Source organism: Acrocarpospora phusangensis (assembly GCF_016862995.1).
GTDB classification, from domain to species: Bacteria; Actinomycetota; Actinomycetes; order Streptosporangiales; family Streptosporangiaceae; genus Acrocarpospora; species Acrocarpospora phusangensis.
The window spans coordinates 1-48,699 of record NZ_BOOA01000061.1 but is presented as its reverse complement, the minus strand read 5'-3'; the positions used below and the strand labels follow the sequence as shown (position 1 = coordinate 48,699).

42 protein-coding genes and 1 pseudogene are annotated in these 48,699 nt (G+C 71.5%); 27 read left to right on the top strand and 16 right to left on the bottom strand.

What is annotated here, in order from left to right; translation table 11 throughout:
* Together Aph01nite_RS29855 and Aph01nite_RS29850 are read left to right on the top strand one after the other, a co-directional pair.
* Window positions 1–563: pseudogene (locus Aph01nite_RS29855) on the top strand (hypothetical protein); the annotation flags it as partial.
* Window position 564: 1 nt separating this feature from the next.
* Window positions 565–1,212: an RES family NAD+ phosphorylase gene (locus Aph01nite_RS29850; protein WP_204044360.1), complete on the top strand. Its 648-nt coding sequence runs from the start codon at window positions 565–567 to the stop codon at window positions 1,210–1,212.
* Here the strand turns inward: Aph01nite_RS29850 and Aph01nite_RS29845 are convergent.
* From Aph01nite_RS29845 to Aph01nite_RS29835, 3 genes are read right to left on the bottom strand one after another with little or no spacing between them, the layout of a single operon-like run.
* Window positions 1,204–2,220: a hypothetical protein gene (locus tag Aph01nite_RS29845; RefSeq protein WP_204044359.1), complete on the bottom strand. Its 1,017-nt coding sequence runs from the start codon at window positions 2,218–2,220 to the stop codon at window positions 1,204–1,206. The two genes, Aph01nite_RS29850 and Aph01nite_RS29845, sit on opposite strands and share 9 nt — an antisense overlap.
* A 34-nt stretch (window positions 2,221–2,254) precedes the next feature.
* The gene (locus Aph01nite_RS29840; RefSeq protein ID WP_239162085.1) at window positions 2,255–2,929 is read right to left on the bottom strand and encodes an HAD family hydrolase; all 675 of its coding nucleotides are present in this window, start codon (window positions 2,927–2,929) and stop codon (window positions 2,255–2,257) included.
* A 56-nt stretch (window positions 2,930–2,985) separates the two neighbouring features.
* Complete coding sequence (locus tag Aph01nite_RS29835) at window positions 2,986–3,528, bottom strand: NUDIX domain-containing protein (protein ID WP_204044357.1); 543 nt, start codon at window positions 3,526–3,528, stop codon at window positions 2,986–2,988.
* Between the two features lie 150 nt (window positions 3,529–3,678).
* Here Aph01nite_RS29835 and Aph01nite_RS29830 point away from each other — a divergent pair, with 150 nt between their 5' ends.
* Together Aph01nite_RS29830 and Aph01nite_RS29825 are read left to right on the top strand one after the other, a co-directional pair.
* Window positions 3,679–4,764, top strand: a complete 1,086-nt coding sequence (locus Aph01nite_RS29830; RefSeq protein ID WP_204044356.1) for an LLM class flavin-dependent oxidoreductase — start codon at window positions 3,679–3,681, stop codon at window positions 4,762–4,764.
* A 35-nt stretch (window positions 4,765–4,799) separates the two neighbouring features.
* Window positions 4,800–5,414, top strand: coding sequence for an FMN reductase (locus tag Aph01nite_RS29825; RefSeq protein WP_204044355.1), 615 nt, complete (start codon window positions 4,800–4,802; stop codon window positions 5,412–5,414).
* A 6-nt stretch (window positions 5,415–5,420) separates the two neighbouring features.
* Here Aph01nite_RS29825 and Aph01nite_RS29820 read toward each other — a convergent pair whose 3' ends face one another.
* Genes Aph01nite_RS29820 through Aph01nite_RS29810 form a run of 3 tightly spaced genes read right to left on the bottom strand, consistent with a single transcriptional unit; the run spans window position 5,421 to window position 7,126 of the window.
* Window positions 5,421–5,936: a GNAT family N-acetyltransferase gene (locus Aph01nite_RS29820; RefSeq protein ID WP_204044354.1), complete on the bottom strand. Its 516-nt coding sequence runs from the start codon at window positions 5,934–5,936 to the stop codon at window positions 5,421–5,423.
* Window positions 5,937–5,978: 42 nt separating this feature from the next.
* Entirely contained in the window at window positions 5,979–6,329 is a 351-nt protein-coding gene (locus tag Aph01nite_RS29815) for a nuclear transport factor 2-like protein (protein WP_239162084.1), read from the bottom strand.
* A gap of 11 nt (window positions 6,330–6,340) precedes the next feature.
* Window positions 6,341–7,126: an SDR family oxidoreductase gene (locus Aph01nite_RS29810; RefSeq protein ID WP_204044353.1), complete on the bottom strand. Its 786-nt coding sequence runs from the start codon at window positions 7,124–7,126 to the stop codon at window positions 6,341–6,343.
* A 109-nt stretch (window positions 7,127–7,235) separates the two neighbouring features.
* Between Aph01nite_RS29810 and Aph01nite_RS29805 the strand changes: the two genes are divergently transcribed.
* Window positions 7,236–7,733, top strand: a complete 498-nt coding sequence (locus tag Aph01nite_RS29805) for a winged helix-turn-helix transcriptional regulator (protein WP_204044352.1) — start codon at window positions 7,236–7,238, stop codon at window positions 7,731–7,733.
* Here the strand turns inward: Aph01nite_RS29805 and Aph01nite_RS29800 are convergent.
* Window positions 7,723–8,961 carry an NAD(P)/FAD-dependent oxidoreductase gene (locus tag Aph01nite_RS29800; RefSeq protein ID WP_204044351.1) on the bottom strand — a complete coding sequence of 413 codons (1,239 nt, stop codon included), beginning with the start codon at window positions 8,959–8,961 and terminating at the stop codon, window positions 7,723–7,725. The two genes, Aph01nite_RS29805 and Aph01nite_RS29800, sit on opposite strands and share 11 nt — an antisense overlap.
* 585 nt (window positions 8,962–9,546) lie before the next feature.
* On the opposite strand from Aph01nite_RS29800, the gene Aph01nite_RS29795 reads away from it, so the two are divergent.
* From Aph01nite_RS29795 to Aph01nite_RS29770, 6 genes are all read left to right on the top strand, one after another.
* Window positions 9,547–9,789, top strand: a complete 243-nt coding sequence (locus Aph01nite_RS29795; RefSeq protein WP_204044350.1) for a hypothetical protein — start codon at window positions 9,547–9,549, stop codon at window positions 9,787–9,789.
* A gap of 57 nt (window positions 9,790–9,846) precedes the next feature.
* Window positions 9,847–10,896, top strand: a complete 1,050-nt coding sequence (locus Aph01nite_RS29790) for an NAD-dependent epimerase/dehydratase family protein (RefSeq protein ID WP_204044349.1) — start codon at window positions 9,847–9,849, stop codon at window positions 10,894–10,896.
* Window positions 10,897–11,127: 231 nt separating this feature from the next.
* A complete protein-coding gene (locus tag Aph01nite_RS29785; RefSeq protein ID WP_204044348.1) occupies window positions 11,128–11,718 on the top strand; it encodes a hypothetical protein in 591 nt (196 codons plus the stop codon).
* Window positions 11,715–11,882 (top strand): hypothetical protein, encoded by a 168-nt coding sequence (locus Aph01nite_RS29780; RefSeq protein ID WP_204044347.1) that lies wholly within the window; start codon window positions 11,715–11,717, stop codon window positions 11,880–11,882. The genes Aph01nite_RS29785 and Aph01nite_RS29780 overlap by 4 nt, the downstream gene beginning before the upstream one ends.
* A 242-nt stretch (window positions 11,883–12,124) precedes the next feature.
* Window positions 12,125–13,291: a low temperature requirement protein A gene (locus Aph01nite_RS29775; RefSeq protein ID WP_239162086.1), complete on the top strand. Its 1,167-nt coding sequence runs from the start codon at window positions 12,125–12,127 to the stop codon at window positions 13,289–13,291.
* A 102-nt stretch (window positions 13,292–13,393) separates the two neighbouring features.
* Window positions 13,394–14,134 carry a VOC family protein gene (locus Aph01nite_RS29770; RefSeq protein WP_204044345.1) on the top strand — a complete coding sequence of 247 codons (741 nt, stop codon included), beginning with the start codon at window positions 13,394–13,396 and terminating at the stop codon, window positions 14,132–14,134.
* A 52-nt stretch (window positions 14,135–14,186) separates the two neighbouring features.
* Here the strand turns inward: Aph01nite_RS29770 and ligA are convergent, their stop codons facing one another.
* From ligA to Aph01nite_RS29750, 4 genes are all read right to left on the bottom strand, one after another.
* Complete coding sequence (ligA, locus tag Aph01nite_RS29765) at window positions 14,187–16,313, bottom strand: NAD-dependent DNA ligase LigA (RefSeq protein ID WP_204044344.1); 2,127 nt, start codon at window positions 16,311–16,313, stop codon at window positions 14,187–14,189.
* Between the two features lie 183 nt (window positions 16,314–16,496).
* Complete coding sequence (locus tag Aph01nite_RS29760; RefSeq protein WP_204044343.1) at window positions 16,497–18,671, bottom strand: choice-of-anchor J domain-containing protein; 2,175 nt, start codon at window positions 18,669–18,671, stop codon at window positions 16,497–16,499.
* Window positions 18,672–18,919: 248 nt separating this feature from the next.
* Complete coding sequence (locus tag Aph01nite_RS29755; protein WP_204044342.1) at window positions 18,920–22,012, bottom strand: glycosyl hydrolase 115 family protein; 3,093 nt, start codon at window positions 22,010–22,012, stop codon at window positions 18,920–18,922.
* A gap of 170 nt (window positions 22,013–22,182) precedes the next feature.
* Entirely contained in the window at window positions 22,183–22,788 is a 606-nt protein-coding gene (locus tag Aph01nite_RS29750) for an ATP-binding protein (protein ID WP_204044341.1), read from the bottom strand.
* Between the two features lie 160 nt (window positions 22,789–22,948).
* Between Aph01nite_RS29750 and Aph01nite_RS29745 the strand changes: the two genes are divergently transcribed.
* Together Aph01nite_RS29745 and Aph01nite_RS29740 are read left to right on the top strand one after the other, a co-directional pair.
* Window positions 22,949–25,060, top strand: a complete 2,112-nt coding sequence (locus Aph01nite_RS29745; protein ID WP_204044340.1) for a glycoside hydrolase family 44 protein — start codon at window positions 22,949–22,951, stop codon at window positions 25,058–25,060.
* Window positions 25,061–25,121: 61 nt separating this feature from the next.
* Complete coding sequence (locus Aph01nite_RS29740) at window positions 25,122–25,955, top strand: metallophosphoesterase family protein (RefSeq protein WP_204044339.1); 834 nt, start codon at window positions 25,122–25,124, stop codon at window positions 25,953–25,955.
* Here the strand turns inward: Aph01nite_RS29740 and Aph01nite_RS29735 are convergent.
* Entirely contained in the window at window positions 25,939–26,577 is a 639-nt protein-coding gene (locus tag Aph01nite_RS29735) for a 4'-phosphopantetheinyl transferase family protein (protein ID WP_204044338.1), read from the bottom strand. The two genes, Aph01nite_RS29740 and Aph01nite_RS29735, sit on opposite strands and share 17 nt — an antisense overlap.
* Before the next feature lie 19 nt (window positions 26,578–26,596).
* The gene (locus Aph01nite_RS29730; RefSeq protein WP_204044337.1) at window positions 26,597–27,832 is read right to left on the bottom strand and encodes a protein kinase domain-containing protein; all 1,236 of its coding nucleotides are present in this window, start codon (window positions 27,830–27,832) and stop codon (window positions 26,597–26,599) included.
* A 229-nt stretch (window positions 27,833–28,061) separates the two neighbouring features.
* Here Aph01nite_RS29730 and Aph01nite_RS29725 point away from each other — a divergent pair, with 229 nt between their 5' ends.
* The 3 genes from Aph01nite_RS29725 (at window position 28,062) to Aph01nite_RS29715 (ending at window position 33,915) form a co-directional block, all read left to right on the top strand.
* On the top strand, window positions 28,062–29,225 hold the full coding sequence (locus tag Aph01nite_RS29725; RefSeq protein ID WP_204044336.1) for a TolB-like translocation protein: 1,164 nt from the start codon (window positions 28,062–28,064) through the stop codon (window positions 29,223–29,225).
* A gap of 47 nt (window positions 29,226–29,272) precedes the next feature.
* Window positions 29,273–30,742 carry an AAA family ATPase gene (locus Aph01nite_RS29720; RefSeq protein ID WP_204044335.1) on the top strand — a complete coding sequence of 490 codons (1,470 nt, stop codon included), beginning with the start codon at window positions 29,273–29,275 and terminating at the stop codon, window positions 30,740–30,742.
* 119 nt (window positions 30,743–30,861) lie between these two features.
* A complete protein-coding gene (locus tag Aph01nite_RS29715) occupies window positions 30,862–33,915 on the top strand; it encodes a non-ribosomal peptide synthetase (protein WP_204044334.1) in 3,054 nt (1,017 codons plus the stop codon).
* Between the two features lie 12 nt (window positions 33,916–33,927).
* On the opposite strand, the gene Aph01nite_RS29710 is transcribed toward Aph01nite_RS29715, so the two are convergent.
* Window positions 33,928–35,208, bottom strand: coding sequence for a condensation domain-containing protein (locus tag Aph01nite_RS29710; RefSeq protein ID WP_204044333.1), 1,281 nt, complete (start codon window positions 35,206–35,208; stop codon window positions 33,928–33,930).
* A 183-nt stretch (window positions 35,209–35,391) separates the two neighbouring features.
* Between Aph01nite_RS29710 and Aph01nite_RS29705 the strand changes: the two genes are divergently transcribed.
* Window positions 35,392–37,803 carry an ABC transporter permease gene (locus Aph01nite_RS29705; RefSeq protein ID WP_204044332.1) on the top strand — a complete coding sequence of 804 codons (2,412 nt, stop codon included), beginning with the start codon at window positions 35,392–35,394 and terminating at the stop codon, window positions 37,801–37,803.
* Between the two features lie 7 nt (window positions 37,804–37,810).
* Here the strand turns inward: Aph01nite_RS29705 and Aph01nite_RS29700 are convergent, their stop codons facing one another.
* Window positions 37,811–39,859, bottom strand: coding sequence for a spermine/spermidine synthase domain-containing protein (locus Aph01nite_RS29700; RefSeq protein ID WP_204044362.1), 2,049 nt, complete (start codon window positions 39,857–39,859; stop codon window positions 37,811–37,813).
* Between the two features lie 113 nt (window positions 39,860–39,972).
* On the opposite strand from Aph01nite_RS29700, the gene Aph01nite_RS29695 reads away from it, so the two are divergent.
* From Aph01nite_RS29695 to Aph01nite_RS29675, 5 genes are read left to right on the top strand one after another with little or no spacing between them, the layout of a single operon-like run.
* A complete protein-coding gene (locus Aph01nite_RS29695; RefSeq protein ID WP_307836811.1) occupies window positions 39,973–40,413 on the top strand; it encodes a helix-turn-helix domain-containing protein in 441 nt (146 codons plus the stop codon).
* A complete protein-coding gene (locus Aph01nite_RS29690) occupies window positions 40,410–41,261 on the top strand; it encodes an alpha/beta fold hydrolase (RefSeq protein WP_204044331.1) in 852 nt (283 codons plus the stop codon). Before Aph01nite_RS29695 ends, Aph01nite_RS29690 begins: the two co-directional genes overlap by 4 nt.
* A 17-nt stretch (window positions 41,262–41,278) precedes the next feature.
* Window positions 41,279–41,926 carry a nucleotidyltransferase domain-containing protein gene (locus Aph01nite_RS29685; RefSeq protein WP_204044330.1) on the top strand — a complete coding sequence of 216 codons (648 nt, stop codon included), beginning with the start codon at window positions 41,279–41,281 and terminating at the stop codon, window positions 41,924–41,926.
* Window positions 41,923–42,672 (top strand): nucleotidyltransferase domain-containing protein, encoded by a 750-nt coding sequence (locus Aph01nite_RS29680; protein WP_204044329.1) that lies wholly within the window; start codon window positions 41,923–41,925, stop codon window positions 42,670–42,672. The genes Aph01nite_RS29685 and Aph01nite_RS29680 overlap by 4 nt, the downstream gene beginning before the upstream one ends.
* 16 nt (window positions 42,673–42,688) lie before the next feature.
* Window positions 42,689–43,021: a YnfA family protein gene (locus Aph01nite_RS29675; RefSeq protein WP_204044328.1), complete on the top strand. Its 333-nt coding sequence runs from the start codon at window positions 42,689–42,691 to the stop codon at window positions 43,019–43,021.
* A gap of 3 nt (window positions 43,022–43,024) precedes the next feature.
* On the opposite strand, the gene Aph01nite_RS29670 is transcribed toward Aph01nite_RS29675, so the two are convergent.
* A complete protein-coding gene (locus Aph01nite_RS29670) occupies window positions 43,025–43,561 on the bottom strand; it encodes an NUDIX hydrolase family protein (RefSeq protein WP_204044327.1) in 537 nt (178 codons plus the stop codon).
* Window positions 43,562–43,771: 210 nt separating this feature from the next.
* On the opposite strand from Aph01nite_RS29670, the gene Aph01nite_RS29665 reads away from it, so the two are divergent.
* The 5 genes from Aph01nite_RS29665 to Aph01nite_RS29645 form a co-directional block, all read left to right on the top strand.
* The gene (locus Aph01nite_RS29665) at window positions 43,772–44,221 is read left to right on the top strand and encodes a MarR family winged helix-turn-helix transcriptional regulator (protein ID WP_204044326.1); all 450 of its coding nucleotides are present in this window, start codon (window positions 43,772–43,774) and stop codon (window positions 44,219–44,221) included.
* 141 nt (window positions 44,222–44,362) lie between these two features.
* A complete protein-coding gene (gene chvE, locus Aph01nite_RS29660) occupies window positions 44,363–45,502 on the top strand; it encodes a multiple monosaccharide ABC transporter substrate-binding protein (protein WP_204044325.1) in 1,140 nt (379 codons plus the stop codon).
* Window positions 45,499–47,031 carry a multiple monosaccharide ABC transporter ATP-binding protein gene (gene mmsA / locus Aph01nite_RS29655; protein ID WP_204044324.1) on the top strand — a complete coding sequence of 511 codons (1,533 nt, stop codon included), beginning with the start codon at window positions 45,499–45,501 and terminating at the stop codon, window positions 47,029–47,031. Before chvE ends, mmsA begins: the two co-directional genes overlap by 4 nt.
* Window positions 47,028–48,212, top strand: a complete 1,185-nt coding sequence (mmsB, locus tag Aph01nite_RS29650; protein WP_204044323.1) for a multiple monosaccharide ABC transporter permease — start codon at window positions 47,028–47,030, stop codon at window positions 48,210–48,212. Before mmsA ends, mmsB begins: the two co-directional genes overlap by 4 nt.
* A gap of 298 nt (window positions 48,213–48,510) precedes the next feature.
* Window positions 48,511–48,699 (top strand): hypothetical protein (locus Aph01nite_RS29645; protein WP_204044322.1); only part of this gene is annotated, 189 nt, incomplete at its 3' end.

Below are 48,699 nucleotides of genomic sequence, written 5' to 3'. Positions count from 1 at the left end.
ACGAGATCCGGCGCGTCATCGACGAGCACCTGTCCACCGGGCTCCGCGGCCCGGCCGCCGACACGGAGATCGCCGCCACCCTGGACGTGCTCAGGGCGATGCTGCCCGACCTGGCGAACTTCGGCACCGAACCCGGCGGACCCGGCCAGCCTGGCGAACCCGTCGAGCTCGGCGGGCCCGGACCTGGGCGGCCCGGCGGCGGGGCACCCGACGGCGAACTGGACGAGGACGTGCGCCGGGTGCGGGACCGGCTGCGCGCCACCCCCTCGCTCACTCCCGGGCAACTGCGAGCGAGGGGCGGCGACCCCGACGCGCCCGGCCTGCTGCGGCTGCCCGGCCCCGGCGGCGTCACCTTCCCGTCGTTCCAGTTCGGCCCGGACGGCGCGGAGCTGCCCGCCGTACGCGCCGTCAACCTGATCCTGTCCGCCGGCCGCGACCCGTGGGGGGCCGCCCACTGGTGGCTGCGGGGCAACGCGCTGCTCGGCGACGTCCCCGCGCGCCTGCTCGCCGGCCGGCCCGGCGACGTGATCGAGGCCGCGCAGGCCCTTCGAGAGGAGTACTGAGGTGCCGGCGCAGGAACCCCCGGACAAGCACGCCGCCCCCGCCCACCGCCTGCTGCTCCCCGCCGGGACGCAGCTCTGGCGGGTACACCGGCGGGAGTACCCGTGCGACTCGTTCACCCCGGGCCGCGACGACCCCGGCCGGTCCGGCGGCCGCTTCGACGGCGCCGCCGCCGACCGGTACGACCACTGCTACCTCGCGTACGAGCAGAGCACCGCGCTGGCCGAATGCCTGCTCCGCTCGGTCGCGTTCGACGACGAGGGCCCCCGCGAGATCTCCTTCGCCCAGCTGGAGGGGCGGCGGCTGTCCCTGGTCGAGACCACCCGGGAGCTGCCGCTCATCTCGCTGGCGAGCACGCCCGCGCTGGCCGCGGTGGCCCAGGACGAGTGGCTGATCCAGGCGGAGCCGCCCGAGTACCCGCTCACCCGGCGGTGGGCGCACTGGATGCGCGGCCACGACACGGGCGCGGCGGGACTCGACTGGATCTCCCGCAGGGACCTGCCCAAACGCAGCGTCATCCTGTTCCGGGACCGCTGCCCCGACCCGCCGCTGGCGCCCACCCCGCTCCACGTCGAGCTGGACGACACGGCCGGGCTGGCCTGGCTGGACGTGGTGCTGCGGCCGTACCGGGCGCGGGTGCTCCTACGGTGATCCCGGCTCGACGCCGTCCGCGCGTAATCGGGCCAGCACGTCGGCGGTGAGCTCCCCCCGGTAGGCGAGGCGGCAGGCGCGGGCGGCCGGGCTGACCTCGACGATCACCAGGCCGGCCTGGGCGGCGGCCTCGGTGACGTGGCGGGTGAGCTCGCGGTGGTCCAGGTGCTCCTCCAGGGCCTTCTCCAGGGAGGGCGCCGAACCGGCCAGCCGTACGGCGCCGTGGGCGGCCTCCTGGAAGCGGCCCGCGGCCAGGTGGGCGGCGAGCAGGTCGCGCACCTCCTGGGCGGCCTCCCGGCCGGGCAGTTCGACGGCCAGGGCGTCGGCCTCGGTGAGGATCGCCGTCAGCGCCTCGCCGGCCTCCTGGGCGCTGTCCCTGGCCTCGGCCAGCAGGGCGGTCCGCCGGGCCACCAGGGTGAGGTGGTCGCCGACCAGCTCGTTCAGGCGGGCGTACCCGAACCGGAACGTGCGGGTGTCGGCCACTCCGGCGCGTACGGCGGCCAGCTGGTCGGCCACCGCCTGGGCGCCGTCGGCGTCCAGGGCCTCCCGGTCGTCCCACTCCGCCAGGCGGGTCTCCACCAGGGACAGGGCCGCCAGGCGCTCGTCCTCGGCCAGCGCCGCGGCCAGCCCGGCCCGGACGGCCTCCAGGCGGCGGGCGGCGGCGACCAGGTCGATGTGCACGGCGTCCGCGTCGGCCTGGTTGGAGACCCGGGCCAGCCGGGTGCCGAGCACGGCCAGCGTGCGCAGCACCCCCTGCCGCTCGTCCTCGGCCGTGCCGCTCACCCGGATGCCGGCCAGCGCCTCCGTACGGCGGGCCAGCGCGACCAGCCGGGCGGACAGCCGCTCCCGCTCCCGCGCCAGCCGGGAGGCGTGCGCGGCGGCCCTGGCGCGGCGGCGGTCCTCCTCCTGGCGGCGGCGCTCCTCGATCCTGCGGCGGCGCTCGCCGTCGAACGCAATGGCACGTTCCCCGGCCAGCGCCACATCCACGTACCTGGGATTTCCTGACATTCGGGACCCCCTCGCCGAGGCCGAATCATGGGATTTAGAAGTGGTCGAGAAGTTCGGGGAATCGGGTCAGCCGGAGCACGCCCTGATCGTGCGGGTCCAGTTCGGCGTGTTCCAGGACCCAGGTGTGCTCGTGCGGGATGAAGACCGCGTTCATCCCGGCCTGCCTGGCCGGGCCGATGTCGGATTTCGGGGAGTTGCCGATCATCCAGGTGGACGGCAGCGCCAGGGAGTGTTCCCGGGCGAGCCATTCGTACACCTCCACCCCCTTCTCCGGAACAATATGGATATTTCCGAAAAATCGGGCGAGTTGTGAGGCGTCTAGTTTGCGTTGCTGTTCGGCGGGGTCGCCCTTGGTGAGCAGGAGCAGGCGGTGGCGGGCGCCGAGGTCGGCCAGGGTGTCCGCGACGCCCGGGATCAGCTCGATCTCGCCCCTGATCAGCCGGACGGCCAGCTCCTCGATCCGCCGCTTCTCCTCGGCCGTGGCGGGGCGCTCGTTCAGATGCTCCAGGCACTCGGCGAGGCTGCGCAGGAAGACCTTGCTGCCGTAGCCGTGGGCGACCGCGTTGGCCCGTTCGATGTCGTCCAGGATCGCCCTGATCTCGGGCTTGGCCAGGGTGGGATGGGCCAGCCAGTCGAAGAAGTCGTCGATGACCCGCTCGAACAGGATGTTGTTCTCCCACAGGGTGTCATCCGCATCGAAGATGAGCACCTGTCCGTCCCGCCGCACATCCGCCCCCAATAACGTTGGATACCTCTAATTAAGCACTACTTGCCGGTTCGCTCATGGAGAAGCAGCAACGCGTATGCCGCGATCGAGCAGGAATCGCGGAAGCTCCCGTCGTGGATCATGCGCTCCAGCTCCGCCCGGGGCACCCAGGTCTGGGTCATGTCCTGCTCGGACGCCTCCCGCCTGGCCGGACCGGGGGTCAGGCCGGTGGCGAGGTAGACGTGGAAGCCCTGGGTGATGGTCCCGTGCGCGTTGTCCAGCCGGCCCAGCGACTCCAGCCGCGCCGCGGTGAGACCGGTCTCCTCGGCCAGTTCGGTGCGCGCCTCGTCGGCGCGGTCCCGCGCGGGGGCCGCCCCCTGCGGGAAGCTCCACGACCGGCGCCCGATCGGGTACCGGTACTCTTGCACGAGGTGGAACCCGTCCCGTTCCCTCGGGATGACCAGGACGAAGTCCGGCTTGTCCACGTAGCCGTAGAGGCCGGGCGAACCGTCCGGCCGTTCGATCTCGTCCTCTCGCACGGTCATCCAGGCGTTGGCGTACACCACTCGTGAGGAGATCGTCCGGATCACCGCTTCGGTCATGAGGTCCGATCCTACTCAGTGGTGATTGTTGCGGCGCGGAATAAGTTGCCGTGTCCCTTTGCTGTCCGGGCTGGTGTCACGAGCCGGATCGTTCTTGAATCTCTCGTTGAAACGTCTTTTGGATCACTAGTCGTCAGGATGGTGGGCAGGATGCAGTTCGGAGTCTTCTCGGTGGGCGACGTGACGCCGGACCCGACCGACGGGAGCGTGCCGAGCGAGCACGAGCGGATCAAGGCGATGGTGGCGATCGCGCTGAAGGCCGAGGAGGTCGGGCTGGACGTCTTCGCGACCGGCGAGCACCACAACCCGCCGTTCGTGCCGTCCTCGCCGACGACCATGCTGGGCTTCATCGCGGCCAGGACCGAGAGGCTGATCCTGTCCACCGCGACGACCCTGATCACGACCAACGACCCGGTCAAGATCGCCGAGGACTACGCGATGCTCCAGCACCTGGCCGACGGCCGGGTGGACCTGATGCTGGGCCGCGGCAACACCGGGCCCGTGTACCCGTGGTTCGGCCAGGACATCCGGATGGGCATCCCGCTGGCCGTCGAGAACTACGCCCTCCTGCACGAACTGTGGCGCACCGACGTGGTCGACTGGGAAGGCCGTTTCCGTACGCCCCTGCAAGGTTTCACCTCCACTCCGCGCCCGCTGGACGGCGTGCCCCCCTTCGTCTGGCACGGCTCCATCCGCAGCCCGGAGATCGCCGAGCAGGCCGCGTACTACGGCGACGGCTTCTTCGCCAACAACATCTTCTGGCCGAAGGAGCACTTCATCCGCCTGATCAGCCTGTACCGCGAGCGGTACGCCCACTACGGCCACGGCACGCCCGAGCAGGCGTACGTGGGACTCGGCGGCCAGGTGTTCATGCGCAAGAACTCCCAGGACGCGGTCCGCGAGTTCCGCCCCTACTTCGACAAGGCCCCCGTGTACGGCAACGGCCCCTCGCTGGAGGAGTTCACCGAGCAGACGCCGCTCACCGTGGGCAGCCCGCAGGAGGTCATCGACAGGACGCTCGCCTTCCGCGAGCACTTCGGCGACTACCAGCGGCAGCTGTTCCTGATGGACCACGCGGGCCTGCCGCTGAAGACGGTCCTGGAGCAGCTGGACATCCTCGGCGAGGAGGTCATCCCCGTGCTGCGCCGCGAGTTCGCCGTGAACCGCCCCGCCGACGTGCCCGGCGGGCCGACCCACGCGTCCCAGGTCGCCCGCGCCGCCGCGGTCGCCGTCTGATCCCCGTACGCGTCCCGCGAGCAGGAAGGACATCGATGCTCCCCTACCAGCTGGTGGTCGTGACCGCCGGTCTGAGCAAGCCCTCCTCCACCCGGCTGCTGGGTGACCGCCTGGCCGAGGCGGCCCGGCAGGACCTGGCCGCCGAGCGCCCGGCCGAGGTCCGCGTGATCGAGCTCCGCGACCTGGCCGTGGACATCGCCAAGAACATGGTGACCGGCTTCCCCTCCCCCGCCCTGGCCGAGGCCCTGGACGCGGTGGCGGGGGCCGACGCCCTGATCGCGGTGAGCCCGATCTTCACGGCGTCGTACAGCGGGCTGTTCAAGTCGTTCTTCGACGTGCTCGGCAACACCGCCCTGGAGGGCAAGCCCGTGCTGATCGCGGCGACCGGCGGCACGGCACGGCACTCGCTGGCCCTGGAGCACGCGCTCCGCCCGATGTTCGCCTACCTGCGCGCGACGGTCGTCCCGACCGCCGTCTACGCCGCGTCCGAGGACTGGGCCTCCACCGGCGACTCGGCGCTGTCCGCGCGCGTCGGCAGGGCCGCGGGCGAGCTGGCCGCCCTGCTGCGCCACCGCCCGGCCCCCGCCGCGCCCTCCCGGGACACGGTCGTGCCCTTCGCCGAACAGCTGGCCGCGCTGCGCCCGGCGTGACGCGGATCAGAGGCCGTCGAAGGGCTCGGCGTAGCGGAACCCGCCCTTCATCGACGGCCGGTACGCGCTGAGCGTCCGCACCTGGAAGTACGCGCCCCAGGCCGGATCGGGCGGCTCGACGCCGTGGTCGGTGGCGGCGCGGAAGCCGTACCGGCCGTAGTAGGCGGGGTTGCCGAGCAGTGCCACCAGGGGTTCGCCGAGCGCGTCGGCGGCCCCCAGGACGGCGTGCATCAGCGCGAGCCCGACGCCCTGCCGCTGCCGGTCGGGCCGCACGCTGAGCGGCCCGAGCCCGAGCGCGGGCGTGTCCCCGACGTGTCCGCGCGTGCAGACGACGTGCCCGACGACCTCACCGCCGTCCGCGACGGCCACCATCGACAGGGCGGGCAGCCAGCCCGCGTCGGCCCTGAGCCGGTCCACCAGCGGAGCCTCGATCGGCTCGGGCGTCTCCGGCGTGGCGAAGGCCGCGGCCACCACGGCCCGGATGTCCGCCACGTCGGCGGGTGTCTCACGTCGCACGATCACGGCCACAGTCTGGGCCGCCGCCGTGTCGTGCCGCAACGCGATTTATGGCGCGATGACCAGGCGTTCGATCGACGCGCCGCGCAGCGCGAACCGGTAGCGCAGATCGACGGTGCCGCCGGGGAAGTTCCCCTCGAGGTGCTGCGTCGCGACGTAGTCCGCCGCCCCGAGCCGCTCCGCGCCGATGAGCTCCACGGTGTAGGTGTACTCACTCGCCGCCCGGTTCAGCCACCGTTCGATCTCCGCGACGCCCTGGTAGGTCTTGCCGTCGTCGGTCACCTCCGCGTCCTCGGTGAACGCCGTGATCGCGGTGGCGGCGTCGCGGACGCGGTGCGCCGCCAGGTACCGGGTGACGACCTCGGGCAGCTCGTCCGTGGCGATGGTCCGGTTGTGCATGTGGGGTCCTCTCAGACGGTGGGGGTGGTGCCCCCGTCGATGACGTGGTCGGCGCCGGTGATGGCGGAAGCCCGGTCGGAGACGAGGAAGGCGACCAGCTCGGCGACTTCCTCGGGCCGGTTGGGACGGCCCAGGGGAATGCCGCCCAGGGAGTCCATGAGCTTGTCCAGGGCCGCCTCGTGGGTGCCGCCCGCCTCTTCGGCGATCCTGGCGACCAGGCGGTCGGCGGCGGCGGTCCGCACGAAGCCGGGCGAGACGGTGTTGACCCGGACCCCGCGCGGGGCGACCTCGTTGGCCAGGCCCTTGCTGTAGGTCGTCAGCGCCGCCTTGGCGGCCGCGTACGCCAGGGTGCCGTTCCACAGCGGCATGCGCCGCTGGATCGAGGCGACGTGCACGATCGCCCCGCCGCCCGCCTCGATCATGCCGGGCAGCAGCGCCCGGTCCAGGCGGACGGCGGCCAGGAGGTTGGTGCTCAGCTCCCTGGCCCAGTCCTCGTCGGTGAGCGCCGCGAACCCGCCGGCGGGCGACCCGGAGCCGCCGAGATTGTCGACCAGGATGTCGACCCCGCCCACGCGGTCCGCCACTTCGGCGGCCACGCGGGCGGCGCCTTCCGCGGTGGACAGATCCGCGGCGATGAACGTCTTGTCGTCGGTGCCGGTTTCAGGGTGGCCGCGGGCGGCCACGAGCACGGTCGCGCCAGACTGGCGGAGGCGGCGGGCGATGGCCGCGCCGGTGCCCTTCGTCCCGCCGGTGACCAGCGCGCGCCGGCCGTCCAGGGATTCGCTGGTGATGGTCACACGATCTTCCGTTCCCCGGGTGCGGGCACGCGAGGTCCCCGAGCCAGGTGAGTGCTAGAATAGAAGTTACTGACTTCGACTTTAGCAGCAACTCGGAGAGGTGGAATCCATGGGTGGCCGGATCAGGCTGGAGGATCGGGAGTGCCCGCTGTCCACGACGGTTCAGCACGTGGGCGAATGGTGGACGTTGCTGATCCTTCATGACGCCTTCGATGGCTACACCCGCTTCGACCAGTTCCAGGAGAGCATGGGCATCTCGTCCAGCATGCTCACCACGCGGCTGAAGACCCTGGTGGCGGACGGGTTGATGGAGCGCCGGCCGTACCAGAGCAATCCGGTCAGGTATGAGTACGTGCTGACCGATCTGGGCCGGTCGCTGCGCCCGGTCATCGTGGCGCTGGCCGCGTGGGGCAACTCCCGGCTGGCCCCCGAGCAGCGCAGCATGATCCTCGTCGAGGCGGAGAGCGGCGAGGCGGTCGAGCCCGTGGTCGTGGACGCCAGGACCGGCCGCAGGCTCGACGACAGCGACGCGTACGTGTTCGCGGCGGGACCGGCCGCCGGGCCGGGCATGCGCGACCGTTACGCGGCGCGGCGGGTCATTCGATGACGGAGGCGGCGGTGCGGCGCGGCCCCGCGTACCGCCAGAGGAAGTCGATCAGCACGGTGAGACGGTTGCGGCCGCCCAGCAGGTAGGCCACGTGCAGGCCGATCCAGGCCAGCCAGGCGAGCAGGCCGTGCATCGTCCACCCGTTGCGGAGCTGGAGCACGGCCTCGGCCCGCCCGACCGTCGCCATGATGCCCGGATCCCGGTACGCGAAGTCCCGCACCGGCTGACCCTTGACCGCCGCGGCGATCTGCCTGCCGGCGTGTTTGCCCATCTGGAGGGCGGGCTGGGCGAGCTGCGGCAGCGTGTCCGGCGGCCCCGCCAGGTCCCCGGCCACGAAGATCTCGGGGTGGGCGGGCACGTTGAGCGCCTGGGTGACGGTGATCCGGCCGCCCTTGCCCTGCGGCAGCCCCCAGTCCGCGACCTCGGGGGCGGCGGCGACGCCCATCGCCCACACGGTCACGTCGCTGTGCAGCCGGGTGCCGTCGGCGAGCACGACCGCCTCCTGCTCGACCGCCGCCACCGTCGAGCCGAGCCGCATCCGCACCCCCCGCTTGGCGAGCGCGCGGGCCGCCGCGTCCCGCAGCCTCGGCCGGTACGGCGCGAGCACGTGGTCGAGCCGCTCCACCAGGGTCACGCTCGTCTGGCCCGAGCCGATCTCGGGATGGGTCAGCGGGATCGTCCGGCGGCGCAGCTCCGCCAGGGTGCCCGCCATCTCCACGCCGGTGGACCCGCCGCCGACGACCACGACGTGGGTGGCGTCCCGCTCCCCCGCCGCCGTCTGCTCCAGGCATGCCTGCAACCGCCGGCGCAGCGCCTGGGCGTCGTGCACGGAGTAGATCGGCGACGCGTGCTCCTCGGCCCCGGGCACGCCGAGCCAGTTGGTGGTGACCCCGGTGGCCAGCACCAGGTAGTCGTAGCTCAGCACGCCTCCGTCGTCTAACTCCACGACCCGTTCGTCCGGCCGGATCTTGCTCAGTCCCGCCCGCCGGGCCCGCACCTCCCGGTAGCGCGCGGCGAACGCCCGCGTCGGGAACGACACGTCCCCCGCGCCCAGCCCGGCCGTCGCCACCTGGTAGAGCAACGGCTGGAACGTCGTGTACGGATGCCGGTCCACCAGCGTCACCCGGACGCCGGCCCGCGCCAGCTCCCGCGTGGCGGCGAGCCCGGCGAACCCGGCCCCCACGACCACGGCGTGCGGCGTGCCGGAATGCGGATTCTGAACGGTCACAGGCGATCCCTCCGAAACGAGCGTCCGTCACGAACAGGGCGAAATCGTTCGAACTGATTACTTCCCCCGTGAGCGATTAATGTGCCTCGGCCACGCTGGAAATCCCTCAGAGCACCTGAGCGCCACATTTCTGTCGCGGACCTGGCAATGCCCACGCTCCCGGCTGACTCACCTGTACCCCCGCCAGGGCGCTACACGGGAGTGACCAGCGAGATCGAATGGGCGGCGCGATGACAACCGCAGCCGGCACGTCGGCCTTTACGCCCTTTACGACTGGTGCTATGGCGACGACGCCCAGTGGCGCGGTGCGCAATTCGGGCATTGTGGACGCCACCCGGGTCGGGATGGGGTTCTGGATCAAGGATTTCAGCGTGTCCGCGTCCGGGCCGGAGACCTTCCTCGGCTGGAACCAGGGGAACATCCCCGCCGGCGGCGCCCGCGAGTTCCGCATGGGCTGGCGGCCACCGGCCCAGGGCGGCTTCTTCTTCATGCCCATCGGCTTCGCCCACTACTGCGTGGTCGTACGGATCGCTCCGCAGGCGCAGGGCAGTCCGCCCTTCGGGGGATCCCGTCGCGAACGCGTACGTGCTGCTCACGGCGCGGGACGGCGCCCAGGCCGAGCTGGTGGAGCGGCTCACGACCGGCAAGGACGGGGTGTTCTCCGGGCGACTCCCCTCCTTCACCGCCCTGCCGCCCGGTACGCCCGTCGAGATCACCTACCCCGGGGGTCTCGGATACGCGCCCTGCGCCACCCGGGTCACCGTGAACCAGAAGCCACGCATCTGGACGATGAAACCTTCTACAGACGGTAACGCTTATCCGTTCTAAGTGGATTCGTCCAGATATATCCCGTTTTGTCGGCATATGGCGGGGCACGGGGGCACTATGCGTGTCGTCGTCGTAGGTGCAAGTGGCAACGTCGGCACGAGCGTGGTGTCCGCGCTCGCCGCCGACCCGGACGTCTCCTCGATCATCGCGGTGGCGCGCCGGCAACCCGGCTGGTATCCGCCCAAAACCTCCTGGCGGACGCTGGACGTGACCACCGGGGACCTCGTGCCGCACCTGGCCGGGGCCGACGCGGTCGTGCACCTGGCCTGGCTGTTCCAGCCGACCCGCGACCGGGCCACGACCTGGCGGAACAACGTGCTCGGCAGCCTGCGCCTCTTCGAGGCCGTGGCCAGGGCCGAGGTGCCCGCCCTCGTGTACGCCTCCTCGGTCGGCGCGTACTCACCCGGCGTCGACGACCTGCCCGTCACCGAGGAGTGGCCGACCCACGCCTGGCCCACCGCCGCGTACGGCTGCGAGAAGTCCTACGTGGAACGCCTCCTCGACATCTTCGAACGCGACCACCCCACCATCCGCGTCGTACGGCTCCGCCCCGGCTTCACCTTCAAGCGCACGTCCGCCACCGAACAGCGCCGCCTGTTCGCCGGCCCTTTCCTGCCCAACCGCCTGGTACGGCCCGGCATGATCCCCTTCGTGCCCGACACGCCGGGGTTCCGGCTTCAGGCCGTACACACCGACGACGTGGCCGAGGCGTACCGGCTCGCGATCACCCAACGCGTTTCCGGGGCCTTCAACATCGCCGCCGGTCCCGTGATCGAGCCTCACCTGCTGGCCGACATCCTCGGCGCCCGGCTGATCCCGGTTCCCCGTGGCATTCTGCGCAATGCCGTCGCCGCCGCCTGGCACCTCCGCCTCATCCCGGCCTCACCCGGCCTCGTCGACCTGACTCTCCGCCTGCCGGTCATGGACACGTCCCGCGCCCACGACGAACTCGGCTGGGTTCCCGCGTACACCGCCGTCGAGGCCCTGCTCGAACTCCTGGAGGGCATGCGCACGGCCGCCGACCTCGACACGCCGCCCCTGTCCGCCCGTACCAGCGGGCCTGCCCGAATCCGCGAACTCCAATCGGGCCCGGGCCGCCGCCCCTGACCGACCCCGACACCCTGTCCGGGGGTGTGACGTCTCCCACGCGCTGGGCACAACCGCGATCGAGCCGAATCGCGGCCTCCGCACTTCTGACAGATGACTTGACTCGCTGCAAATGCGTCGCGGAATTGTTCTTATGGATGTCAAGAGCGGCGCTGACGCGTCGCACCGGGGGGCGAGATCAACTCAAGTCAAGCCGCGGAACGCGCCAAGATCATCCACTGGAGGGTCGCCATGGGCGAACTGACCACCTACAGCTACACCCGCCTGACCCGAGAAGGCCCGTGGACCTTCGCCATGCTCGCCATCGTCTACCTGTGGGCCGCTCCCGTGATCCACCTCCCCAACCGCGAAGAGATCTCCGTGTTCTCGGTCGGCGAGGCCCCCGTCCACGGCTGGTCCGGATGGACCTTCGCCCTCACCACCGCGACCGCCCTGCTGGCCCTGGCCACCGCCCACTCTCCCAGCCGCATTTCGCCGCTGCTCATCCTGCTCGCCGCGCCGGCCGCCCTGCTCTGCCTGTGGGTCACCGTCATCACCGCCACCGCCCAGCAGCACGCCACCATCGGCTACGCCACCTACCTGCTGACCGCCGCCCTGCTGGCCAACACCGTCATGGCCGCTCCCGCCTACCGCCGAGGCGACATCCCCATGCCCTCACGCGTGCGACGCATCGAGGACTGGGACCACGACAACGGCACCGGCCCCACCCCGTCCGAGACCACCAACCCCCGGCGGTACGACGACGACATTCCCGACTTCAACTGGCCTGACGACCCGGACTTCCCCGACACCTACCGCGAACGCGGTCCCCGCGCAGTGTGACCACGATCAGCCGGCGGCGCCACCTGCGCGACCACCTCATCCTCGGTAGAAACCCGGTATCCCACGACCTGATCATCACCCGGCACGCGGCACGGATGCGCGAACGGCAGAGCGACGGCCGCATCAGCGGCCGAGTCGTGGATGGGTGCGGGGCGGCCAAGTAGGGGAGCCATCAGCGGCCGCGATCGCCCGAGCCATACCCCGCACCTTGCGGTGAGCCAACCCTGCGGATGGCTCGCTCAACCGCGCCAACAAGGTAGGACGGTCGCCCTGCGGATGGCCTGCGGCATGTCACCGGCCCAACGCTCCCGCGTCATCCTTCGCCCGCCCGTCGTGCGGGATACTCTTGCGCGTCTCTTTTCTGGAGTTTGGGGCGGTTATGGGTGGGGCTGGCTTACGGCGGGTGATGGTGCGGCGGAGCCGGGAGGGGCATCGGGCCGCGACTCCGCTGGAGTTGTTGTTCGATCTGTGTTTCGTGGTGGGGGTGGCGCAGGCGGCGGCGAGTCTGCACCATGCGCTGGCGGAGGGGCACGCGGGTTCGGGCGTCGTCGGGTACGCGATGGTGTTCTTCGCGATCTGGTGGGCCTGGATGAACTTCACCTGGTTCGCCTCCGCGTATGACACCGACGATGTGTCGTATCGGTTGCTGGTGCTGGTGCAGATCGTGGGGGTTCTGATTCTCGCGGCGGGGGTGCCCCGGGCGTTCGAGGAGAAGAACTTCGGGCTGATCACCCTGGGGTATGCGGTGATGCGGCTGGCGATGGTGGCGTTGTGGCTGCGGGCGGCCAGGGAGGATCCGGAGGGGCGGTCGTGTGCGGTCCGGTACGCGATCGGGATCGCCGCCGTGCAGGGCGGCTGGCTGGCGCGTCTTGCTGTCGAGCGGCTGACGGATCTCGGGGACGCGCCGATGCTTGGGCTGTTCGCGCTGCTGGCGGCTGCCGAACTGGTGGTGCCGTTGTGGGCGGAGCGGTACCAGCAGACGACGTGGCATCCGCGTCATATCGCCGAGCGGTACGGGCTGTTCACGCTGATCGTGCTGGGTGAGTCGGTGCTGGCGGCCACGCTGGCCATTCAGGCGGGGCTGGACCGGGGGCTGGCCACGGCGGCGCTGGTGCCGGTGGCGCTCAGTGGTGTGGTGATCGTGTTCGGGATGTGGTGGCTGTACTTCTCCCGGCCCGCCCATCGGCTGCTGACGTCCAACCGGACCTCGTTCCCGTGGGGCTACGGCCACTACCTGATCTTTTCCTCGGCCGCCGCAGCCGGGGCGGGGCTGGCGGTCGCGATCGACTACGCCACGCACACCGCGCACGTCGGCGGTTTCGGGGCCGGCATGTCCACGGCCGCGCCGGTGGCGGTCTTCCTGCTCAGCGTGTGGCTCGTCCACCTCCGCCCCCATCGGGCGGACCGCCGCATCGACCTCGCCTTCCCGGTCACAGCCGCCCTCGTCCTGCTCACACCCCTGACCCCACTGCCACTCCCCCTGACCGCGCTCCTGCTCGTCGCCCTCACCGTGACCGTCCAGACGGACCCCGCCCACCCACTCACTGATACCGATCTGAGCGATCCCGCATAGGGCTGAGCGCACTGGTTGGCGAGTTGACCATTGTGTTGGTCAGCCAGGTGGGCGACAGTACCCGCGGACGTCGTTGCACAGCGGGTCCGTAGGATCGCCGGCATGGCACTGCGACCTGTTCAGGTGAACATAAAGGCTCTTGATGCCTCGGCGGTCGGGCGGTTCTGGGCGGAGGCTCTTGGCTGGAGTGCTTACAGCCCTGGCGTGACCACCTACGTCGGACCCGGCGGCGGCCTCGTTTGGCCCGACCCGGTCGCCGTCTGCGTCGACGTGGTTCCCGTCCCTGGACCCAAGACAGCGACGAAGAACCGGGTGCATCTCGATCTTGCCACCACCTCCGCGGCCCATCAGGCGGAGGTGGTCGCGCACGTGAAGGCTCTCGGTGCGACGCCCGCCCACGTGGGCCAGGGTGAGGTGCCGTGGACGGTCCTCGCCGACCCGGAGGGCAACGAGTTCTGCGTGCTGGAGCCCCGGGAGATCTACCGGGACACCGGGCCGATCGCCCGGGTGGTGGTCGACTGTGCGGATCCGCGGGCCATGGCCCGGTTCTGGGGTGAGGCGATGGACTGGGCCCTGCACGAGGTGACTGACGCTCATGCGGTGTTGCGCTCGGTCAAGGGTGTCGGCCCGTATCTGGAGTTCCTTCGCACGCCCGACGTGAAGACCGTGCCAGACCGCGTCCATCTTGACCTGCTCCCGTACCCGGGTGACGACAAGGCGGCGGAGGTGGCCCGGCTGCGGGCCCTGGGCGCCACCGACCTCGACCTCGGCCAGGGCGACGTCCCGTGGACGTGCCTGGCCGACCCGGAGGGCCACGAGTTCTGCGTCCTCGCCTCGCACTGACCCTTAACGACACCCCGGCACGTGAGCCTTGTGCGCTGATCGAAAGTGATCGTTAGAAGTGGCCGGTGACGAGGTCGGCGAACTCCTCTGGGGTGACGATGCGTACGCCGAGTTTTTCGGCCTTGTCCTTCTTGCTGCCGGCCTTCTCGCCTGCCACCACGAGTGAGGTCTTGGCGGAGACGCTGCCGGAGGACTTGCCGCCGGCGCGTTCGACGAGTTCGTTCATCTCGTTGCGGGACAGTGCGGCTAGCGGGCCGGCCATGGCGCCGGTCACCACCACCGACATGCCCGCCAGCGGCAGGGCGGGCGCGCTCTCGGCTCCGGAGGCGGCGTCGGAGGCTGCGTCAGGGGTGGATTCGGAAGCGGTGGCGGCGGAAGGGGGGATGGCGCCGGGTTCGGTCATGGAGACGCCGGCGGAGACGAGTTTGTCGATGAGGGGGGCGAGTTCGGCTAGTTCGGCTACCAGGAGGGTGGCCTTTTCGGGGCCGATGCCCTCGACGGCCTGGACGCCGTCCACGTCGGCGGCCCTGATCGCGTCCATGGTGGCGAAGTGGCGGGCGATGCGCCGGGACATGGAACGGCCGGTGCCGCGCACACCGAGGGCGCAGAACACCTTGCTGAGGGGTTTGCCCTTGGCTCGCTCGATGGCGGCGAGCAGGTTGTCGGTGCTGATCTCGGCCATGCGGTCGAGGCCGAGGATCTGTTCCCTGGTGAGGGTGAACAGGTCGGCGAAGTCGCCGATCAGGCCGGCGGTGACCATCTGCACGATCCTGGTCTCGCCGAGTCCTTCGATGTCGAGCTGGTCCCGGCCCACCGCGTACTTGATGGACGCGACGGTGTGGCAGTCGCGGCCGCGTACGCAGCGCCAGCGTTCCTGGGAGGCGTCGATCTCGCCGCCGCAGCGTGGGCAGGCGGACGGGAACACGATCGGCTGCTCCGCGCCGGTGCGCAGGTGAACGACCGGCGCTTCGATGCGCGGGATCACGTCTCCGGCCTTGTAGATGGTGACCGAGTCGCCGAGCATGAGGCCGCGGCGGGTGATGTCGGCCGGGTTGTGCAGGGTGGCGTAGGTGACCAGGCTGCCGTCCAGGCGCACGGGTTCCAGTACCGCGCGGGGCGCGATGACTCCGGTCCGGCCCACGTTCCACGTCACGTCGAGCAGCTTGGTGATCTTCTCGGTGGCGGGCAGCTTGTACGCGATCGCCCATCGGGGGGCGCGTGAGCTGAAGCCGGCCTGGTCCTGGTCGACGGCCAGGTCGGTCTTGATGACGATGCCGTCGATGCCGAACTCCAGCTCCGGCCGGAGCGCGGCGATCTGCTCGATCCTGGCCTGGATCTCCGGCAGCGTGGCGGCCACGGTCCCGGCCACCGGTGTCTCCTCGGTGGTGCGCACGCCGTATCCGGCGATGAGCTTCATGAGGTCGCTGTGGGCGGCCTCGCGCACGGCGGTGGACTCGCCCTCGAAGGGAAGCGCGCCGTACCCGAAGAAGGTGGTTTCGCATTTGTAGGTGCGTTCTCTGGCGCGCAGGGTGCCGGCGGCGGCGCTGCGGGCGTTGGCGAAGGGCACACCGTCGTGGGCGACCCTCGCCTCGTTGGCCGCCTCGAACTGCGCGGTGGTCATCAGGACCTCGCCCCGGATCTCCACACTGACCCGTTCGGCCAGCGTGGCGGGCAGGCCGAGCACGGTGCCGATGGCGTGCGACACGTCCTCACCTGCCACGCCGTCGCCACGGGTGACCAGTTGGACCAGGCGGCCGTGCCGGTAGCGGGCCGACACCGCCAGACCGTCCAGCTTGGGCTCCACGCTCCACCGTTCGACCGGCCGCCCCAGCCGGCGCTCCAGGCCCGCCGCCCAGGTGGCCAGGTCGTCGGCCGAGAACACGTTGTCCAGGCTGAGCATCGGGACCGTGTGGGGCACGTCGCCGACGACCGCTCCCCCGGCCACCTTGCCGGTGGGCGACTCCGGCAGAAGGTGCTCGGGGTGGGCGGCCTCGTACGCCTCGATCCCCCGGACCAACCGGTCATAAGTATCGTCGTCGAGAACCGAGTCACCGTCGGCGTAGTAGGCCGCGGCGGCGGCCACCGCGGACTTCACCGCCGCCGCGTAGGCGGCCTGGTCGGCGATCGGCGTGGCATGCGGCAAAGGCTCGGCGACCCCACCGGGCTGGGCTTCAGTCATGCCCCCATCGTGCACCCCGCCACCGACAGAATCAGCCTCCCGCCCCTACCCGGACCGGCCACGACGTCTCGGAAGGAAACCTCCTCCGGAAGCTCCTGAGAGACGACCCGTGCGAGAGGACGGAGCCTCCGGTGCCGGGTGGCATCGGAGGCTCCGTCGTTGTGGATCGGAGTCACGGGTGGGCTAGAAGGCGGCGCCTCCCGGCTGGACCACGCCGTTGACGGTGAGCTGGTACGGCGCGTACTGGGTGACCTGCTCGGTCGGCTCGTCGTACGCGACGATGGCGACGACCTTCTTGAAGGGAACCGCGAGCAGCAGTTCCACCCGGTTCAGCGAGAAGCTCGTCTTGCCGTTGAACTCCGCCTGCAGAGCGATCTTGTTGGACTCGTCGAGCCCCACCAGCCGCACGTTCCAGTTCTTGATCTGGACGGGCTTGATCTGGGTGGGCGTCTTGAACGGCGCCAGGCTGGAGCCGTCGCTGACCACCGTGGACCCCACGGTGACGTCGTCCACCCGCAGGCCGCCCTCGTTGACGCCGCCGTCGCTGACGTACTGGAAGCCGAGCAGGATGGACTGTCCCGCGTACGCCGACAGGTCGAAGGTGTGCGGCTCGAAGCCGGTGGTGGTGCCGTTGAGGGACGGGCCGAGCGGTCCCTCCACGGTCTGGTCGCCGGAGATGGCCGTGTAGGTGGTGCCGCCGTCGGCGGAGACGAGCACGTAGCCGTAGTCGTAGCCCTCCTCCGCGCCGTACTTGGCGAGGAAGCGCAGGGTGGGGTCGGCGGCCGGGACGGTCACCGAGGCCACGGCGGTGGCGTTGATGTTGTTGCCGTCGCCGGACCAGAGCACGGGGTTGCCGGGCCGGTCCGGGTCGGTGGAGACGCTCGTCCAGGTCAGCGGCTGCGGCGGCAGCGACTTGGCGCCCTTGAAGCTGAGCGAGCGCAGTTCGCTGCCCTTCAGCACGGTTCCATTGGCCTTCTGCAGGGCGACGTAGTCGGCGCCGTTGGGCGCGGCGCCCGGGTTGTCGTTGACGTTGGGGTTGGCGAAGTTGACCGTGGAGCGCAGGCTCTTGGTGGTCACCCGGCTCTTCGGCACGCCCAACATGACGCCGTGCCTGGAATCTCCGATGATCTTGTCGACCAGGGTCATGGTCTGGTGGTCGTGCAGCACCTTGTACGGATCGGAGACGCCCTCCGCCTCCAGCGCCGCGTCCAGGCTCGCCAGGCCCTGCCGTTCGCCGTCGCGGTGGAGCCGGGACATGAGGTCGGTGCCGTACCGGTCGTAGAGGAAGAGCATGGCGGAGTAGGCGTGGCCGTAGTCGGAGAGGACCTCGCTGGGCTGGCCCTCACCCCAGAGCGTGAGCGAGTTCTCCGGGCCGCCGCAGTCGCGCGGGTTGGGGTTGTACTGCGTCTGCACGGAGCCGAAGCCCTGGTAGCAGTAGATGTGGCTGTCCGGCGCGGGGTCGAACACGGTACGGGTGGCGTCCACGTACCCGACCAGGGTCTGCGCGAAGTCGGACAGGCCCTCGTTGATCCAGTTCCCCTCGAACGGGTCGGTGTAGTAGTGCAGCAGGTGCTGCCACTCGTGCGCGAAGACGCCCTCGTACAGGCGCGGGCGGGCCGGGCGGCTGGTGCACAGGTCCGCGGTGGACGCGTCGGCCGGACTGGCACCGGTGCGGTGCTCCCAGTCGAAAGCGTCAATTGTCATGACATTTCGGTCGGTCCAATTGTTGATGGCCGACGAGAAGAATCCGGCGATGTAGGTGGGGAACGCCGGGAAGTCGAAGAAGTTGTCGTCTTTGACGTTGTCGATCAGCGCGACCGTGCGGTCGCCCTGGCCGGTGTAGTCGCCCGCGATGATCGCGCCGCTGCCGTCCCGGTCCGGCGGGGTGCTGAAGGCCGCCGTCTCCTTCGGGTACATGTTGGTGTCGAACTCGCTGATCAGGCTCGCGACCTGCTGGTCGGTGACCGTGGTCGAGCCGGGGATCTGGGTACGGCAGTCGCCGGCCGGGAACGCCGTGTCGTTGGCCACCCAGACCTCGATCTTGGAGCCCACCCCGCGCAGCGTGAACGTTTTGAGGTACGCCTGGCCGATCGTGTCGTCCAGGGCCGGCCAGGTCCGCACCGTGCCCACCGGCGGCGTCACGGCCGCGGCGGCGGAGCGCGCCTTGCTCGCCCTGGGCGTGTACACGAAGGGCGCGTCGATCTCCTTGCCGGACAGTTTCGTGATCTTGCCGGTGAACTCGCGTACGTCGCTGGGCGCCGGCGCGCCCGGGGCGGCGCCCGCTGGCGCCGGGAGGAGGGTGAGTAAGGGCAGGACAAGAGCCGTGGCCGCCAGTCCCGCGAACCGCTTGCGGGCCATGGAATCCCCCTTGGGTGCTCGGTCGTCGGAAGTCCGCCGCGCATGACAGATGCGCTGACATGAACGTGATTACTCGTCATATCAATACGACACAAGAGGCTTCATTTGCCAATAAATCGCGACAATTTCAGGACTTTTCGCTTAACAATGCGTTTTGTCCTGGAGTGTCGCAATCTGTCAAGGGGATTTCAGCGGAATGGGCGCGCGGACCCGTCCCGACCTAACGGGTCCGCGCGCCCCTGAGGGGGTTAGCTCCGCGTGCTCTGCGGCGGGCCGAGGTAGCTGGTCAGCACCCCGCCGGTGTCGACGACGATCTTCTGCACGATCACCGTCGGATCCACCATCCAGAACTTGAGCGTGTGCGCCCCCGCCTGGGTGACGGTGTGCGTGGTGGTCGTCCGGTTGACGTTGTCGGAGGTGTTGCGCTCCCACTGCCGGTTCATCCGGGTGTCGTCCGAACCGGTGGCCGCGATGATGTCCACCACCTGGGGCGCTCCGTCGTCGATCGAGACGGCGTACTTGAGGCCCTCGGTGGCGAGCACGTTGTTGCGCGGCGACAGGTAGGCCGTCACCTTCACCGGACCCGTGGTGAACAGGTGCATCTTGTACTCCAGCCGCGGGCTGTCACCGCCCGGCGTCTGGCGCGCCGCCGTCACCGGGATCGGCGTCAGGCCCGATCCGGTACGGCCGATGCCCGGGATGCGCTTCCACGACACCCCACCGGAGGAGACGGCCCTGGAGTACTGGTCCGCCTCCATCGACACGTACCCGTTGGCCTCGACGAAGCCCTTCACCTGCCCGGTGTTCGGCTTCTGCACTACGGCCTTCACTACCACGCTGGACCCGCCGGGCCCGGTCACGGTGATCGGCACGTTGGTCGTGCCCTTGGGCGCCTTGGACCAGTCGACCCGCAGGGTGCTGCGGACCTGCTTGTCCAGCCGGCCCCGGCTGGGCTCGGCCTTCAGCCAGGAGACCGACGGCTTGATCTGGTAGTCGAAGGCCGTCGTGCCCCGGTTGAACACCTCGATGTACTGCGCCGGCTGGCTCTGGTACGGGCTGAACGCCGGCAGCACCGCGGGCGCCGTGGAGTTCGGCCACCAGGCGTCCGAGCCGTCCAGGGCCACGCCCATCTCGGCCGCGGCCGGCAGCGTGATGCGCTTGACCGCGGGGAAGATCTCGTCGGGCAGGGCCACGTTGTTCAGCTCGGGCTGCTGCCAGGGCGCGTTCGGGCCGTACCTGGCGATGTCGCCGTAGCCGATCTTGGGCTGGAGCTGCCAGTTCTTCCACTTGCCGCCCGCCAGCGCGGTGTTGTAGTGGTGGTTCATGGCCTGGTCGTCGGCGAACCTGGCTTCGGCGAGCGCGGCCAGGTCGTTGGTGAGGGCCCGGCCCTGCGCGGCGTAGCGGATGTTGTCGAACTCGGCCAGGCGCAGCGCGTACAGGTTGGCGGTGGCCTTGACCTGGTAGAGCACGAGCTGGAAGTAGGCGTCCTGGGCGGCGGAGCCGAGCTGGCGGCCGATCTTCTCGGCCCGCGACGACAGGGCCGCCCACTCGGCGGTCACCAGTTCCATCTCGCGGTAGTTGGTCAGGCTGTAGGGGTTGGCCTGGTCGTCGTAGAGCACCGCGCTGGAGTCGGTGGACAGGTCCTTGGCCGGGTCCAGGCTGATCAGGCGGTTGAGCAGCTCGGGCTTGCGCCGGGACTGCAGCGCCGCGTAGTCGTGCAGGACCTCGGCGATGGCCTCGGCCTTGTCCGTGCCGAAGTTCTGGGCCGCGTACTGCTCCTCCCACTCGGAGATCTTCTCCAGCGGCCACCTGTCCGGGTTCCACGCGTAGTCGAGGAAGAACTGGAGCGGGAGTTCCTCGTTCTTCATGTCGCCGACGTTGACCACCCAGAGCCGGTCCACGCCGTACTTGTAGGAGAGGTTGAGCTGCTCCCAGATGTTGGGCAGCTGGTTGGTGTCCACCCACTTGTAGTTGCGGCCGCCGCCGACGTAGTCGTAGTGGTAGTAGAGGCCGTAGCCGCCGGCCCGGGCGGGCATGCTCTGGTCGGGCAGCTTGCGCATGTTGCCCCAGTTGTCGTCGGTGAAGACGACGGTCACGTCGTCGGGCACGCGCAGGCCGCGGTCCCAGTACCGCTGGACCTCCTTGTAGAGGGTCCAGACCTGCGGGACCTCCGTGACGGGCTTGCCGGCCTCGGCGGCGAGGATCTCGCGCTCGCTCTCGATGATGCTCCGCATCAGCTCGATGCCGTCGCCGTCGGGCAGGCTCACGTCGCCGTTGCCGCGCATGCCGAGCGTGACGACGCCCTCGAAGTCCTCCTCGCGCATGCGGCGGATGCCGTCCCGCCAGTACGCCTTGATCGCGTCGGGGTTGCGGCGGAAGCTCCACTCGCCGGTCCCGCCGTACGGGTCGCGGCCTGGGGTGACGATGTTGCCCGCCGAGTCGCGTACGGCGGCCACCGCGTGCCGGTTCCACTCCTCGATGCCCCGCATCATGGGGGCCTCGTGCGAGGTGCCCATGATCACGCCGTACAGCTTGGCGGTGGCGTGGTTGGCGGGGTCGTCCTCGGCGAAGGCGCGGCCCCAGACGGCCGGCCACAGGTAGTTGGCCTTCAGCCGGAGCATGGTCTCGAAGACCTTGGCGAACAGGTGGCGGTTGAAGCCGCCCTCGAAGCCGGGCGCGAGGCCGGGGCCGAAGAACTCGGGGCCCCAGGTGCCGAGCGCGGGGTTCTCGTCGTTGATGAAGAAGCCGCGGTACTTCACGGCGGGCGTGCCCTGGGTGTGCCGTCCGGGCTCGACGTAGAGCGAGCCGCGGCGCTTGACGGGCACGTCGTCCCACCAGTACCAGGGCGAGACGCCGATCTCCTTGGACACGTCGTACGCGCCGAAGATCGTGCCGCGCTGGTCGCTGCCGGCGATCACGAACGCGCTCCGCACGCCCGGCAGCGGGTTGCGCACGACCTGCTCGATCGTGGTCTCCCACTTGCCGGCGATGCTCGACACGTCCAGCTTGCCCGCGGCGACCAGGCCGTCCACGAGCGGGCTGCGCCCGAGCGTGCCGATGATCACCACATCGCCCTGGGTCGGCGTCTGGTTGGACACCGCCGGGCGCACGCCGGTCACCTTCTGGATGTCGGACTGCAGGTCGCCGACCACCCGGACCACACCGGGATAGTCGTCGGCGCTGACCACCAGCGGGGCCGCCCTGCCCCCCGCGACCAGCGGGAACCTGCCGTTTCCTGGACTGCTGACAATGTAGGAGTCATGCTGGGCGCCCGCCTCGGCGGGCATCGCCGTCACCCCCGTCCCGACCGCCAGCGCGACGGCCAGCAGGATTCTGGACATGACGGAACCTGCGGAGAGCCTTGCCATGAACGACCTCCGGGGTTGCGAGAGTTCCGAAAGTTTCCAACGTCAAACGAAACTTTCACCATCGACGCATCCCGGGATGTTAGACCGGGCGCTTACCCTGGTCAACTACGGACGGTAAGTACGCAGGCTCAAAGATGTACGTTTCATCGGGAACGTTCGAAAACGATGCGCCGGAGCCGGTCCGCCGACGGCCGGTCCAGCACCCGCACGCCATGCGCGGGCGGCAGTTCACCCGACCTGGCCCGGGTCAGCAGCGAGCCCCAGCGGCGGCGGTGCCGGGCGAAGGTGGTCTCCGACACGATCCGGCCGCGGGCGATCTGCCCGGCGCGGGCGACCACCGCCGGGACGTCCAGCATGACCACGTGGAGCTGGCGGCCGGTGAGGCGGGCCAGCAGGGCGAAGCCGTACAGCAGGTGCGGCCAGGCGGCGCGGGAGTGGGCGACGACGGGATGGCCGTTCGGGAGGGCGCGGGCGATCCGCCAGACGTGGGTGAGGTGCACGACCAGGCTCCGGCCCCGGCGGGGCAGGCGCGGCAGCAGGCGGGCCCAGCGGACCCGGGCCTGGCGGGAGTCGATCACCAGGGCGCCGTGGCGCAGGACGGGACGGGTCTCGTCGCCGCGCAAGCCGTACAGCTGGTCCAGGAGGGTGCTCTTGCCCGCGCCGGGGAGGCCGGTGAGCAGGACCAGAGCCCGCGGCGGGAAGGCGATCTCCAGCGCGCCGGTCCCGGAGCGCGGGCTGGGAGAACGCATGCACGACACGATAACGGCTGGCAGGGGGCGGCGACGCGATGACAGCGACCCTCACTGGAGTCGACTCCGCCTGTGAAAATTACAGCCGCGGCCTGGGTGTCCCGGCGGCCGGGCGCGGGTTCGCTTGCCGGGGGGCCGGTCCTGCGTAGCGTGTGCGCGTGTGCGCAGCAGACTCCCTTTCCCGGCCCTGGCCCTCGCCCTGTCGGTGGCCGTCGCGGGCAACGCGGCGCCCACGGCGGCGGCCGCATCCGCCGAGGGTCCGCGGCTGTCGGTCGACCTGACCGCCGGGCGGCACCCGATCAGCCCGTACATCTACGGGACCAACTTCACCGACGAGGCGCTCGCCGCGGAACTGCGCCTGCCGGTGCGCCGGTGGGGCGGGAACGCGACCACCCGCTACCACTTCCGTTACGACACCACCAACCGGGCCTCCGACTGGTTCTTCGAGAACATCGAGGAGGAGAACGGCGACCCGGCCGCCCTGCCGGACGGCTCCTCCACCGACGAGTTCGTGGAGCAGGACCGCCGCACCGGCACCGCCACCGTGCTGACGCTGCCGCTGATCGGCTGGGCGCCGAAGGCCCGTGACGGCTCGTGCGGCTTCTCCGTCGCCAAGTACGGCCCGCAGCAGCGCACCGACGAATGGCGCCCCGACTGCGGCAACGGCGTACGCCCCGACGGCAGCCCGGTCACCGGCAACGACCCGCGTGACACGAGCGTCGAGGTGGGGGCGGCCTACATCGCCGACTGGCTCGGCCACCTCACCGGCAAGTACGGCACCGCCTCCCAGGGCGGGGTGAAGTTCTACAACCTGGACAACGAGCCGGACATCTGGCACAGCACCCACCGGGACGTGCACCCGCTGGGCGCGAGCTCGGCGGAACTGCGGGACCGGGCGTACCTGATCGGCGCGGCCGTCAAGGCGGCCGACCCTGGCGCGAAGACGCTCGGCCCGGTCGGCTGGGGCTGGACCTCGTGGGACTACTCGGGACTCGACCAGGAGACCTGCGCCAGGACCGGCTGCTGGGGCGACCCGCCGGACCGGCCCGCGCGCGGCGGCCTGCCGTTCACGACCTGGTACCTGCGGCAGATGAAGGACTACCAGGACCGGCACGGCGTGCGGGTGCTGGACTACTTCGACATGCACTTCTACCCGCAGGCGGGCGGTGTGGCGTTCGGCGGGGGCGGCGACCCGGCGGTGAACGCGCTGCGGCTGCGCTCCACCCGGGCGCTGTGGGACCCGTCGTACACCGACGAGAGCTGGATCGGCACCCAGGTGCGGCTCATCCCCCGCATGAAGGAGCTGGTCGCCGCCAACTACCCGGGCACGGGCACCGCCATCACCGAGTACAACTGGGGCGCGCTCGACCACGTCAACGGCGCGCTGGCGCAGGCCGACATCCTCGGCATCTTCGGCCGCGAGGGCCTCGACCTGGCCACCCTGTGGGCCCCGCCGTCCGCGAACCAGCCGGGCGCGTACGCGTTCCGCATGTACCTCAACCACGACGGCGCGGGCGGCCGCTTCGGCGACGTCTCCGTCTCCTCCACCAGCGCCGACCAGGGCGCCCTGTCCGTGTACGGCGCCGAGCGCGGCTCCGACGGCGCGCTCACCGTGATGGTCGTCAACAAGAGCGGCGCCGACCTGACCAGCCCCGTGGACCTCACCGGCCGCCACGCCCCCGCCGCCCAGGTCCACCGGTACGGCGCGGCCAACCTGACCGCCATCGTCCGCGCCCCCGACCAGGCCCTCACCCGTACGGCCACCGGCTCCACCTTCACCCACACGTTCCCGGCCGACTCGATCACCCTGTTCACGGTGCCCCGGCAGCGGGCCGAGGCCCGGTACCGCAACCTGGACCACGCCACGCGCAACGACACGATCAAGCCGGCGTTCCAGGCGGTCAACCCCGGCCCGCAGCCCATCGCGCTCGACCGGGTGACGATGCGCTACTGGTTCACCCGCGACGGCGCGTCCCCGGTGACCGTCTCCTGCGAGCGGGCCCAGCCCGGCTGCTCCAAGATCACCCGGAGGGTGGTGCCGCTGGCGTCGCCCCGGCCGGGGGCGGACGCGTACCTGGAGGTCGGCTTCACCGGCGGCACGCTCGGCGCCGGCGGTTCCACCGGCCCGATCGAGCTGCGCCTGAGCCGCAGACACGGCGGGTTCAACGAGCACGGCGACCACAGCTGGGCCGCTCCGGCCCCCGGTTACGCCGCCAACCCGAAGGTCACCGTCTACGTGGACGGGGTACGGGTGGCGGGCGCGGAACCGTGACGGACGCGGGCGCGGCGGCCCCCCTGCCGCCGCGCCCGGCGGGCTTGAGACACTTTCGACCATGAGTTTCCTGCTGGCCATCAGCGACCTGCACATCGGGTACGCGGACAACCGCGAGATCGTGGAGCGGATCCGGCCCCGGACGCCGTCGGACTGGCTGCTGGTGCCCGGCGACATCTCGGAGAAGGTGGCCGGCGTCGAGTGGGCGCTCGGGCTGCTGGCGTCCCGGTTCGAGAAGGTGGTGTGGGCGCCGGGCAACCACGACCTGTGGACCCACCCGTCCGACCCCGACCCGGTGCGGGGCGTGGAGCGGTACGAGCGGCTGGTGAAGATGTGCCGGGAGCTCGGGGTGGTGACGCCGGAGGATCCGTACCCGATCTGGGAGGGGCCCGGCGGGCCGGTCACCGTCGCGCCGCTGCTGCTGCTCTACGACTACACCTTCCGCATGCCGGGGGTGGACTCGAAGGAGGAGGCGCTGCGGCGGGCGCACGCGGCGGGCGTGGTGTGCACGGACGAGATGGTGCTGCACCCCGATCCGTACCCGAGCATCGACGCGTGGTGCGCGGCGCGCCTGGACGAGACCGAACGCCGCCTGGCCGACCGGCCGCCGGGCCTGCCGACCGTGCTGGTCAACCACTACCCGCTGGTCAGGGACCCGACGTTCGTGCTGCGCTACCCGGAGTTCGCGATCTGGTGCGGCACCGAGCGCACCGCCGACTGGCACCTGCGCTTCGACGCGGCCGCCGTCGTCTACGGCCACCTGCACATCCCCCGCACCACCTGGTACGACGGCGTGCGGTTCGAGGAGGTGTCGCTCGGCTACCCGCGCGAGTGGGGTCCGCGCGAGGCGCCGCCCGGCGTGCTGCGGCAGATCCTGCCTAGTCCGGCAGCGTGATCGCGGTCACCACCAGGCCGGACTCGCACAGCCAGCGGCCGTCGAAACCGGTCAGGCCGCGCGGCCCCGGCACCAGGAGGCGCGCCCTGAAGGTGCCCGCCGGGTCGAGTTCGATCTCGGCCTCCTCGAAGCCGAGCCAGCGGCGGGCCAGCGGGAACCACGCCTTGTAGACCGACTCCTTGGCGCTGAACAGCAGGCGGTCCCAGTGCACGCCCCCATGCATGTCCCTGTGCATGTCGCCCAGCGCCAACCGCTCCGCGGGGAGCGCGACGACGTCCAGCACTCCGTCCGGCAGCGGCGCGTTGGGCTCGGCGTCGATGCCGATCGTGACCGCCTCCAGGGACAGCGCGGCGGCGCGGTAGCCGTCGCAGTGCGTCATCGCGCCCACCACCCCGGGCGGCCAGCCGGGCGCGCCGCGCTCGCCGGGCACGATCGGCGCGGGCGGCACGCCGAGCCTGGCCATGGCCCGCCGCGCGCAGTGGCGCGCCGTGGTGAACTCCCGCCGCCGTTTCGCCACGGCCGGCGCGATGTAGCGCTCCTCCTCCGGGAACAGCGTGGCCTCCGCCGGATCGTCGAACGCCTCCGCGCTCGCCACCCATGACGGCAGGATCTTCTCGATCAACGAACTCCTCCGGGATCGGCTACAGGGACAGGCCCAGCAGCCCGGTCTGCACGCCGACCGACACGTCCAGGCCGGTGCCGCCCAGCAGCGGCGGCAGGCCGACGGACGCCTCGACCTCCAGGACCGGCTGCCCGGCCGGCTCCGACGCGGGCGGCTGGGCCGGCTGCGTCGGCTGCGTCGGCTGCCCGGTGTCCTCCGTCACGGGCACCGGTTCCCGTGTGCCGTCGTCCTGCTCGTCCGGCACCGAGGTCGTCGTCGCGCCGGTCGTCGCGCCGCCCTTGCGCTTCGGCCCGGGAGTGGGCGAGGCGGTCGGGCTCGCGGTGCGCGGGGACCCGGTCTCCTCGGCGATCACGGCCGGCCGGTGGGCGGGCAGCTTCTCGGTGTTCCGTACGGGTTCGACGACCGCGAGGCTGGGCGTGGGCAGCAGCGTCACCCGGGCGGGGGGCTGCGGCGCGGCCTGGTTCGACTGGCGGGCGGGCCGGTCCCCGGCGGAGAAGGCCACCACGACCACGGCGGCCGCGGCCAGGGCGGCCACGGTGGCGATCTTGATCCGGCTGGAGCGGGGGGCGGGGAGCCGTACCGGCTCGGGAAGGGCAGGTTGGTGGGGAGCCGGTTCGTAGGAGGAGGCCAGCGCGGCGAGCGCCACCCGGCCGGGGCGCTCCCAGTCGGGCCCGAGGGCGGCCACCGCCGCCGCCTCCACCTCGGCCGCGAAGATCGCCGCCGAGGACGGCCGGTGCTGCGGCGTCTTGGCCAGGCCGCGTTCCACCAGGCGGCGCAGTTCCTCCGGGACCTGCTCGACCGGCGGCGGCACGGTCCGGTGCAGCCAGCCCAGCCGCGCCTCCCCCGCGGCCTGGAAGGGCGGGGCTCCGGTGAGGCACTCGAAGAAGACGGCCGTCGCCGCGTACATGTCGCCGGCCGGGCTGGCGGGCGCGCCCCGCCACAGCTCCGGCGCCCGGTACTCGGGCGGGTCGGCGGACCGGCCGCCCAGCCGGACACCGCCCCCGGAGGTGACGGTCACCTCCGCCGCGGCCGCCTCGGCGCCGTCGCGGTGGGCCGCCGCCAGGGCGACCAGCGAACCTTTCAGCACCAGCAGCGCCGCCGCGAAACCGGTCGCGCCCTCTTCCCTGATGAGCAGGCGTAATCTGACCCCGTCGCCGTCGCTCACGTCGCCCACGTCCGCGTCGCCGCCCTCTCCCTCGACCAGCTCGACGTTTCCCTCGACCTTCTCGCGCCAGGCTCCGTCCGGGCCCGCCATGACGGCCTCCCAGGATAGGGGGTCAGACCACCTTATCTACGGACGTTAGCCACCTATATCTCTAGTGTCGAGACCGCCGGAACGCCGCCTCTCGACAGACCGGGTCCCGCGAATCACGATGAAATCGCGGAACGACTGGGGAGGTGCCGTGGCGCGAAGGTCCAGGAGGTCCTGGGGTGCCTGGGGTGACATCGCCTTCGGTGGATTTCTCGTCCTGACCATGGTGGGCGTGACCGCGCTCCTGATCCGGCCTCCCGCGTCGCCGCGCCCGGCCCGGACGCTGGCCGTACCCGCGTTCCCGGCGCAGCTGGCGGCCTTCCCGGCCGTGCAGGAGGTGTGGCCGGACGCCGTGGTCAAGGTCCCGGCCTGGTCGTCGTACCGCGACCTGGCGTTGCGACCGCTGGCGCGGCTGGACGGGACGCGGGTGCTCATGGAGGAGGTCGGCGACCCCGGCCAGGAGTCCACGCTGGTCGCGTACAACCTCCAGATGGGCCTGGGCGTGCCCATGGGCACGATCCCCAACCGGCGGGGACGCGACGAGCACGAGATCACCTCGGCCGTGGCCGAGGACGACGTGGTCGCCTGGTACCGCACCGTCGAGGAGGACGGCCGGACCTCCGGCGAGTTCTGGACGATGCCGTCAGACGGCGGCGAGGCGGTGCTGCTCGCGACCGTCCCCGGCGTCACCGTCGGCCGCGACCCGAGACTGGCCGTCAACGGCGAGCACCTGTTCTTCACCTTCCCGCACGGCGGCCTCGACCGCGTCCCGCTCAAGGGCGGCGAGGTCCAGCGGGTGGCCGGCACCGAGGGCATGCGGCTGAAGGACTGGCCGTGGCTCGGCGACGACCGCCGCCTGGTCAACCTGCTCACCGGCGAGCGCATCACCGTCCGGGCCCCCGCCGACGCCGACGTCAACTGCGGCCCCCGCTGGTGCGTCGGCACCCAGATCGTCTCCTCCACCAGCGTGCGGGTCTTCGTGCAGCGGCCCGACGGCTCCCGGCGCGCCATGCTCCCGCAGTGGGTGGTCTTCCCGTTCGGCCTGCTCGGCCAGCGCTACCTCCTCCTCCAGACCGTGCCGCCCCGCGGCTCCTCCGCCGGCGACGGAGTCCCCAGCTCCGTCGTCTACGACCTCGACACCGGCGTCACCGCCACCCTCATGACCCTGTACGGTCCCGAGCCCGTCCTCGGCGCCGGCGGCGTCAACCCCGGCGTGGCCGACCCCCTCGTCTACTGGGCCACCCCCGACAAGGCCACCGACCCGCCCAAGAGCGAGTCCAAACGCAACCTGGTCCGCTCCGCCGCCACCTTCGCCATGACCCACCAGGGCGTCGACGCCCTCTTCGCCGTCCCCGAGAAGTACTGGCTCCTCGACACCTCCGCCCTCGCCGGCTAGGCAATGATAAGCTGACTTATTATAGGTTCACTTATCATCGGGGTTCCATGGACCGTCCCACGGGGATGTTCGACCGCGACTACGAATGGTCAGAGCTGTCGCGATTCGTGAGCTATCCCGGCGCGGAGGCGACGCTCGGCGTGGTGTCCGGGCGGCGGCGGCAGGGCAAGACGTTCCTGCTGGACGCGGTCTGCCAGGCGACCGGGGGCTTCTACTTCGCCGCCACCGAGGCGACCGAGGCGGAGTCGCTGCACCAGTTCGGCACCGCCCTGGCCCGGTACCTGGGCGAGCCCGCGCCGCGCCGGTTCCCCGGCTGGGACGAGGCCGTCCGGGTGCTCATGTCGCTGACCAGAAGCGCGCCGCTGCCGGTCGTGCTGGACGAGTTCCCGTACCTGTCCAAGGCGTCGCCGCAGCTGCCCTCGCTCATCCAGCGGGCGCTGGGGCCGCAGGGGCAGCGGGAGGGCGGCCCGGTGCGGCTGCTGCTGTGCGGCTCGGCCATGTCGTTCATGGGCGGGCTGCTGGCGGGCACGGCTCCACTGCGCGGCCGGGCCAGCCTGGAGCTGGTGGTGCCGACGCTGGACTACCGGCTGGCCCGGGAGTTCTGGGAGATCGAGGACCCGCGCCTGGCGTTCCTGGTGAACGCCGTCGTCGGCGGCACGCCCGCCTACCGCCGGGAGTTCACGCTCGGCGACGTCCCCGCCGACCGGGACGACTTCGGGCCGTGGGTGGTCAGGAACGTGCTCAATCCCGGCCGCCCGCTGTTCCGCGAGGCCAGGTTCCTGCTCGCCGAGGAACCCGAACTTCGCGACACGGCGCTCTACCACGGAGTGCTGTCGGCCATCGCGGGCGGCAACCACGCGCGCGGCGGCATCGCCTCCTACCTCGGCCGCAAGTCCACCGATCTCGGGCACGCGCTGACCGTGCTGGAGGACGTCGGCATGATCGCCCGCGATCCGGACGTCTTCCACGGCAAGCGCGCGGCGTACCGGATCACGGAGCCGGTGCTGGCCTTCTACCACGCCATCATGCGCCCGGAATGGACGGACCTGGAGCGCCCCGGCTACGGCGCGGCCGTCTGGGAGCGGTCCCTGAGCCGGTTCCGGAGCAAGGTGCTCGGGCCGCACTTCGAGCACCTGGCCAGGACCTGGGCCCGCTGGCACGCCGCGAGCGACACCCTGGGCGGGCTCCGCGTCAGGGTCGGCTCCGGCACGATCCCGGATCCGGAGCGGCGGACCGGCCACGAACTCGACGTGGTGGTCTTCGGGCGCGACGACGACGGGCGGGAGCGGGTGCTGGCGATCGGCGAGGCCAAGAGCGGCGACGTCATGGGGCAGGCGCACCTCGACCGCCTGGAGCGGGTCCGGCGGCTGCTGGCGCGCCGCGAGGGAGGCGTGGCGGACGGCGTCCGGCTCCTGCTGTTCGGCGGTGCGGGTTTCATGCCCGCGCTCACCGAGGCGGCCGCGGCCCGCGAGGATCTGGAGCTCATCGGGCTCGACAGGCTCTACGAGGGCGACTGACGGAGGGCGGCGGGGCCGACACACTGTTGCTTGACGAGGGATCGGGGCGATCATAGTGTCGGCGGGAACGCTCCCGTTGAGTCCGAACGCATTCGCCGTACTCCCAGGGAGCATCCCGAATGATCGAGCTGCCGCTGTCGGCCGCCCAGGAGCGTGTCTGGTTCCTCCAGCAGGTGGACCCGCAGGACGCCTCCTACCATCTGTCCCAGGCCACCCGGCTCACCGGTCCGGTGGACGCGGCGCGGCTGGCCCGCGCGTTCACCGGGGTCGTCGCCCGGCACGAGGCGCTGCGCGCCAGGTTCCCGGCCGGGGACGGCGGGCCGGTGCAGGTGATCGACCCGCCGTGGGAGTTCGAGCTGGCGCGGGTGGCGGCCGAGGGGGCGGAGGGGCCGCTGCTGACGGCGCTCATCGAGCGGCCGTTCGACCTGGCCGCCGGGCGGCTGGTGCGGGCGTGGCTGATCGAGTGCGGCCCGGACGAGCACGTCCTGTGCGTGGTGACGCACCACATCGTCTGCGACGGCCGCTCCATCGGCATCATCGCCGACGAGCTCACCGCCCTGTACGGCGAAGCCCCCCTCGACCCCTTACCCGTCCGGTACTCCGACGTCGTGAAGACGGAGGAGGAGAGCCCCGAGTCCCTGGCGTACTGGACGGGCGAACTGGCGGGGGCGGCGCCGCTGGAGCTGGCCACGGACCGGCCGCGCCCGGCGGTGGCGGCGACGGCGAGCGCGCACCTGCTGCACCCGCTGCCCGGCGAGGCGACGACCGCGTTCGCGGCGCTGGCCGCGCGGGAGCGCTGCACGCTGTTCATGGCGCTGATGGCGGTCTACCAGGTGCTGCTGTCGGCGCGCAGCGGCCAGACGGACTTCTGCGTGGGCTTCCCCACGGCCGGGCGGGACAGGATGGAGCTGGAACGCCTGGTCGGCTACTTCTCCAACACGGTCGTGTCCCGCGCCGACCTGTCCGGCGACCCGGCCTTCACCGAGGTGCTGCGGCGCACCCGCACCCGGCTGCTGGCCGGATACCGGCACCAGAAGGTGCCCTTCGAGCGGCTGCTGCCCGCGCTGGACATCGAGCGCGACCTGAGCCGCACGCCGCTGTTCCAGACCATGTTCGGCATGCACCACCAGACCGGCGGCCCCGGCCTGGTCCTGGAGGGCGTGCGCTGCGAACGCGCCGACGCCGGGTTCGACCACATGCCGTACGACCTGAAGGCGGACATCTTCGGCCTGAGCGGGGTCTGGCAGCTGCTGCTCGTCTACGACACTGGCCTGTTCGACGAGGAGACCATCCGCGGGTACGCCCACGAGTTCGAGACCCTCATGACCCGCCTGGCCGCCGACCCCGGCCTGCGCCTGTCCGAGCTGACCGCCCCGGCCGGCGCGGAGCGCGAGCGCCTGATCCACGCGTGGAACCGCACCGCGCCGCCGGTCCGCGACCTGGTCCCGGACCGGTTCCGGCGCCAGGTGGCCGAACGCCCGGACGCGATCGCGGTCAGCGCGGGCGACACCCGCCTCAGCTACGCCGAGCTCGACCGCCGCGCCGACGACCTGGCCGCCCGCCTGCCCGTACGCCCCGGCGAGCTGGTGGCCGTCTGCCTGCCCAGGACCGCCGAGTCCCTGGTGGCGCTGCTGGCCGTGCAGCGGACCGGCGCCGCGTACGTGCCGATCGACCCCGCCTACCCCGCGGCCCGCTTGTCCTTCGTGCTGGACGACTGCGCCGCCAGCCTGGTCCTGGCCACCTCGGAGACGGTCAGGGCGCTGCCGGACCACCCGGTGCCGACGGTGCTCGCCGACGACCCGCCGCCCGCCCGCGAGGGGTTCGCCCGCGCGCCGGTCCGGGGCTCGGACACGGCCTACGTGCTCTACACCTCGGGCTCGACCGGCAAGCCGAAGGGCGTGCCCGTCCCGCACGCCGCCCTGGCCAACCTGCTGGCCTCGATGGAGGCCCTGCTCGGCGCCTCCCCCGAGCACGTCTGGCTCGGCCTCACCTCGCTCTCCTTCGACATCTCCGCCCTGGAGCTCTACCTGCCGCTGGTCACCGGCGGCCGGGTCGAGATCGCCGGGGCGGCCGCGGCGGCGGACGGCTTCGCCCAGTCGCGACTGATCAAGGAGGCGGCGGTCACCCACGTGCAGGCCACGCCGTCCGGCTGGCGCATGCTGCTGGACTCCGGCTACCGCGACCCCGAGCTGACCGCCCTGGTCGGCGGCGAGGCGCTGGGCGCGGAGTTGGCCCGCCGCCTGCGCGCCTCCACCGGCCGCCTGGTCAACGTGTACGGCCCGACCGAGACCACCATCTGGTCCACCTCCTGGGAGGTCCCGGCCAAGCCGGCGGCGGTCAGGATCGGCGGCCCCATCGGCGGCACCCAGGTCTACGTCCTGGACGAACGCCTCAACCCGGTCCGCACCGGCGTCCCCGGCGAGCTCCTCATCGGCGGCGCCGGGGTGGCGCACGGCTACCTCGGCCGCCCGGCCCTCACCGCCGGCCGTTTCGTCCCCGACCCGTACGGCGAGCCCGGCGGCCGCCTCTACCGCACCGGCGACATGGTCCGCTGGCGGCGCGAGGGCGAGCTGGAGTTCCTGGGCCGGACCGACAACCAGGTCAAGGTGCGCGGCCACCGGATCGAGCTGGGCGAGGTGGAGGCGGCCTGCGAGGCGTTCCCCGGCGTCACGCAGGCGGTGGCCGCCGTGCACGAGGAGAACCTGATCGCGTACGTGGTGGGCGAGGTCAGCCTGGGCGCGGTCTCCCGGGCGCTGGCCGCGACCCTGCCCGCGCACCTGGTGCCCGCCCGGTTCATCCGGATCGCCACCCTGCCGATGACCCCGAACGGCAAGGTCGACCGGGCCGCGCTGCCCAGCCCGGTCGCGCAGCGCGCCGCGTTCACCCCGCCCAGGACCGACGCGGAGGCCCTGGTCGCCGACATCTGGACGGAGGTGCTCGGGGTGCCGCGGGTGGGCGTGGACGACGACTTCTTCCGCCTCGGCGGCCAGTCCCTGCTGGCCGTACGGGTGGCCGCGCGGCTGCTCGCCATCACGGGCGTGGAGCTGCCGATCCTCACCATGTTCACCCGCCGTACGGTGGCCGACCTGGCGGTCGCCCTGGAGGAGGGGCTGGCCGCCGAGCTGTCGGACCTGACCGACGAGGAGGCGGAACGCCTGCTCGCCGGCGAATGATCAGACGGCTGATCAGACAGCTGACAGGACGAGGTTCTCCAGCTCCGGCAGGAACCGCGCGATCTGGTCGGAGGTCAGGCAGCGCGTGTCCGCCGTCAGCTGGAGGACCAGCCCGGCGCCGGGGGCGTCCCCGACGAGGAGGCAGAACCGGCAGCGGATGCCGTCCGGGTCGGGCAGCCAGTCCAGCCGCGACGAGGCGTCCGGGGCCACCGCGGAGCCACCGCCGGGCTGCCGCACGTCGTTGAAGCAGCAGTACGGGTTCAGCTCAGCCCCGCGCCGCCGCCCCATCGCGGCCAGCGCCGCGTCCAGGGCGGGCTGGTCGTAGTAGGCGTGCCGGTAGGCGGCCAGCGCGGCCCGCCAGGCCCGCGGCACCAGCTCGTCGAGCCCGGCCCCGGGCGCCAGATCGAGCACGAACAGGCCGAGCTGGTCGAGGGTGGTGACCATGCCGCGCAGCCCGGCGGAGAACCGGTTGCCGACGATGGTGGACAGGGCCACCGAGGCGTGGCCGGTCCGCGCCCCGACCAGCGCGGCCGTGGCGGCCAGCAGGACGGTCGAGGAGCTGACCCGGTGCCGGTCGGCGACCTTCCCCGCGGCGGCGGCGAGCGGCTCGGAGGTGAGCCGGACCCGCCGGTGCCGGGGCCCCGAGCCGGTGTGCACGGGCGAGAACATGACGGGCGCGACCCGCTCGTACTGCCCGGTCCAGAAGTCGATGGCGGCACGGGTACGGCGCGCGCCGGCGTCGTGCTGCTCGCGGGCCAGGTCCAGCGGCTGGGCGGGCGGCGGCCCGCCGATGGCGTCCTGGCGCAGCAGCAGGCGCAGGTCGCGCAGGACGATCTCGGTGGCGTGCCCGTCCGCCGCCAGATGGGACAGGACCAGGGCCATCCAGCGCACCCGGCCGCCCGAGGAGACCACCCCCACCCGCAGCGGCCACTCCACTTCGTGGTCGAACGCCTCGGCCGTCCACCGCGTCAGGAACCCGCAGGCCGCCTCGGCGGCGTCGGCGGGGTCGGCCGCCACGACGGTCAGCGGGATGCGCCCGGACGCCCGCACCACCTGCCGGGGCTCGCCCTCGACGAGCGCCACCTGGGTGCGCAGCGCCTCGTGCCGCTTGGCCAGCAGCCCGACCGCGCGGGCCACCTCGGCGACCTCGGCCCCGCCGCGCCGGGGCACCATCAGCACCCGCCCGATGTTGAAATGGCCCGGCGGATTGCGCGCCATGGCGTCCCAGATCCCTCGCTGCCCCCAGGTCAGCGGTGCCTGCCCGGACCTGCCGCCACCGAAGTCGGCGTACACCCGTCGCCCCCTCCTGATCTCGGGACCGAAAAGTTTTCACTGTCGTGCGAAAATTTCGAGGGAGCGCATCCGGATGCTAACCAGGGGCCGCTGGACGGTCAACATGAGGGCTAGCCCGGTGGCGCGCCGCGCCGCCCCGGCGGATATTCGGGCCATCCGCGTGTCGTCGGCCGAGGGGTCGTGATGAGGTTCTCCGGTGCCTGGCTGGCGATCGCCGTCGCCCCGAGGTGGCGGGCGCACGCCGCCCTGGCCGTGCTCGTCGCGCTCACGCTGGCCACCGTCCTGGCCGCGGTCGCGGGCGCCCGGCGCGGCGCGTCCGCGCAGGAACGGCTGCGGGCCGGCGCCCTGCCCGCCGACGTGCTGGTGCAGAGCCAGATCCCGGACTTCGACTGGGACCGCGCCCGGGCCCTGCCGGGCGTCGCGGCGGTCGCGCCGCTGGCCGTGTCCGCCATCTCCGTGGAGGGCGTTCAGCTGGGCTGGGACTCCGCTCCCCCGGCCGACGCCGAGGTCTGGCGCTCCGTCGAGCGCCCGGTGGTGCTGGCCGGGCGGCTGCCCGACCCGTCCCGCCCCGACGAGGTGGTCGTGCTCCCCCGCTTCCTGGACGAGTACGGCAAGGGCGTCGGCGACACGGTGGTGATCCGGCTGAGCACGCCCGAGGAGGCCGACCTGGTCGGGGACTCGGACGGGGCCGGGCTCCGGCACGGGCCGAGGATCACGGCGCGCATCGTCGGAGTGATCCGGTCGCCGTACTTCGTGGACCCGAGCGGGGCCCTGGGAACGATCCTCCCGTCGCCCGGATTGTTCCTGAAATATCGCGAAAATTTCATCGGCACGGACCGGCGCGGCGGCTTCACGATCGGGCTCGTCCGGCTGACGGACGGCGAAGCGGGGTTACCGGCGTTCCGTGCCCGGCTCGCGGAGCTGACCGGCCTCCCGGCCGTCAAAATCGAGAATCTGGCGGGCGTGCGCCGGCAGGTGGACCGGCTGCTCGCGTACGAGGCCGCGGTGCTGCTGGCGCTCGGCCTGGCCGTGCTGTCGGCGGGCGCGCTGCTGGCCGGCCAGTCCGCGGCCCGCCTGGTCAGCGCGGCCGTCCCCGCGCTGCGCACGCTGCGCGCGCCCGGTCTCACCCCGCGGCAGGCGGCGACCGCCGCCGCCCTCGGCCCGGCGCTGGCCTCGCTGGCCGGGTCCGCGCTGGGGGTGCTGGGGGCCGCGGCGGTGTCGCCGTGGATGCCGATCGGCGCGGCGGCCGCGTACGAGCCGCGTCCCGGCTTCGACCTCGACTGGGCCGTGCTCCTGCCCGGCCTGCTGGGCGTGCCCGCCGTACTGGCGGCGAGCGCGGCCGGATACGCCTGGATCCTGCTCGCCGCCGCGCGGTCGCCGCGCCGCCGCACCCCGTCGCTGATCGCCGTCGCCGCCGGGCGGCGGGGCTGGCCGGTGCCCGTCCAGACCGGCCTGCGCTTCGCCCTGGAACGCGGCAGGGGCGTGGACACCCTCCCGGTCGGCTCGGCCCTCACCGGGACCGTGGCGGGCGTGCTGGGCGTGATGGCCGCCTTCACCTTCGCCGCCGGCGTCCACGACGCGGGCGTCAACCCGGCCCGGTACGGCCAGACCCACCAGCTCCTCGTCTTCATCGGCTTCAACGGCGTGGGCGCGCCCCCCGACCGGCTGATCCCCGCCCTGGCCGCCGACCCGGACGTGGCGGGCATCGAGGAACGCCCGGTCTCCACCGTCGTCTCCGGCGACGTCACCTTCGCCCTGTACGGCTACGCCCCCGGCCGCCACCCGATCCCCGCCGGCCGGCTCAGGGCGGGACGGCTGCCCGCCTCCGACGGGGAGGTCCTGCTGGCGGCGCGGACGGCGGACACGCTGGGCGTGGGCGTCGGCGACCGGATCGCGCTCACCGGCGAGCTGGGCACCCGCGACGTCACCGTCTCCGGCGTCGGCTTCGTCCCGGAGGGTCCGGCCAACAACTACGCGGAGGGCGCGCTGGCCCCCGATCGCGTCTACCACAGCCTGGCCCGCTCCTACGAGGTCGGCCTGGCCCTCGTGGCCCTGCGCCCGGGCGCGGACGTCGCCGCCGTGGCCGACCGGCTCGGCCGTGTCGCGAGCGCCGCCGTGGGAGGCGGCTCGGGGGACGGCGACCTCGGCTTCGTGCCGTTCTTCGAGCCCCGGCAGCTGGCCGAGATCAGGGGCATCTCCGCCCTCCCGTCCGCGCTCGGCGGGTTCCTGGCGCTGCTGGCGCTTGCCGCCACCGGCCACACCCTGGCGGCCGGGGTCCGGCGGCGGCGGCACGAGGTGGCGGTGCTGCGGGCGCTGGGCATGACGCCCGCGCAGTCCCGCTGGATCGTGCTGACCCAGGCGGCGGTGCTGGCCCTGGTCGGCCTGGCCGCCGGGGTGCCGCTGGGCCTGGCGCTGGGCCGCATCCTGTGGCGCGGCGTCGCCGAGAGCGCCCCGATGCTCTACGCGCCGCCGACGCCGGGAGGCACGCTGCTGCTGATCGCCCCGGCGGCGCTGCTGGCCGCGGCCTGCCTGTCGGCGTGGCCCGCCAGGACGGCCGCGCGCATCCGCGTCGCCGCCGTCCTGCGGGCGGAGTGAAACCCGGTCAGGCCGTCACGGAACCGCGCGCGGCTCTCGGCAGGAGCGCGAACGCGCCCAGGTAGAGCAGCCCGGCCACGATCAGCAGGGCGTTGTAGCCGACCACCAGCGCCAGGTACTCCAGGCAGCCGCCGACCATCGCGCCGAGCAGGTTGGCGCCGAAGGCAATCGTGCCGTTCTCGGTCTCGGCGAACCGCTTCGCGAAGACCACGTTCGCCGCGAAGATCGGCAGGAACGCGATCACCACTGCCGTGACCAGGCGCAGCGGCACCGGCAGCGAAAGCAGCCAGGCGTTGGGCACCAGCCAGCCGATGGCCAGTCCGGCCAGGACCACGCCGTACATGACGGGCAGGGACGGGGTGCGGAAGCGGCGGGTGACCTCCACGGCGGCGAGCACCGCGACCAGGACGCCGCCGAACACGATGGCGTTGACCAGCCAGGTGGTGCCGAACAGCAGCGCGAACCCGGTGACGTTCTTGGTCTCCAGGAGCAGGAAGCCGACCCCCAGCAGGAACAGGTCCGCGTACGGCCGCATGGTCCGGAACGGCCCCGCCACCGCCCGTACGGCGAGCAGGCTGACCAGCAGGATCAGGCCGAGCGCGACCAGGTAGAGCATCGGGATGGACGTGTCGTGCAGGTAGAGGAACGGCCGGTCGTCACTGGTCGGCGGCGGGGTGTCGGCGGACGCGCCGCCCCACTCGGACGCGCAGACCTGGTCGGCGGGGGTGAGCCCGGCGGTGATGACGGCCTGCTGACCCCAGCCGACCACGTCCACACACGGCTTGTGGCCGAAGGCGGCCTGCGCGGTGGCGGCCAGCCGGTCCATCAGCCAGATCTCGCGGTAGTAGTTGTACATCGCGAACGCGCCGCCGGGCTTGAGGTGCTCCTGGGCCGAGCGCATGGCCTGCTCGGTGAACAGGTAGCTCTCCAGCCGCAGCGAGCTGGCCCCCGACACCAGGGTGAGCGAGTCGGGCAGCGCGAAAAGGATCAGGTCGTACTTCTTGTCGGTGCGTTCGAGGAAGGCGCGGCCGTCGTTGATGTGGGTGGTGACGCGCGGGTCCTGGTAGGGCCGGTCGGGGTGGAAGGTGCCGCCGAGCTCGCGCAGCTTGGGGTCGATCTCGACGGCGTCCACGCGCTTGGCGCCCTTGGCCAGCGCGATGGCCACGTCGGTGCCGCTGCCCGCGCCGACGATCAGCACGTCGTCCAGGGTCTTGGTGGCGGCCCGGTCGTACGGCGTGCCGTACTGGGGTTCCCACTCCAGGCGGCGGGCGGCCGGGATGGCCTCCTGGTGCGGGATGCCGTTCACGTCGATCCGCATGATCGGCACGCCGTCCCGGTCGAACTTGGTCTCGGTCACCTTGTAGTACGGCGACCAGAGCGCCCCCGCCGTGAACGTTTCAAGCGCGAGCGCCGTCACCACGAGCACGGAGGGCGCGATCACGAGGCCGAAGTGGACCGCGATGGACTTGGGGCGGAGCAGCACGCCGTACGAGACGGCGGCGACGAGGCCCCAGACGAGCGGCGGCGCGCTGAGGAAGGACAGCAGCGTGAACAGGCCGATGCCGATCAGGCTGCCGATCAGGTCGAACCGGTACGCCTCCAGGCGCGGCAACTCGGGGAAGCAGCGGCCGACCAGCTCGGCCGGCCCCATCAGCACCAGCGCCGCCGTCACGAAGATGATCGGCAGGATCAGCCAGGCCGGCGGGCCGCTGGTGCTCAGGCTGGTGAAGTACAGCACGCCCTCGGTCTCCCGGTTGACCACGACCGGGAAGAAGCTGACGACGAGCACCAGCACGGCCAGCAGGACCGGCGAGTAGTACGGCTGCCGCTTGCTCCGCCCGACCCGCAGGAAGCCCAGGCCGATGCCGAGGAACGAGCCGAGCAGGACGAAGTTGGTGAAGTAACTCAGGTGGACGATGTTGGACCCGGTCCACCGGATCAGCGCGAGTTCCAGGAACAGCATGAACGCGCTCGCCACCACCAGCCTGGGCCGCACGGGCAGCCAGTGGTCGGGGGGTGCGCCGTCGTCCTCGTGCAGAGTCGCGTCTGCTTGCATCGTCACGGGTGGAGGCTAGCGAAGAACGCCAGTCCGAACCAGATGCCCGAATTCCCACTCCCCATCTTCCTGTATAGTTCCCTTCGATAGGGAATGATAGAGAAGGACAAGGCATGATGGAGCAAGCGCCGTACTCGGTGGAGCAGGTCGCGGACCTGCTCGGGCTGCACGTCAAGACCGTCCGGGGCTACGTCAGGGACGGGAAGCTCAAGGCGGTGCGGATCGGCAAGCAGTACCGGATCGCCCGCGAGGACCTGGAGGCGTTCACCGGCAGGCCGGTGGAGCCGCCCGCGCGGGAGACCGCCCGGCGGCACCGGCACGCCGAGGTGTCCACGGTGGTGCGGATCGACGCGATCGGCCGCGCCGCGGTGGACCGGCTGACCGTGACGCTGACCGCCCTGGGCGGGAGCGGGCCCAGGGACGGCGTGCCGCTGCGGATCGAGTCGATCTACGACGAGGAGCGGGCCGCCCTGCGGATCGTCATCCTGGGCGGCCTGGAGGACTCGGCCGAACTGCTGCGCATCATCGCCACCCTGGCGAAGGAGCTGACATGATCTACAAATCCGAGGCGGGCGCCCGGCAGATCGAGCGGCGGTACCGGGAGTACCTGGCGGACTGGCCGGTGCCGAGCGAGCAGATCACCGTGCCGACCGGCGCGGGCGACACGTTCGTGCTGGCCTGCGGGCCCGCGGACGCGCCGCCCGTGCTCCTGCTGCACGGCTCCGCGTCCAACGCCGCGATGTGGCGCTACGACGTGGAGACCTGGTCGCGCGACTTCCGGCTCTACGCGATCGACATGATCGGCGAGCCGGGCCTGAGCGCGCGGTCCCGTCCCGAACTGGGCTCCGAGGCGTACGCGCGCTGGCTGGACGAGGTGCTGGCCGGGCTCGGGGTCGCGAGCGCGTCCATCGTCGGCATGTCCCTCGGCGGCTGGCTCGCCCTCGACTACGCCGTCCGGCGGCCGGACCGGGTGGAGCGGCTGGCCCTGGTCTGCCCGGCGGGGGTCGGCCGCCAGAAGGTGCTCGTGCTGCTGGGCGCGCTGCTGCTCCAGCTGCTCGGCCGCGGGCGGGCCGCCATGCATCTGATCCTGGGGGTGACCGAGGACCCGGGGGACGCGGCGTTCGCCGACTACGTCCTGCTCATCCACCGGCACTTCCGTCCCCGCCGGGAGCGCATCCCGCTCTTCACCGACGAGGAGCTGGGCCGCCTGACCATGCCGGTGCTGGCCGTGGTCGGCGGCCGGGACGCGATGCTCGACTCCGCCGCCACCAAGGCCAGGCTGGAGACCGCGGCTCCGGACGCGACCGTGCGCCTGCTGCCCGAGGCCGGGCATCTGGTGCCCTCGCAGAACGGGCCGATCCTGGAGTTCCTGAGAACGGGGATGCGGTCAACCGCCCTGTAATGGCATGGTTGTCCGCTATGGATCTGATCACCGACCACACCGTGCTCTCGGTCGTGACCGGGTCCCGGGCGTACGGGCTGGAGACCTCCGGCTCCGACACCGACCGGCGGGGCGTCTACGCGGCGCCCACGCCGCTGTTCTGGCGGCTGGACAAGCCGCCGGCGCACCTGGAGGGGCCGCTGCCCGAGCAGTTCTCCTGGGAGCTGGAACGCTTCGTCACGCTCGCCCTGGCCGGCAACCCCACCGTGCTCGAATGCCTGTGGTCCCCGATCGTGGAGAAGATCACCCCGGTCGGGACCGAGCTGGTGGCGCTGCGGCGCGCGTTCCTCTCCCAGCGGGTCAGGCAGTCCTTCCTGGAGTACGCGGCCGCCCAGTTCAAACGGCTCAATCCGGAGTCGCCGAAGTGGAAGCAGGCCATGCACATGATCCGCCTGCTGCTCTCCGGCCGCCACCTGGTCCTGCACGGCGAGCCCCTGGTCCAGGTCGGCGCCCACCGCGACCGGCTGCTGGCCGTCCGGCGCGGGGAGCTCTCCTGGGCCGAGGTGGCCGCCTGGCGCGACGACCTGACCGCCGGCCTCGGCGCGTCCCCGTGCGCGCTGCCCGAGAATCCTGACCGCGCCGCCGTGGAGGATTTCCTGGTGGCCGTACGAAAGTCGATGTCGTGACCGCTACCCTGCCGGACTGGCTGGCCTCGATCCCGGCCGAGCAGCCGTACCCCCTCGTCTTCGCCACGGTGAGCGGCGCCCACCTGTACGGGTTCCCCTCCGTCGACTCCGACGTGGACCTGCGGGGGGTGCACCAGCTGCCGCTGACCGAGATCGCCGGGCTGCGGCAGGGCGAGGAGACCGTCACCAGGACGTGGCACCGGGGCGGCGTCGAGGTGGACCTGGTCACGCACGACCTGGCCAAGTTCTGCGGGCTGCTGCTGAACCGCAACGGCTACGTGCTGGAGCAGCTGCTCTCGCCGCTGGTGGTGGCCAGCTCGCCGCTGCACCGGGAGCTGGTGTCGCTCGTACCGGGCTGCCTGACGCGGTTCCACGCCTACCACTACCTGGGCTTCGCCCGTACGCAGTGGCGGCTGTTCGAGAAGGAGCGGCGGCTCAAGCCGCTGCTGTACACCTTCCGGGTGCTGCTGACGGGCATCCACCTGGTCAGGACCGGGGAGGTCGTCGCCGATCTGACCCGCCTGTACGGGGGCGGGCCGGCGTACCTGCGGGATCTGGTGGCGGCCAAGCGGACGGCCGAGCACGGCGGCCTGCCCGGCGGCGCGCCCGCCGCGGACGTGCTGGCCGCGGACGTCACCCGGCTGACCGCGGTGCTGGAGCAGGCCAGGGACGACTCGCCGCTGCCGCCCGCGGCCACGGCCGAGGACGCGCTGCACGACCTGGTGCTCCGGGCCCGCCTCGGCTAGTGCTGGAATACCCGTCATGACGGTCCTGCGCTCGCTGCTCCTGTTCGCCCTCGCCGCCCTCGCCGAGATCGGCGGCGCCTGGCTGGTCTGGCAGGGCTGGCGGGAGCAGCGCGGCCTGGCCTGGATCGTGGCCGGAGTCATGGCCCTGGCCGCCTACGGCTTCGTGGCGACCTTCCAGCCGGACGCCCACTTCGGCCGCGTCCTGGCCGCCTACGGCGGCGTGTTCGTGGCCGGCTCCCTCATCTGGGGCGTCGTCCTGGACGGCTTCCGCCCCGACCGCTGGGACCTCGTCGGCGCGGCCCTCTGCCTGGCGGGCGTGGCCGTCATCATGTACGCGCCACGCGGCTGACCCTCAGGAAAGGCGCCCCACGTACGCCAGCGCCTGCTTCAGGAGCACACCCTGGCCGCCCGTCATCTCCTGCTGCACGATCGGCGAGGCGGCCTCGCCGGGGGTGAACCACTCCAGGTCGAGGGCGTCCTGCCGGGGACGGCAGTCGCCCGCCACCGGCACGATGTAGGCCAGCGAGACCGCGTGCTGACGCGGGTCGTGGTACGGCGTGACGTCCTGGGTGGGGAAGTACTCCGCCACCGTGAACGGCTGCGGCGAGGCCGGGATCCTGGGCAGCGCCACCGGGCCGAGGTCCTTCTCCAGGTGGCGCAGGAGCGCGTCCCTGATCCGCTCGTGGTAGAGCACCCGGCCCGAGACCAGGGCGCGGCTGACCGTCCCGTCCGCGCCGATGCGGAGCAGCAGGCCCACGTGGGTGACCGCGCCGGACTCGTCGACCCGGACGGGCACGGCGTCGACGTACAGGATCGGCATGCGGCTCCGGATGGACTCCAGCTCCTCCGGAGCGAGCCAGCCATGTGCGGTTTCGGTCATTTCGGCCATTGACCGATCGTACTTCCCGGGCAGGCCGGTCTAGTGGCCGGAGCGCCGGTTCGCGCCCGGGAAGGACACCCGAGAAGAGGACACTCAGTTCTCTCTTCTAATTAACCGCGACCGCCAATGCAATTCGCGATGCTATTTCGGAATCATCCATATGGCGGGATTCAGGTTACGATTATTAACAGACGCAATCCCTCCACCACCGGGAGCGGAATGACGACAGCGGCATCCCCGGGCGACGTGCGGATCAGCCACGAGGAGCTGACCCGGCTGCGGATGGCGCTCGGACGCCTCGGCCGGGTGCTCAGGCAGCAGAACGACGACGGCCTCTCCTACGCGCTGATCTCCCTGCTCCTCAACGTGGCCAGGAACCAGCCGACCACGGCCGGCGACCTGGCCGCGAGCGAGGGCGTCAGCCCGCCGTCGGTGACCCGCTCGCTCAACCGCCTGTTCGAACTCGGCCTCATCTCCCGCGAGCAGGACTCCGCCGACCGCCGCGCCACCCGCATCCGGCTGACCAACGCCGGGATGCTGGAGCGCGCCCGGATCCTGCGCAGCCGCGAGGTCTGGCTCTCCGGCCACCTGGAGCGCCTCTCCGCCGAGGAGCTGCGCGCCCTGATGGACGCGGTGCCCGTGCTGGAGCGTCTCTGCGAGACACCCTAGCCTTCCCCGGGCGGGGATGAGAGCGCAACCGCAGGCACGACGGCCTGCCGATCCGACCAAAGGCCCAGGTCAACTCGGTGTTTCCCTACTGTTACCGGCATGTAATTGACATTGTCAATGTTAGCGATAACAGTCTTCCCCATGATGGACCCCTCCCCACTGACCAGAATCGCCGCGATCGCCGTACTGGCCTTCGGGCTCGTCGCCTGCGGCTCCAGCGAGAAGACCGTCGACCAGGAGGCCTCGGCCGCCGCGTCCGCCGGCAACGCGGGCGCGCTGGTGGGCGTGACCATGCCCACCAAGTCCTCCGAGCGCTGGATCAGCGACGGCGACAACGTCAAAGCCGGGCTCGAGAAGCTGGGCTACCAGGTAGACCTGCAGTACGCGGAGAACGACATTCCCACGCAGGTCAACCAGATCGAGAACCAGATCACCAAGGGCGCCAAGCTGCTCATCATCGCCTCGATCGACGGCACCGCCATCACCACCCAGCTGCAGCAGGCGGCGGACAAGAAGATCCCCGTCATCGCCTACGACCGGCTGATCCGCAACAGCCCGAACGTGGACTACTACGCCACCTTCGACAACTTCAAGGTGGGCGTGCAGCAGGCCACCTCGCTGCTGACCGGCCTGAAGGTGCTCAACGCCGACGGCTCGGAAGGCGACGCGAAGGGCCCGTTCAACGTCGAACTGTTCGCCGGTTCTCCCGACGACAACAACGCCACGTTCTTCTTCAACGGCGCGATGTCCATCCTCAAGCCGCACATCGACAGCGGCAAGCTGGTCGTGAAGAGCGGCCAGACCGACTTCAAGACCGTCGCCATCCTGCGCTGGGACCCGGCCACGGCGCAGAAGCGCATGGAGGACATCCTCACCAAGACCTACAGCGGCGGCGACCAGGTGGACGGCGTGCTCTCGCCGTACGACGGCCTGTCGATCGGCATCCTGTCGGCGCTGAAGAGCAACGGCTACGGGACCTCGGACCAGCCGTACCCGATCGTGACGGGGCAGGACGCCGAGCTGGCCTCGGTCAAGTCGATCATCGGGGACGAGCAGTACTCGACCATCTACAAGGACACCCGGCAGCTCGCCGACGTCACCGTGAAGATGACCGACGCCCTGCTCAAGGGCGGCAAGCCCGAGGTGAACAACACCACGGACTACGAGAACGGCAACAAGGTCGTGCCCTCGTTCCTGCTTGAGCCCATCATCGTGGACAAGAGCAACTACAAGCAGGCGCTGGTCGACACCGGCTACTACCAGGAGTCCCAGCTCGGATGAGCGATGACATCCTGCGCATGCGCGCCATCACGAAGACCTTCCCCGGCGTACGGGCGCTGCACGACGTAAACCTGTCGGTGCGCCGGGGTGAGATCCACGCCATCTGCGGGGAGAACGGCGCCGGTAAGTCGACGCTGATGAAGGTGCTGTCGGGGGTGTACCCGCACGGGTCGTACGAGGGCGAGATCACCTTCGACGGCGAGCCCGTGCGGTTCTCCGACATCCGCGACAGCGAGCGGCGCGGGATCGTCATCATCCACCAGGAGCTCGCGCTCTGCCCGCAGCTGTCGATCGCCGAGAACATCTTCCTCGGCAACGAGCGGGCCAGGCGCGGCCTGGTGGACTGGAACCGCACCAACCACGAGGCGGGCCGGCTGCTGGACCGGGTCGGCCTGCCGGAGAGCCCGGTCACCACGGTGGCCGACATCGGCGTCGGCAAGCAGCAGCTGGTCGAGATCGCCAAGGCCCTGGCCAAGGAGGTCCGGCTGCTCATCCTGGACGAGCCGACGGCCGCGCTCAACGACGAGGACTCGGCGCACCTGCTGGACCTGCTCCGCGGCCTGCGCGAGGACGGCGTCACCTGCGTGATCATCTCGCACAAGCTGAACGAGGTCGCCTCCATCGCCGACTCGATCACCATCATCCGGGACGGCGAGCTGATCGAGACCCTCGACCTGGCCGAGGACCAGGTCACCGAGGACCGCATCATCGCCGGCATGGTCGGCCGGGACCTGGAGCACCGGTTCCCGCCGCACGAGCCGGACATCGGCGCCGAGGCCCTGCGGATCGAGGACTGGACCGTGCACAGCCCGGTCCAGCGGGGGCGCGCCGTCGTCTCCGGAGCCAGCCTGTCGGTGCGCCGCGGCGAGATCGTGGGGCTGGCGGGGCTGATGGGCGCGGGCCGTACCGAGCTGGCCATGAGCGTCTTCGGGCGCTCGTACGGCACGGACATCTCCGGCCGGATCTACCGCGACGGCCGCCAGGTCGAGATCCGGACCGTCCGGGACGCCATCCGGCACGGCATCGCGTACGCCACCGAGGACCGCAAACGCTACGGTCTCAACCTGATCGAGGACATCAAGCGGAACATCTCGGCGGCCGACCTGGGCCGGCTGGCCCGGCGCGGCTGGGTCGACGACAACGAGGAGTACCGCGTCGCCGACCGGTTCCGCACCGAGCTCGGCATCAAGGCGCCCAGCGTGCTCAGCGTCACCGGTAAGCTCAGCGGCGGCAACCAGCAGAAGGTCGTGCTGTCCAAGTGGATCTTCACCGACGCCGACGTGCTGATCCTGGACGAGCCCACCCGCGGCATCGACGTCGGCGCCAAGTACGAGATCTACTCGATCATCAACCGGCTGGCCGACTCCGGGAAGGCCGTGCTGGTCATCTCCTCCGAGCTGCCCGAGCTGCTTGGCCTCTGTGACCGCATCTACACCCTGTCGGCCGGGCGCGTCACCGGCGAGCTCGCCCGCGCCGACGCCACCCAGGAACGCCTCATGGCCTTGATGACCAAGGAACAGCCCCGATGATCTCATCCCTGCTCGGCAGGTCGCTGAACATCCGCCAGAGCGGCATCTACATCGCGTTCGCGCTGATCGTCGTGCTCTTCTCGATCCTGACCGACGGCGCCCTGCTGCAGCCGCAGAACATCAGCAACATCATCGTCCAGAACAGCTACATCCTGATCCTGTCCATCGGCATGATCCTGATCATCATCGCCGGCCACATCGACCTGTCGGTCGGCTCGGTCGTGGCCGTCACCGGCGCCATCGCCGCCGTCCTGATGGTCGAGTACGGCCTGCCCTGGCCGCTGGCCCTGGTGATCACCCTGATCGCGGGCGGCCTCATCGGCGCCTGGCAGGGCTACTGGATCGCCTACTACGGCATCCCGGCCTTCATCGTCACCCTCGCGGGCATGCTCCTGTTCCGCGCCCTCACCCTGACCGTGCTGGGCAACCAGGGCATCGGCCCCTTCCCCGACCCCGTGCGCACACTCTCCAACGGCTTCACGGACGGCTATCTCGGCAACGTGGGCCTCGGCCCGCTCGGCGGCGCCGACGTCTTCAGCCTGATCGTCGGGGCGCTGGTCATCGCCGGCATGGCGACCACGCAGTGGCGCGCCCGCGCCGCCCGCCTCGGCTACCGCCAGAGCGTCGACCCGCTCCCCGTCTTCCTGCTCAAGCTGCTCACCGCCGCCGCCGTGATCATCGTCGTGGTGGTGCAGCTGGCCCGCTTCAAGAACCTTCCCTGGGTGCTGGTCCTGCTGGCCGCGCTGGTGCTGGCGTACTCGCTGCTCACCACCCGCGCGGTGTTCGGCCGCCAGATCTACGCCATCGGCGGCAACCTGCAGGCGGCGCAGCTGTCCGGCATCAACGTCAGGCAGGTCGTCTTCTGGATCTTCGTCAACATGGGCGTGCTGGCCGCGCTCGCCGGCGTGATCTTCGCGGGCCGCCTCAACCAGGCGGGCCCCACGGCGGGCAACGCCTTCGAACTCGACGCCATCGCGGCGGCCTTCATCGGCGGCGCGGCCGTCCAGGGCGGTGTGGGCAAGGTGGTCGGCGCCATCACCGGCGGCCTCATCATGGGCGTGATCAACAACGGCATGTCCCTGATCGGCTCCCCCAGCGAGCGCGTCATGCTCGTCAAGGGCGTCGTCCTCCTCGCCGCGGTCGCCTTCGACGTCTGGACCAAGCGCCGCGCGACCCGGTAATGAACCTTCAGAACGCCCGAAAGATCCGATGAATTGGCGAGGTGATCCTGGAGCGATCCAGTGTGCGCGAGTTCTTGCGTGCCTTGTGTAGAAGTTTCCTCCGTATTTTTTGAGTGTTGCGTTTGCATATCGGACCCTGTCAAGATGACGCCAGCGGTCCGATGTTACGCGGCGATAACAGGCTCCGCTTCGTGTCCCCTGGCGGCGTTCCCGTCGGCATGAAGCCTCGACGTCTTTCGCCGAACCAGACCCCGCCGGCGGGCGCGTGAACGATCCCTCAGACCTGAAGGAGTGGCACGTGACCGTCTCCCGCCGGGGGTTCCTGGCCTCCGCAGTGACCGGATCCGCTCTCGCCGCGGCGTCGTCCACGACGATGCTGTCGGCGCTGACCAGCGCGGCCAACGCCGCCAGCCCGCCCGGCGACGTGGTCGGGAAGATCACGGTGGGCTACCAGGGCTGGTTCGCCTGCAAGGGCGACGGCGCGCCC

Coding starts and splice junctions, on each gene's coding strand:
- Aph01nite_RS29730 (WP_204044337.1), bottom strand. CDS start 27,832: ATGGCGGGCCCGGACGGAGCCTGGCGCGAGAAGGTCGAGGGAAACGTC.
- Aph01nite_RS29685 (WP_204044330.1), top strand. CDS start 41,279: ATGGATCTGATCACCGACCACACCGTGCTCTCGGTCGTGACCGGGTCC.
- Aph01nite_RS29705 (WP_204044332.1), top strand. CDS start 35,392: ATGAGGTTCTCCGGTGCCTGGCTGGCGATCGCCGTCGCCCCGAGGTGG.
- Aph01nite_RS29805 (WP_204044352.1), top strand. CDS start 7,236: ATGGGTGGCCGGATCAGGCTGGAGGATCGGGAGTGCCCGCTGTCCACG.
- Aph01nite_RS29720 (WP_204044335.1), top strand. CDS start 29,273: ATGGACCGTCCCACGGGGATGTTCGACCGCGACTACGAATGGTCAGAG.
- Aph01nite_RS29775 (WP_239162086.1), top strand. CDS start 12,125: ATGGTGCGGCGGAGCCGGGAGGGGCATCGGGCCGCGACTCCGCTGGAG.
- Aph01nite_RS29835 (WP_204044357.1), bottom strand. CDS start 3,528: ATGACCGAAGCGGTGATCCGGACGATCTCCTCACGAGTGGTGTACGCC.
- Aph01nite_RS29830 (WP_204044356.1), top strand. CDS start 3,679: ATGCAGTTCGGAGTCTTCTCGGTGGGCGACGTGACGCCGGACCCGACC.
- Aph01nite_RS29675 (WP_204044328.1), top strand. CDS start 42,689: ATGACGGTCCTGCGCTCGCTGCTCCTGTTCGCCCTCGCCGCCCTCGCC.
- Aph01nite_RS29770 (WP_204044345.1), top strand. CDS start 13,394: ATGGCACTGCGACCTGTTCAGGTGAACATAAAGGCTCTTGATGCCTCG.
- ligA (WP_204044344.1), bottom strand. CDS start 16,313: ATGACTGAAGCCCAGCCCGGTGGGGTCGCCGAGCCTTTGCCGCATGCC.
- Aph01nite_RS29790 (WP_204044349.1), top strand. CDS start 9,847: ATGCGTGTCGTCGTCGTAGGTGCAAGTGGCAACGTCGGCACGAGCGTG.
- Aph01nite_RS29715 (WP_204044334.1), top strand. CDS start 30,862: ATGATCGAGCTGCCGCTGTCGGCCGCCCAGGAGCGTGTCTGGTTCCTC.
- mmsB (WP_204044323.1), top strand. CDS start 47,028: ATGATCTCATCCCTGCTCGGCAGGTCGCTGAACATCCGCCAGAGCGGC.
- Aph01nite_RS29670 (WP_204044327.1), bottom strand. CDS start 43,561: ATGGCCGAAATGACCGAAACCGCACATGGCTGGCTCGCTCCGGAGGAG.
- Aph01nite_RS29665 (WP_204044326.1), top strand. CDS start 43,772: ATGACGACAGCGGCATCCCCGGGCGACGTGCGGATCAGCCACGAGGAG.
- Aph01nite_RS29785 (WP_204044348.1), top strand. CDS start 11,128: ATGGGCGAACTGACCACCTACAGCTACACCCGCCTGACCCGAGAAGGC.
- Aph01nite_RS29845 (WP_204044359.1), bottom strand. CDS start 2,220: ATGTCAGGAAATCCCAGGTACGTGGATGTGGCGCTGGCCGGGGAACGT.
- Aph01nite_RS29700 (WP_204044362.1), bottom strand. CDS start 39,859: ATGCAAGCAGACGCGACTCTGCACGAGGACGACGGCGCACCCCCCGAC.
- Aph01nite_RS29695 (WP_307836811.1), top strand. CDS start 39,973: ATGATGGAGCAAGCGCCGTACTCGGTGGAGCAGGTCGCGGACCTGCTC.
- Aph01nite_RS29815 (WP_239162084.1), bottom strand. CDS start 6,329: ATGCACAACCGGACCATCGCCACGGACGAGCTGCCCGAGGTCGTCACC.
- mmsA (WP_204044324.1), top strand. CDS start 45,499: ATGAGCGATGACATCCTGCGCATGCGCGCCATCACGAAGACCTTCCCC.
- Aph01nite_RS29825 (WP_204044355.1), top strand. CDS start 4,800: ATGCTCCCCTACCAGCTGGTGGTCGTGACCGCCGGTCTGAGCAAGCCC.
- Aph01nite_RS29690 (WP_204044331.1), top strand. CDS start 40,410: ATGATCTACAAATCCGAGGCGGGCGCCCGGCAGATCGAGCGGCGGTAC.
- Aph01nite_RS29750 (WP_204044341.1), bottom strand. CDS start 22,788: ATGCGTTCTCCCAGCCCGCGCTCCGGGACCGGCGCGCTGGAGATCGCC.
- Aph01nite_RS29740 (WP_204044339.1), top strand. CDS start 25,122: ATGAGTTTCCTGCTGGCCATCAGCGACCTGCACATCGGGTACGCGGAC.
- chvE (WP_204044325.1), top strand. CDS start 44,363: ATGATGGACCCCTCCCCACTGACCAGAATCGCCGCGATCGCCGTACTG.
- Aph01nite_RS29755 (WP_204044342.1), bottom strand. CDS start 22,012: ATGTCCAGAATCCTGCTGGCCGTCGCGCTGGCGGTCGGGACGGGGGTG.
- Aph01nite_RS29760 (WP_204044343.1), bottom strand. CDS start 18,671: ATGGCCCGCAAGCGGTTCGCGGGACTGGCGGCCACGGCTCTTGTCCTG.